Origin of the sequence: Parapedobacter sp. ISTM3 (assembly GCF_016533505.1) — a bacterium.
In the GTDB taxonomy this organism is placed as follows: domain Bacteria; phylum Bacteroidota; class Bacteroidia; order Sphingobacteriales; family Sphingobacteriaceae; genus Parapedobacter; species Parapedobacter luteus.
Map to the genome: position 1 here is coordinate 115,343 of NZ_JAENGN010000011.1, position 57,671 is coordinate 173,013.

Here is a 57,671-nt window from a genome sequence, read left to right on the forward strand (position 1 = left end):
TCTCGCCATCTACGTTGCCGTTTGAAATCCAACAGCGCGCAGAGCTATTGGCCAAGAAAATCGCTGAAGACCTGCAAATCGTCGGCTTATTGGCTGTGGAGCTGTTTCTCACCAAAGACGGACAACTGTTGGTAAATGAGCTCGCGCCGCGTCCGCACAACAGCGGGCACCAAAGTATCGAAGGCAACTTCACTTCGCAGTTTGCACAACACCTGCGTGCCATCTTCAACCTGCCCCCGGGCAACACCGCCACACGGAGCAACGCCGTGATGGTCAACCTATTGGGCGAAGCCGGCCATGACGGATTGGCCCGTTATGAAGGTATTGAAGAGATTTTAGCGATGGAAGGTGTATATTTGCACCTGTATGGCAAGAAATTCACCAAGCCTTTCCGCAAAATGGGCCACGTATGCGTCATCAATGAAGACCGCGAGGCCGCCATCAGTACGGCAAGGAAAGTGCAGCAGACGATTAAAGTGATTACGTAGTTCGTAAACGCTAATTGGTAAGCCAAAAGCATAAGAGAAGTCCAAAAGTTGTAAGTTAAGGAAATCATGTCAACATTATCACATCTACCGGAAGTAGGCGTCATTATGGGCAGTAAGTCTGACCTGCCCGTCATGCAGGATGCCGTGGACGTATTGAAACTATTGGGAGCTCGCGTAGAAGTGACCATCGTATCGGCGCACCGTACGCCCGACCGCATGTTTGATTACGCCAAAAGTGCAGCCTCGCGGGGCTTGAAGGTCATCATAGCTGGTGCCGGGGGTGCTGCCCATTTGCCCGGCATGGTGGCGTCCATTACGCACTTGCCGGTCATCGGCGTGCCGGTCAAGTCATCCAACTCCATCGATGGCTGGGATTCGGTACTCTCCATTTTGCAAATGCCCAACGGCATCCCGGTGGCAACGGTAGCGCTCAATGCCGCTAAAAATGCGGGCATCCTCGCTGCACAAATATTGGCTGTATCGGACGAACAAATCGCACAGAACCTGCTAAACTACAAGGCTGAGCTAGCCAGGAAGGTCGAAGAAAGCGCGAAGGAGTTAGAAAAAAGCTCGGCGGGAGAATAAAAGACTTCGGCAAAAAAGGCGCCCACCTTTTTACTAAAAGGCGGGCGCCTTTTGCTAAAAAGGTGAGCGCCTTTTGCAAGAAAGCCGCCCGGCTTTTTGCCAACCGGCCGCAGCGTTTATTAATTCTAGTCGGTTTATCGTTGAATACCTTCCAGCCGTGCCAGCTCCTCTCTACTGATTTTGAAAACCGTCCCGTGGCGAATACCGTCAGGCATGGCCAATTTTTCAGATACTTCGCGCCAATTCACTAGATCCCTGGATGCGATAGCACCATACCTATGCATGATATACTTATCGAAATATACAACCCACTCACCGCCGACGCGGCCCGCTGTCGGCCCTTCGGCCCAATAGTCCCCTGTAATCGGTTCGCTGGCTTTACTGTAGGGTCCCTCCATGCTTTCCGCATAGGCAACCTTTAGATTTTTTTGTGCCGGTTCACGGGTTTCATCCTTCAGAAACATTACCCAGCGGTTGCCATCGCGTGCAATGGTGGCATCAATCACGTTGAAGCCGGGATCATAAAACAGCTTGGTCTCACTGAACGTTTTGAAATCGCTGGTGGTCACGTAATACATCCGATGGTTGTAGCCGTTATCCGCTTCGATTTGTGTCTCGGGGAAGCGACCTCGTATGGTAGTAGCCCAATAGATCATATAAATCCCGCGGTCGGGGTCGTACGTGATTTCGGGTGCCCAGCAGTTTCGCGCATCCGGCTCATGAGCCATCACTGGGATGTACTGTTGCTCGGACCAATGAATGAGGTCGTCGGACGATGCATAACCGATCCCCCGGTCGGTCCAGCTTACGGTCCACACCATATGGAAACGCCCATCGCCGCCACGGATAATGCAGGGATCGCGCATCAATTTATCATCGCTCAGCTCCGGTTTTAAAAATGATTGGTCATTATTCAGGGCGGCCCATTTAAAGCCATCATAGCTGTAGGCCAGGTGTAAACCATCTTCGCCATTGCCCTTGAAATAGGAGAAGGCAAAGACACTGTCCTGCCGGCGTTCGACATAATCAAGTAGCTCGGTGGCTGCCAGCAGAAAAGCACCCACTCCAAAATTAGCCGTTGAATTGGCATCTACCGTCTGCCCAGGAATGGCCCGTTCGCCGATGGGTTGCACATAACCCACCCGCCCATCAGGCTGCAGAGCAAATGTAGCCAGGTATTGCCAGCCCTTGATAGCCGGCACCGTATATGTTGCCGGGTCGAGGTAGCCGTTGTTGACGCCCCAAAACAATCCGTAGGTGAAGAATGCCGTGCCGCTAGTCTCTGGCCCAGGCGCATGCTCCGGATCCAATATACTGCGTGTCCAATACCCTTCGGCCTGCTGGCTGCGCATGATTGCACCCGCCATATCACGGTATACCGTTTCAAATTCCGCCCGATGCTGGTAATCCGCCGGCAAGTCCTGGAGTACCTTAGCCAATCCCGCAAACACCCACCCATCGCCACGTGCCCAAAAGTCCTTTTTGCCATTTACGCTCTTATGTTTGGGGTAAACATACTTGGCATCCCTATAAAACAGATGCTCGTCGTCATCATACATGAGTGCCTTCGCATAGCTGAAATATTCAAGCAGTTTCTCCAAGTACTGCGTATTGCCTGTGACATGATATAACTTGGTCATGACGGGCATTACCATGTAAAGGCCGTCCGCCCACCACCAATAGTCTTCGTTGGGCGTACTCATCTGGTATTCTATCACCTCCATGGCCCGCCTGATCTTGGCACTATCCGGATCAAGGTGGAAGAGGTCTATATACGTCTGAAAACAGATTTGCCAATCACCAAACAGCACATGCTCATCAGACTCGCCGTAGTGGTACTTCCATGTCGACCGGTCGTCCGACTTGGCGCCCTTCCACTGATTGTGACTGGCCCAGGCTTCGGAATAATCACGGTATGCCGCGTTTCCCGTGGCCTCATACGCTGCCATGTTGCCGGTATGGTAAGCAGCAACATCCCAGAACGCCCATTCTTGTGGTTTATGAAGAGATTGCCAATATTCATTGACCCGATGGATAATCTCGACAACCTGTTCTTTGCCGGGAATATCCTGGGCCGGTGCCGACATCGCTTGAAAGCAGACTAGTGTAGCACCAATGATATAACGGGGTGTATACTTCATGTCAATAAATATCTAGTGCATGATCAGCCTTTACATCTTCACCATTCCACACTTTTACGGCCGTCCACGGCTTAGGTTCCCCTTGCCAGAACGTATCAGTTTCGGGCAGGCCCAGGGGCAGAAGGATAGCCGAACAAAGGTACAGGCTGCCCGTCGTAATATAAAAATCGCTAATTGACGGTTGCTGCCCGTATAAACCGATATTAAGCCAGCCCTCCGCATTGAACGTGCCGGGCGCTTCAGTGGTCTTCTCAATGACGGCCGTAAGTGCTCCCCGCACCTGAGCGGGATGGAGCGACTCGGGCAGTTTTCCTCGCAACGCCATATCAGCCAAATGCTGGAACGCCCCGCCACGGTACACGATAGAACGCCCGATGACAGGAAACGTACCATCCGTATTAATCAGACGTTCCTGTATTTCAGCATAACGTCTACTGATGCGTGCAAAATCACGTGACGCATAGTCGTATTTTTTACCTTTCCCTTCCATCACGGAAAGGATGGCGTGCATATAAGGCTGGATGACATAACTGTTGTAATAATCCATCCTGAACTGCATGCCATCTGCATACATCCCATCGCCGGTATACCAGTGCTGGGCAAACGTACGGAGGGCATATTCTATACGCACGGGGTCATACGGAAGGTTGTATTGGCAAAAAAAGGCTTCTATCATCGCCGAGAACAATATCCAATTGCTATAAACCGGCACCACATCGCGTGTCTGCAACAGCGCCTCCACCACCCGCTGGCGATCGGTCTCAGCAAGGTGCTCCCAAATCCAGGGCGCACGGATGAGGCCGAGCGCAAAGAACGACGCGTCCACCAATGGCTGCCCGCCCTTCCATAGCAGGTAATCCTTGGCCTGCGGGTTGACCGCATTGCTCACTGCCTTGAGCAGCCAGGCACGGTATTGGTCTCGCAACTCCACTTCCTTGGCATCCCCGCCTTCCAGCTGTATCCAGGGCGCGATACCGCAAAGCGTACGCCCAAAAGCCTCCAGGTAAGATACATCAGTGCGGTGTGAGGGATTGTCAATGCCAGGAGCGAGCGCTACTGGCATGCGTGCTTTCAGTTGGTCTTCAGCCAGGTGCTGAATCACTGGACGGGCCAGCCTATCGAGATGCGCCAGCCATCGCTCACGGTCTGAAGACTGGCCTTGGAGCGTCAGCGGAATAAACCAGCAAGCCAGCAATGCAATCATGTATGGTCTCATACGGATCAAAAGCATCATATCAGTTATATCATTGGTTTCATCTTCATAACAAGGCTATAGCCGCAAAGCTACCCGATATGGACTAATATGACAGGGCCAAATCGGTATTCTTAGCGGGGGATTTTATACCCGTTGTGGTATTCAGCCGCCAATAGCTTATTCGCTTCACGGCTGCTAAACTGTCCCTTCTGTGCATCCCAATAGATCTTTTCGCCCGTGCGGTAGGCGATATTGCCCATCTGGGAAAAGATGGCGATATGCGCACCAGCAGTGATAGGTGCATGCAAAGCGTCCAGCTTCCGCGAGCGTACAACGTCAATAAAATTAGCCGTATGCATATCCAATCCATTGTCTTGGCGTTCCTGGAGCGGCACCGCTTCCATCCGGTCTCCTTCAGGAATAACTTCCCAGCCACCCCGGTCTACGACGAGCGTACCGAAATTGCCGATAAATGCCGTACCATGATTGCGTCCATAAGGCCCCCCATCGATGCCGTTAGCGTGTTCCCACTGCACGGTAAAGTCATCAAATTCATAAACCGTGGTTAGCGTATCCGGCGTTTCGGCGGCATCATCCGGATAAGCGAACTTCCCGCCGGTAGCCATGATGGACTTCGGCGTGGTGGCTTTCATACCAATCAGCGCAAAGTCAAGCATATGCACCCCCCAGTCGGTCATCAGGCCGCCCGCATAATCCCAGAACCAGCGAAACTCGAAATGGAAACGGTTGGGGTTGAACGGCCTTTGCTTGGCTGGCCCCAGCCAACGGTCATAATCCACCCCTTGGGGCACCGGGCCATCGGGCTTGACGGGAATGCTTTTCATCCAGCCCTGGTACGCCCATGCCTTCACCAAGCGAATCTTGCCCAATTTTCCGGAGTGCACAAAATCCATGGCGTCCCTGAAGTGCTGCTGACTGCGCTGCCACTGCCCAACCTGCACGACACGGCCATATTTGGCAGCAGCGGCTACCATAGCGTTGCATTCCACGATGGAGTTTCCAAGCGGTTTCTCTACATACACGTCCTTTCCTGCCGCACAGGCGTCGATTAGGTGCAGGCAGTGCCAGTGATCGGGCGTACCGATAATGACGGCGTCGACATTCCCGTCGGCCAACAAATCTTCATGCTTCGCATACAATTTCGGGGTGATACCACGTGCCTTCAATTCTTCGGATCGCTTATTCAGCACGTTGGCATCCACGTCACAAAGCGCCGTACACTGCACGCCAGGCACTTTCAGTATAGAGTTGAGGTTGGACCATCCCATGCCGTTCGCACCAATCAGCCCCACTCGTACTGTTTGCTGCCTGAAGCTCCCGATGGAAAACGTACCCGGGAAAGCGGACGCTGCTCCGGCGGTCGCTGCCAACGTTGTCATTGTGCCCAAAAATTTTCTTCTGCTGGTGTTCATAATTCAACTTGTCAATTGGTGATCTTTGGGGCCAAGATAAGAAAGATCCCGTGAACCGGCAAGACGACATTTTATTCGGGTGTACGGCGAATTCAGTCGTTTCCAGTTACTGGATTTGACTGGGACGCCCGCTCCGCTCACGCCCTAGGTCAAAAATCCAACAACCGGAAATATTGTCGATTGCTCCAACTTGAAATTTACCGCATGACGTATTTACTCCAGCACCATCAAAAACCCGCCATTGGGTTTTAGCTCAATTGGTGTAGACGCTATAGGGATTTCCATTTGCCGAAACCCCTCGCCTGCTACATCATCGGTATATAACATGGCTTTCTTCATCCCTTTAAACGCTTGTAAGTCGATAGCGATTTGCTTAACAGCTGCCTCGCCATTGATTCCTGCAACATACCATCGGCTGCCAGCCTGACGTGCGATGACTACGTCCCGTCCCGGGTAGCCCGAGACAAAACGCACATCATCCCAGGAATCCGGCAATGTCCGCAGCAAATCTTTTACGCTTCTCGGCACCGTCGACATCCCCTCCGGAGATTCGGCATAGTGCTGTATACCCGAGAGGAACAATACGCTCGTTGCCAACTCAAATGCGGGTGTGGTACGACGCTGCACGGGGGTGTAAACCTTATTTAGGTTCATCGGCGTGAAATCCATGGGATCGAATGCGTTTCTTGTAAAAGGGAGGATGGTCGAAAGCGTTGCTTGCTTATCAGCGTCCTCCTGTCCGAACGTCACCATTTCAAATCCCCTTACGGCTTCAACCGTCATCAAGTGCGGGTACGTACGCGACCAGCCTCTGGGCAGCGTAGCTCCGTGGAAGTTGACCAATAGGCCATGCTTGGCAGCATCGTTCAAGATATCGATATAATACTGGATGACAGAACGACCGTCACCGCCGAAAAAATCAATTTTTACCCCTTTGATACCCATGTCCTTGATGCGACGGAATTCGACAGTACGGCTTTCAGGTGTCAGCAGCTTGTTTTTCGGCGAATACTTCACCGTGTTCCAGTCGCCTGCCGAATTGTACCAGAGCAGCAACCCCACCCCTTTGTCGCCCGCGTAATCGGCCAACTCCTTGATTTTATCGTAGCCGATTTTGCGGTCCCAATTCACATCAACAAGGCAATACTGCCAATTCATGTCTGCCGCGAAATCGATGTATTTGCGCTGTTCATCGTAGGTGATATAGTCGTCTTTCGAATTGATCCAACTCCATGATGATTTACCCGGTTTGACGACGCTTTTGTCTATATCGATGGCGCTTTCTGCGACATCGAGCCCCAACGTGGACTCCACGATGGTTGCCAATGAACCGACGGCAATAACCCGCCAGGGCGAATAGAATGGCACATCAGATAGGGGCAGCAGGCCGTTTTCGGATATCACCTCCCGGTCATCCGGGAAGCCTACGCGGTATTCGCCTTCCGGCGATTCGGGCCGGAGACGCGTAGCGCAGTACCGGCCATCGAGACCGGCTTCAGTGATGAGCACCCACGTACTGTCTATTTGGAAAAGCGCAGGATACACCCATCCCGCGCCGGTAGGCTCCGGCGTGCCCACGGGTATACCTTGCTCGTAGTGTTCCTCATAAGACGGGTTGGTCTGCTCCCATCCCGATTTGGCAACGGCCACAGGCTGCAGCCAGCCTTTTGCCTGCGGCGGGAAATGGAAGGACGTCCGTTCATCCAGCACCTGTATACCATCGCCCTCCACATGCGGGAAATGATAACGAAATGCAACACCATCATCGGAAACCTGAAAAACAACGTCGAATCCCTGACCCTCGGCATTCCGGAACCGGTAGGTTTTCCTGGTAGCGCGATATCGATTATGCCTACGCTTGGCGTTCACCGTCTCATAGGCTTCGTTCACCTGCTCAACGGGCGATTGGCCGACCAGCTTTAAGTCTTTTGTAAAATCCGCCGTGGTCGTTTTTAAGCCCAATTCTGAGCTATCGAGCAATGTCTTGCCCTGATAAAGAAGCGCATACCGAGCTTGGCCACTGGCATTCAGCCATACACTAACTGTGATACGGCCGTCCGGGCTGGGCAGCGGCTCACCACCAATTTTATTGCTACATGAACCGACAACACAAGCTGTCAGGAAATAAAAAATAATGCGCATAAGCGTGCTTTTTTGAGGATGTCACTTCTATTCTCCAGTGGATTCCGTTTATAGTTGGCTCTGCCTTGTGGCGTAATACAAATATAAAAAAGAACGCAATAAACGTCAAACAAACAACTATTTTTTTGGCACCGAAAAGATAACCGGGACAGGCAAACGCTGTCATTGAAACGGGGCGCGTACAACGATTTTATCCCCTGCATCATCCACTTCAAAAAGATGAGGAATACGTATATAACGTCCGTCCTCGCTCACACTGTGGCTATGTACGGCCATAAGAAGTTTACCTTCAAATGTCCGGAACAGCATACCATGTCCGTAGTTTGGTGGTGTGATCGGTTCTTTTTCATGAATCCAAGGACCATCCAACGCGCCACTTTCCGAATACGCCACACCCTGAGTATATACATCAAACACCCAACTTGTCCATAGCATACCCAATTTTCCGGTCTGCGTACGAAACAAAAAAGGCCCGTCGGTGACTTTATTTGGAACGATATTCCCTGCTTCATCATGTTCTTTACTCCAAGGCGAATCACTTGCTCGAAAAAGCAACCTGCCCTCGCCAATCGAACCACTTAAATCAGGCTTTAATTCAATCTTTTCCATGGTGCCATTCCAATTTTGCAACCATTCATGGCAATAAATCATATACGGCTTGCCATCCTGGTCTATCCAAAATGTGCCATCTAACGTCGGCTTGTCGGCTGGTAGATAAATAGAATCTTGCATCGGAACATACGGGCCATCAGGTTTATCACTGACTAAAACGTGGGAAGCTCGGCGCTCAATGGCATTGCCTTTGACCGTATCGATCTTTTGACCCCGATTCGTGAATGTGGCAAAGTTGTAATATTTGCCTTTATAGGCATGCAATTCTGCAGCCCAGACCATAGGTTGTGGTCCCATCCACGATGCTGGATCGTGCTGGATGATCGTAAAAGGTCCGGTCCATGTTTTTAAATCCTTGCTTTTCCATAGCTGACCTCCCGTGCCGGTCATATAATACGTAGCCGTGTTGCTATCTGCCAGAATGAACGGGTCACTCAAGCGAATCGAATCCAGCGGCACGTCTGTTTTTACCCGAAGTCCCAGCGCGCGATACTGCGAAAAACCAGGCATAAGGAGCGATGACATCAGTGCCGCAATTAAAAATGTTATTTTCATAAGCCACATCACTTCATGTTGAATTTGCAAAATGCGAAGCATTTTCATGGCTACCAAATATACCGACTATCTTTAGCATTTACGGCTTTCATCGGGCAGCCGAATACGATATGTGATCCAGTTAATCGGCCGTATTTTGCTGATAAACCCTTACGTAGTCAATTTCGTATTTCGCGGGCAATAGGCTGTCATCGATTTCGCCTCCATTCATGCCCCCCAAAGCAAAGTTCAACAAGATATAATGGGGTTGCTTGAATGGGTTGAAACCCGTGCCATCCTTGTTCACCAATTTTTCCAACGGCACGCGGTTCATCAATAAGTCATCTACATACAGGGCGATTTCGGTCTCATCCCAATCCATTCTCCAGATATGGAACCGGCTTGCCCATTCCGCACCGCCGAGAGAGTCCACATTTTTTGTTTCACTATACCACTCGGCTTTCCACCGTTCTTGCGTGCCGCAAGCGATGTTTGCCAAAATCATTCCCCGGTAATACTCCATAATGTCTATCTCGCCGTTGGATGGCCACTCCCCTGCTACGCCCAAGGTCCAAAAGGCTGGCCATAACCCGCCACCTATCGGAATGCGGGCCTTCATTTCAAACCGCCCATATTGCCAGCTTTGCTTGCCCCGCGTATTAATGGAGGCCGCAGTATATTCTATAGTAGGCCGCGAGCGCCCCCAGTGTTCACTGCCCGACTCATACGTCGGATTTGGCTTGCTTTCTTTGCGTGCTTCAATAATGAGCAAACCGTCTTTGCAATAGGCATTGTCTTCCTGATACCACTGGTCTTCCTGATTTCGCACAAAGCCCTTTTCGAAACGCCAGTTGGCCGTATCCACAGGACCATCCACATTGAACTCGTCAGACCAGACGAGCCGGTAACCGTCGGCTAGCTCGCCTTGCTCATTACTAGGTGGCTGTTGGATACCCGTACAAGACCATAAGAGCGTTGCAGCGGCAGGAAACGCAATTTTAGCTACCCACATATGTGTTAACTTAAGCATCATTTATTCTTTTAATAGCCAATCGCCCCGCTTCCCCCCGTAGTAGGCCATCCTGGATTCTGGTAAATCACCGAATTTTCTAGCGACTGGTTTCCCCCTTAGTTGTCGAACCGACACTTATTGTGTTTTTTAGCAATAAGGCCATCAAAATAATTGTCCATGACTTCATTCTCAAACGGGTTTAGCTTATAATATGATATACAAACTTAGCTAAATTCCTTTTATGTGCAATATAATTTGCAGGACAGATCAAAAAGGCATTATTCAGGCCTCCACCGTTTGGCAGTAGGGTCAGGAAAGGAAAAGAGGTGCCCAATGTGTTGGACACCCCTTTCAGTTGGCAGGTTTTCGGAAGAGGCCTAATAGCCCGGATTCTGTACCAATTGATTATTACGGTTCATCTCATCGCGGTGGATGGCAATGAAATACATCTTATCCAGCCACTGCCGGTTTTCGATACCCGGGTCGACCGTGCCCACGGTGTAGGTATAATCATAATTTTCCGGATCGTACCGATATAGCGACACGTTGCTTCCGGCTTTCAACCTTCCGAGTATGCGGATAATGCCTACCTTCCTTCCCAACGTTTCGGCTGCAATCATCCAGCGGCGTGCATCGTGAAACCGATGCTCTTCGTAAGCCAGTTCAATGCGCCGCTCATTACGGTAGGTATCCCGCAGTGCATCCCCAGACGCTGTAATGGCCGGCATCCCTGCGCGGAAGCGAATGCGGTTGAGCCATGTCCTCGCTTCGGCTTCGTCGCCCAGTTCAATGCTGGCCTCCACATAATTCAGCACAACCTCCGTAAAACGCAATACCGGCCATGGGATGAATTGACGGGTATTTTGGTCAACCACTGCCGGATCGGGGTCGATAAACTTACGCATATAATAACCGGTATGGGTGCCGTTCCAGTCTTCCACGCTGCTGTTGCGGGTATCCAAGCCGTAGTGAATCGCAGTGTTCCCCCCTTGCCTCACCTCATACTGTCCGGTTTGGATCTGGTTTGCTGGATCCCGGCCCGCCACATCGGCTGTACGCGGTTTCCAGTCTGCCCCGTCATAAAGGATGGTAGCGTAGAAACGCGGATCCCGGTTGATATAGGGTGCAGCCGCGTGCGCCGGATTCCCCCAATCGAACGGCCTGCCGTCAGCCATACCATAATCATCGACCAGCTGTTGGGTTGGTGTATTCCCCGCCCAATTGTGATACCCGTTAGGACCGTTATTCCTGCCCACGTAATTTCCGCCCTCGTCTTTAAGATCGATAAAGAACCTGCCCAATATGAGATCTGCTTTGCCATCGGCGGGCACCGCATTACTGCCGCCAGCCATAGCCATGGAAAGGTAGTTGGCCGTACCCTCCTCAGGTGTGACCGGCTCGGTCAGGCCCATCAAATATCCCGGGCCGAAAGCATCCATAACAGCCTTTGCGGCAGCTTGGGCACGCCGCCATCGTTCCATACGGTTGCCGCTGGTATAACCCAGGTATTCAGGATTTGAATAGTTGGCGATGATTTCCGAATTGGCAGACGCCGTCGGAATATCGTGCAGATCACTCGCTGCCTTGGTCAGCACACGGGCCTTCAAAGCCAAGGCGGCAGCTACCGACGCCCGGCCATCAACCACAGGTGCATCGGCCAGCAATTCGGCAGCCCTATCGCAATCAGCAACGATAAATTCCACATTTTCTTCAAATGTATTCCGTGCAATGGTGTAATCGTCATGTCCCAGCCCATACACGCTGTCGACCAACGGAACCGCTCCATAGTATCGAAGCAATTCGGAATAGAAGAACGCGCGGAGGAAATGGGCCTCGCCCGTCAACCGCGTCGCTATGTTTGAAGAATTGTCAAACTGCGGGTCTGCCAGTTGCTGTATAGCGATATTGGTTGCCCGGACACGCCTGTACAGGTTGCCCCAATTGTGGGTACCCGCACTGATCTGGCTGTTCCAGCCGAGATCAGCATCGTTTGAACGGGCCTCCGTAATGGTGTTAATTCCTCGACCCGGATGGGTAAACATCGCCTCGTCTGATAACGAAGCTAACATTTCCTCATCGAACCCACCTTGGCCGAAGCCGTTATAGATCTCTGTGACGAAAGCTTCTGCCAATCCGGCATCTTGCCATGTATCTTCATCAGACACTTCACCCAACGGCCTTGTGCTTACAAAATTATCGTTGCAAGCCACCGTACAGCTCATGATGACGACCAACAGACACTGTACAAACGCATGATATTTTTTAATTCGTTTCATCTTCTTCTTTGGTTTAAAAGGTAACAGCAATGCCGGTATTCAACAACCGCGCTTGTGGATAATAATGCCCCAATTGATTAGTGGATTCCGGATCCAATACACCGACTGAGCTCCAGGTCAACAGGTTAAACCCGCTCAAGTAGATCCGCAGATTACTGATTCCTGCAGATTCCATCCATTGTGCCGGAAACGTATAGCCCAGCTCCAGGTTTTTTAACCGGATGTAGTCTGTGCTCCGCAGCCAATAGGTGTTGCCGGAAGAGTAATATTGGTCGCTGCGGTCTGTGATACGAGGGTGTTCACTGCTGGGCGCATCCACCCGCCAGCGGTTTTCGTAAAAATCAAGCAGGTAGTTTCCGATGGCACCAGACTCGTCTGTCCCTACGCGCAGTTCGGCACCTGCCGCTCCTTGGAAGAGCACCGTTAAATCGAACCCTTTGTATTGCATACCTATATTCAACCCGCCCTGAAACGTTGGTATGGTGTTCCTATCACGCCTTACGCGGTCGTCAGGTGTGATGGCTCCGTCTCCGTCATAATCGACAAACTTCATATCGCCCGGCCGCAAGGAGTTTGTGACAGCACTGTAATCAATGGTGTTGGCAGCAATGTCTGCTTCATCACGGAATACGCCATCATAGATATAATACAGCTGCGAGTTGATGGTTCTTCCGGTAGACAACTGCCATTCAGGCGCACCGGGAGCTTCGTCCCAGAAAAGGATTTTGTTCTTGGCAAATCCACCGTTCAGACTGACATTTAAATTCAATTCGCCGATTTGGTTGGTATAGCCCACGCTTAAATCCCACCCGCCATTCTCTACGATGCCGATATTCTCGGCTGGCAGGGTCATCCCGGTCGTTTGAGGAATAGAAGCATTCCTCCGCCACAGGATGCTTTCCCTTCTGTTCCTAAACCACTCGACCGTGAAGTTGAATTTGCCATCCATCAGCTGCCCGTCTAACCCTACGTTATAGTTGTTGGCCACCTCCCAGGTTACAAACAAGTTAGGCACGCGGCTTTCATACAGCGTCTTCACCAGGTTATTGCCGATGACATAAGTACCAAAACCATAGGTAGAGAAGTATTGGTATTCCTGCAGGGTCTGTGTGCCGTCGTTGTCATGATCGAAGTAAATCTGGTCATTACCCATCTGTCCGTACGAACCCCGCAGCTTGAGGTAATTGACAACGGGCACATTGTCCTTCCAAAAGTTCTCTTCGGAAATCATCCAGCCCGCCATGACGCCTGGAAAAAAGCCGTACCTACTGCTTTCTGGAAACATATAAGAACCATCGTATCGCCATAGGAATTCGGCGATGTACTTGCTTTTGTAGTTGTATCCTACACGGCCGAAGTAATTGAGCCGAGCTTGCTCCCAAGCGCCGCCGTCATTGTCTTTTTCCGCTTCTCCACCGGCAAACAGGTAGTCGATACTGTTGGAGATAAAGTAGCGGCGGAACGCTTCGAAGTTGTCGTTCCGAACGGTCTCCCGGTTTACACCGGCGAGCAGGTTCAACGTGTGGTCACCGAAGGTGCGGTCATAAGACAGCACACCCCCCAGCAAGACATTCATCTGGTCTTCGTCTCCCTGGGTCAGGCGTGGATCGGCGGGGCCACGCTGCCCCCGTACCAGCAGCGGGGTGACACCGTCATCTTCGTAATCGCCCTGCCACGTATACAGAAACCAAGGAACCTCCCAACGCTTGGTTTTCTGCTGGTACTTATCAATAGATGCGGTACCGGTGAATTTCAACCCTTCCACCCATGGCAAGGTGATATTTACTTCCCCATTTGTCTGGAAATAATATCTCCTATCGCGGTCGTAGCCGGTTTGGTTGGTCGTGATCACCACCGGATTCTCTCCGTACTCGATATCCGGTCCCGGCAAACCGTTTGGCCAGTACGCCGGTTCGGTGGGAATACCGCGCATCAGCATCCGAAAAATCGTCCCTGCCGACTTGGTGGGAAACTCGCGGTCCTCCTGACGGCCCAATATGCCGATTTTTGTGGTGACATACTTATTGATATTGGCATCCAAGTTTACCCGTATATCGTATTGCGAATAACCCGTCGCAGAATTCCGGTAGTATGCATCCTGATTTTGGTAGCCGATGGACGTTAAGTACTTAATATCTTCGGTACCGCCATTGATTTGCAGATTGTGTTGCGACTGGGGCGACCAATTTTTCAAGGTAGCATCAAACCAGTTGGTATTGGGGTGTCCCCACGGGTCTGTCCCGCTGGCAAACAACTGGATGTCTTCCGGCGAAAATGGTGCCGTGAGCACGGAGCCGTCTGCCCGGGTGTAGGTCCCAGTCGCATCCAAGGCAGCCTGTGCAGCTGACCATTCCGCCACGGGCAATTTGAAGACTTCTAATTCGTTGCGCATTTCCGCATACTGCACGGCATTTGCCAGCTTAGGAATGACCGTTGGCTGAGAGAACGCCTGATTGAACGTATAGGAAAGCGATGGCTTACCGGTTTGGCCACGTTTTGTCGTGATGAGGATAACCCCATTGGCCGCACGGGCACCATAAATGGCCGCGGATGCGTCCTTCAGTACCGATATGTTGTCGATGTCTGCCGGGTTCAGCCGTTCGAACCCGCCTGCCCGAGCCGGGATACCATCGATGACAATCAGCGGGCCGCTGTTGCCCAACGTGTTCGTGCCCCGTATCCGTATGGCAGCACCGTCATATCCGGGCTCTGCGCTCCCCTGGGTGGCCACCACACCTGGCAGGCGCCCCGCCAACGCGTTGGAGACGTTTACCGTAGGCGATTTCATCAATTCAGAGCTCTTTACCGAAGCCACAGAACCGGTAATCGTCTCCCGCCGCTGCGTACCGTAGCCAACGACAACCACTTCTTCCAGGTTAGACATGGAAGCGTCTACCTCCAATTGGACATCTATCCGTTCGCGGTCAGCGGTAATGGTCTGGGAAACATAGCCAACAAATGAAAAGACCAGCGAACTTCCTTTGGTTACTTCCAAACTGTAGTTCCCCTCATCATTTGTCGCTGTACCCGTTGTGCTTCCGGCCACAGCAACTGATACTCCGCCAATAGGCCCACCCTGCGCATCCGTCACTTTTCCTTGAACGGTCAGCGTACCTTCCTGTGCAAACAATGGATTTCCGGAAATCGACATAGCTATCCATAAAGCCGTGAGTAGCAAAAAAGATAACATGCGGCAGCCATCAATCCGCTTTCCTTGGATTCGGAACAATACGGCTGCACCTATCCAAGAATCCACCCGAATAGGAACACGCTCAACTAACTTTTTCATCATAATTGTGTGTTTTAATAAGTTAATAATTAAAGGGTTATTGATAAATATTTATGTATTACGGATAAGCGATAGCAACGTCTTTCCTACGGAAAAAACAAAACACAAAAAACAATAGGCCTGTTTAAGACTCATAAATTGGTTTCGTGAAAGGCAAATCATAAACGTTCCCTGGCGATAAAAGCCGTGCAAAAAGGTAGCTGCAACTTTTATCGTTAAATAAACACTTATATGTCTTTGTTGTTTTTGGCTTAAGCAGCCAATTATCGTCTAACTTGGTAGAATAACTCTAAAGCTATCAAATATTAAATACAATTCAATAAAAAAGACTGTTAAAAGCTCCCCAGGGACAGCCAGCACACCTCCACTTCATGGGATTTTGATAAAAAAAGCAGAGCGACCTTTTTCGCCGCTCTGCTCAAATAAGTCAGGATAATCAAAGTGTAATTTTCGCAGGCTGTGTATACAGGTATTCGGCCACGCCACTGGCTTTCACGCCAATCCGGGCAAATAGGTATCCCTTGCTGGCCAAAGCAGCCGGTATAGACACGTTTATGCGGATGGATTGACTCAAATCGGTGATGTCCCCTGCTACAAGTTCTGAACGGGCAGCATGGTTATTCTGATCCACAATGATGGTTTGCCCTAAATAAATGGCTACACGTTCCAACTGCCGCGAACTGTTGACCTGTCGAATCGTGAAGGTTCCGATGATCTCATCACCATGCTGTTGGAAGGATTCGTCAGTTATGACGAAATACGGGTCGATTGGCACGTCTATCGAAGCCGTTCCCCGCAGGTTTACATCGATGGAGTCGGTATTATCCACCCATGGCCCATTTCCCCGCAGCAGCACCAGCTTGTAGTTGCCGTCAAATAGACGCGCGGAAAACGAACCGTCCTGATTGACATAAACCGGAATTTTGGAAAATAGGTCATAGCCATGCTGCCAAAGTTCCAGTTCAACTCCGCCGGAACGCAAGCCCACCGGTTCCCCTTGATAGACCACCCGTCCGGTTAGCATTGACGTTGGAGCATCGTAATTGTCTTTTTCGCATCCGACGAACGCGAGGCAGGCGAAAAGAACGAAATATAAATAGCTACTTGCTTTCATGATGTATTGAATTAATGGAATGGATTTCTAACGATCTTGGGATTATTATTAATCACGGATTGGTCGATAGCCGAATAATAATTGCCCATCTGGAAAAAACGGGGTGCCCTAAAACGCGGAGCCACCATCTTGACGAACACGTATTTTCCATCCCTGGCCGCATCGCCCGGCCGTACCACGCGGTATGGATATAGTGCATATACCACAGCATCAGGGTTGCTTGCAGTGCCGTTCCACACTTCATGGGCAATCCGCCAGCGCTTGAGGTCCCACACCCGATGGTCTTCAAAAGCCAGCTCGACACGCCGCTCATTGCGTATCCGCTCTAACCCGATGGTCGCTGCTGTAACACTATTTTCGGGGAAACCGGCCCGCTCGCGCAACGTACTTAAGTAACCGGCCGCCTCGCCGGCCAAACCCAGTTCGAACGCTGCCTCGGCGGCATTCAGATAGATCTCACCCAAGCGAAACCACACCCACCATACGTCGCTCCGGATGCCACGTGTACTGGTACCCGGGCCGGAATCTAAATATTTGCGTAGGTAAAATCCGGTATTGGAAACTTCTTGGATAGAGCGATGTGGCCCGCCAACTGCTGTCAGCGTCCCTCCGTCGCCATTGGGATAATTGTTGCCGCCCCAATCCGATCCTAAATCCGATCCTTCGATTGTCTGGTACGAGTTTGTCCCTGCATTCCATACCATCACGCCGGCCTGCATTTCCACGGTTAAGCCCTTGAAAGCGGCTCCGGGATAAATCACCGTTCCATATAGCCGACCGTCTTTGTTGGCGAAAATATCGGTCACTTGATCGTAATAGATAAAATCACTGTTATCCGGGGTGCGGGTTTTCAGTTCGCCGGCCGAGCCATCCAGATACTCGTAGCTTTCCACGAGGTTCAGTGAAGGTGTCACATTGGACGAACTTAAGTTATCCTCGCGGATGCTGCGCGGGATATTGTCATACGAGAAGGCATGTCTTTTATCTTTGGAAGTCAAGAAATCCCAAGCAAAAATCACTTCGGGATTTCCGGCTTTCTGAACAATAGCCTCGTAGAAGTTCTCACCCGGATGGGGATTATTTTGGTACAGGGAGTAGGCACCACTGGTAATGATTTCCTCAGAGGCTTCCAGCGACCGCCGGTAGTAGTCAGCCGCACGATCGGCCGGTATCCCCACTTCCCCGCCGGGCGTTGTGATTGGACCGCCCATCAGGTTGTTGTATTTGGCTATGGAAGCTGCATAAAGCATCGCCCGGCTTTTCAAGGCCAACGCGGTGTATTTATTCGCTCTCGTTTTGCTGCCTTCGTTGCCGAGGTGGTCTTTTATGGCATCCAGCTCATCGGCAATGAAGTCATAGACTTCGGCTTCTGCCGCGCGTGGTGTTTGCAGGTATGCCGGGTCATCGCTGTAATTAAATATCAATTGAGTAGTAACCAGTGGTACACCGCCCATGCGCTTGACGAGCTCAAAGTAATTGTATGCTCGCAGGAAACGCAGCTCGGCATTGAATTGTGTCTTTTCTTCGGCACTTAGCGCTGTCCCGTGCGTTTCAATATTCTCCAATGCGTGATTGATATCGCGTACCAAGCTATAATTCCATATCCGCCAACGGTCGAATGGATAGGTGACAATGTTATTTCGCCCTTCCTCATTGGAAAATCCAGACCACATTGCATCATCATAGTCGGCCATCCGGCGCCATTGCGCCTGCCGTTCTTGGTTGATGTCAATGGCGTTGCGGTCCTGATCGGTCAATCCCATATCGGTTGGCAAGCGATCGTACAAGTTGGCCAATATCCCAACTAACTGTCTGGGATCATTCCATACCTGCTCTTCCAGTATAATGTTCTTCGGTTGCCGTTCCAGCCAGTCTTTCTCACAGGAGAGGAAAGCGAAAGACAGGGTACTAAGCATGATGAACTGATATATTCGTTTCATGGCAATCAAGTTTATAGCGATAAATTAAAACCAAAGGTGTAAAGCCGTTGTTGAGGATACACCAGCCCATTCGTACTGGCGATTTCCGGATCGATCTCGAATTTGCCAACGTTGTCAAGTGAGAAAAGGTTGGTGCCATTGGCAAAGATCCGCAACGCAGAAATTCCGACCCGCTCGAGGAGCCCACGGGGAATTGCGTATCCCAATTCGAGATTTCGCAACCTGAAGTAGCGCACGTTAGTGACCCAGAAATCACTCCTCCGATAGTTGACATGCGTGTTGAGATCCTTGCGGAGCGCTGGGTAAGTACCGGGAATCCATGCACTGTTGGGGTCATAAGGATCTTCCCGCCGCCAATGGTCTTCCGCAAATAACCGCAGTAGATTGCCATTGTTCTGGAAAGGGAATTTAAGTTCCCAATCCCTGAAAAACGTCTGCATTCCCGCGCCGACGAAATCGAACGCTAATGTGATACCTTTCCAGCCGATGCTGCCATTGATACCATAATTTATATAAGGCTGTGCGCCCTCGGCATAACCAATGGGTGTCACATCCAAGTCATTGATGATTCCATCTCCATTGACGTCTTTAAAAACGAGGTCTCCCGGAAGCAGTGTCCGATTGCCCTGTCCGTCTATATTGATGGGATGGTTATCAATTTCCTCCTGCGATTGGAACTGTCCAACGACCTGATAGCCCCAATTTATCCCCGTAGCTAGTCCTTGTGCATTGACGCCGGTCCAACGATCCTCAATTGATCGGCGATACTCATCGTACGAATTGCCAAACCGGGGCTTATAAGTACTCAGGCTCCGTAGCCGGGCCAATGTTCCATTCACACCGATGGAATACTGCACATTGCCCACTTGGTCTCTCCAACTGATCATGCCGTCCATCCCCCGGGTAGCGTCTGAATTGAGGTTTTCATTGGGCAGGGTGTAACCGACCTCACTGGGCAACAGCACGTCATAACGGGCTGCCGGCAGACCGGTTCGCCGACGCTCAAACAAGTCGAACTGGCCGGTAAGCTTTCCAAACACGGTAAAATCAAGACCGACGTTTCGCGTCTGGTTGGTGACCCAGGAAAGCGTGGTAATGGGCAGCCCCCGTGATCGCAGGCCGTTGACAAAGTTACCGTCTAATACGGCGTTCCTTCCGTCGTTGACGCCCGTACCCGCGTAAGTAAAACCAGCAAGGTAAGCAAAAGGCGAAAGTCCCATTTCACTACCGGTCTCCCCGTAAGAAACGCGTAATTTGAAGTCGGTCAACCACCCACCGAACCGGTCCTTGGCAAACCGCTCTTCGCTGAGCCGCCAACCGAGTGAGATGCCAGGAAAAAAGCCCCACCGGTGTTCGGAAGCATAAAGGAATGACCCGTCATAACGCCCCAGTAACTCCACGAGATACTTTTGCCTGTAGTTATAATTAACCCGGCCAATATAGCCAGCCCGCGCTTCCACCGCCCATTCATCTGCCAGGTAATCCTGCTCCGCGAATGACATGATCGGAATGTAATTGTTGGACGGTACGGTATGGATGACATTCCGAGCATTTTCGTTGTCTGACCGCTCATAGGCTGCCACCGCTGATAGTGAATGGTCGCCAAACTGCTTATCGTAGCTCAACTGGAACTGTGCAAACCGGGCAACAATATTACGTTTGTGTTTTTCCCGCCAGGGGTTCTGGTTGCCAAAGCCCGGACGGGTAAAATAGGTGTCGGTTTCGGCATCATACAGGTACGCATCGTAGGTATACTCAAAGCCGTCGAGATCCTCGTTGGTAAAATTATACGAGTACAGCCCTTTCGCTGTCAAACCGAAGTTAAAATCATACTGAGCCGTGAGGTTGACGTTCATAGCCCGCCACCAATGGTCGACATAACCCGTAACATCGCGCCGATAGGTGGCCGGATTCACGTTGACGTTGTGGGTCTGATGGATATAATTCGGGTTGTCATTCGCGTAAGGGCTTTCGGTAGGCCACATGCTGAATACGCTCAGCAACGGATTGAAATAGTCATCCAGTCCCGGCACGCCTACATTGAGACGTTTTTCCACCCGCGCACTAATCTGCGTACCGACTTGGAGTCCCTTCGCGAGGTTGCCGTTGACATTTGCTTGCAAATTTGTTCGATCGAACGAAAAATCACGGATAATGGCATCCTGGTTAATATGGCTGAGCGAGATATAGTAGTTGGAACGCTCGGATCCACCACTGGCATTGGCACTCAGGTAATATTGCGGTACGTTGGGTCGCATGACAATATCGAAGTAGTCATAACTTTGGTATCCCCTTTCCGTACCGGCTTCCCATTTCGCCAATTGATCCGGCGAGTACAGCAGCGCAGGATCCTGCCCGAAGTTCTGTGCAGATTCCAATAGCCCACGGATGTACTGCCCTGCATTGGCGGGCCGGGGGAAGCGAGTAAAATTCTGCATGCCATAGTAGCCTGTCACGTTAATGGACGTCGTCTCATTCCGCCTTCCTTTCTTAGTGGTGATCAATACCACGCCGTTGGAAGCCCGCAATCCGTATACAGAAGCCGAAGCATCTTTCAGTACGGTGATGCTCTCGATATCTTCCAGCCCTAAGTTGTTGAATATATTCTGGCCAGACACACCTGAATTAAAACCAAATGAGGTAGTGCCGTCGTTCGTACTGTACGGCACGCCGTCGATGACGTACAGCGGATTACCCAGGTTGCGGATCTGGATGTTGGCGCCATTGCCCGGCCTCGAATCCGTGGTGCGCGCTGTAACGCCGGGGACTTTTCCCACCAGTGCACTTGTTGCCGCAACAGCCGGCGTCCTGACGAGATCTTCCGATTTGATAGTACTTACTGCCCCCGTAATCGAAGCCTTCGTCTGTGTGCCGTATCCAACGACAACGACCTCGCTTAGTTCCTCACTGCTCGTTTCGAGCTGTACATTGATGGTTGTCCGGCCGTTTACGGGCACTTCCTGCGTGCCGAACCCCACGTACCTAAACACCAAGGTACCGTTACCGCTCGGTAACCGAAGTGTATAGCCGCCTGCTTCGTCAGTCGTAGCGCCATTATCGGTGTCTTTGAGTACCACGCTCACCCCTGCCACGGGTTTGCCTTCGGCATCTGTTACGACACCCTTTACAATAAATTCCTGGGAATACGCTTGGGTATAACCTCCAAACATCATAAAAAAGACCGCACTCAAGTAGATCAAGTGCCAAGAACGTGTCTTCGTTGGTTTATATTTGTTCATAACTAGTGATTTATTGATTGGTAAATAATCGATGATTCCGGAGTACGGAATGAACGCTATGGGGGCAAACCAAAGAATACTCTTTTCATAACAAATTGGTTAGCATCGATATGCTCGGGAAGCATATAATGTTAAAAAAACACTTATTCACTTAAAAAAAAGTGGCCCTTAGCTTTTAGTTTTTCAATTCCGGCCACCCGGAGTCATCCCAATACAATTGGCTAATGCGCAGTTTGGAGATGCCATTATCATGGCCGTCATATCCATGGAAAACCATATAATCCACATCGTCAAAGGTATAGACTGCATTATGTCCTACCCCATGCCATCGGTCATCTCCAGCAAGCAGCAGCTTGCCACCGCCTGCTGCGAGATCTTCTCCTTGATCATCAACATAAGGGCCTGTCACCGTCTTAGCACGCCCGACGATCATTTTGTATGTACTTTCCACACCTTTGCAACAATAATCAATAGAGGCAAATAAATAGTAATATCCGTTTTTCTTGAAAATGAATGGTGCTTCAATGGGGTTTGCTTGGGTCGATCTGCTGGCAATCGTTGGCAACTGCAGCGTATCGCCGGCTATGTCCATCCGATCGTTGGTAAGCCGGGCGATTTTCAGCCCTCCCCAAAACGACCCGAAAGCCAGGTAGGCTCCTCCACTATCGTCCTCCACCAGATTCGGGTCAATGGCATTCCAGTCGGTCAGGCCGGGATAAGATTGGATCACTTTGCCGCGATCGACCCACTGGAAGCGAGAATCAGTGGGATCCAGCGTCACGTTGGTCGCCAAACCGATACTCGAGGTGTTTTTGCCGAAGGCCGACACCGAATAATACAGGTAATACTGCCCATTGTGATAGCTGATATCAGGGGCCCAGAAGTGGCCCCTGAACGTGGGCACAGCCTGTGTTGTCCATACTGGAGGCTCGGCAAACACCGGCGGTTCGCGCTTCCAGTGTGTCAAGTCGGAAGACGACCACACCGCAATGCCTCGTCCTGTTGCATACAGGTAATAAGTATTTTCGTGCTTGATCAGTACTGGATCATGCACCCGTATTGCAGTATCCGCTTGCTGAGCATGCGTCGGCAATTTGCTCATTAAAATCGCAATTAAGGCAAACAAGGGCCTCATGGCAGTTTGATTTTGAACACGTTAAACGAATAGGGCGCTACCTCCAAACCGGGCTGTTTACGATCAATTTTCACCGTTTTTTCCTGCGGACTCACCGCTAGGGGCTCACTGATTGAATTGGCCCGATCCGGATCGTCGCTGCGCAATTCGATAAGAGCGGCGTTGCTTGGTAGCCGCCGTATCCCGGGCAGTTTCAACCCTAAAGCCGCTGCCGTACCGGCACGATTGACCACCTTGATGATCAATTCTCCCTGGTTTTTATCCAATACGGCCGAAGTGTATAAACCGCGTTGGCCTGTAAGCGGCTGGCCATCGCTCGTTATCGGCACGATGTGGGTTCCTTTATTTGTCGAATACAATTTCTGGACATAGTAATTAGGGGTACCGTAGACATGTAGGTTGTCCACCCAGATGAGATCGGGCGTCCATTGCCAACCGTCTACATGCGCAAACAGGGGCGCATAGGAAGCCAGCGTCACCACGTCGGCGTTACGCTCGACACCTGTGAGAAAGGCGGCTTCAGAAAGCGCGGTCAACCAATTATTCTTGTTGTCGGGGCTCGCTATCCGCACGCTTTGCGCAGCATATTCTCCGGCAAACACTTTCGGCCCATGACGGTCATACCCGTCATACCGACCGGCGTTTTCAAAGAACCAATCGGGGTGGCGGTAGAAATGCTCATCGATGATATCGATACTCATTTTGCGCAATTCACCATTGAGATAGTCAAAGCGTTCACCATTCGGATCGGTACCTGAGCTGGCTACAATGGCAATTTCGGGATACCTGTCCTTAATGGCCCGTCTGAATACAGCAAGCCGCTCGATATACTGCGGCCCCCAGTTTTCATTACCTACGCCAATCATCTTTAGGCCAAATGGCTCAGGGTGCCCCATATCGGCGCGTAATCTACCCCACGTCGAGCTGACCGGGCCGTTGGCAAATTCAATCAAATCCAACGCATCCTGTACAAACTCATCCAATTGTTCGAGCGGTACCACTTCGGCAGAATTGAATTGGCAGGCCATGCCGCAATTTAAAATCGGCAGCGGCTCTGCTCCAATATCCTCGGCCAATTGAAAATACTCAAAAAACCCAAGGCCGAACGTCTGAAAATAATCAGGAGTAGGGCGATGGCCAAACTCAAAATTCCACCGGTTGATAATCATCTGCCGATTTTCAATGGGACCGACCGTCTTTTTCCACTGAAAACGTTGAGACAGGTCAAACCCTTCTACGATGCACCCTCCCGGGAAACGTAGGAAGCCAGGTTTCATATCGGCCAGCATCTGCACCATATCCGCCCGGAGGCCTCCGGGCCTACCCTTCCACGTATCTTCGGGGAAGAGCGAAATCATGTCCAAGTCGATTTCGCCTTTGCCGTCAAACCAAACAGCTAAGCGGGCCTTGGGATCGGTGGCATTTGCCGAGAAGCTGACCGATTGCTTTTGCCATCCCTGTGCACCCTTCGATGGTGCTAACTTCCCCCGTCCGATTACATTTCCAGCGCTGTCTATCAACTCCATCCGCAGTGTAACGCCTGGCTTCCGCTGCCGGTACATTACCGAAAAGTCATACCGCAGCCCTTCCTTTATCCCCATGCCGCGGAAACCTTCGTTGCGCAGCCCCAAACCTTCTGGCCCCACCTTTTCTGTGTTGACACGAAGAAAACGGGGATTTGCCTCCTGTTGCTCCTGCCGGTTGAGCACCACCAAAGCACCTTCTGCCGCCTCGCCCAGCACGCTCCACCCCATCATCGGCCGGAAAAATTCAAATGAGCGGTTTTTGACCAATTCGGCGTACAGCCCTCCATCGGCTCCCATATTGATGTCCTCAAAAAACAGTCCCCACATGGTTGGGTTTACCGGCTTTTCTGCGTTGGCGACATCTACCGTCAACGTGATCGGCTGTGGCAGTGCCGTGGCGGTATATCCCACACAGCACAATATCATTAGTATTTGCTTCAACGCATTCATGATCCGTGTAATGTGAGTACAACAACTGTGAACGGTGCTAACCGCACGTCCAACATTTTGTCCTTCAGCTGAGCATCATTGAACACGGCGGGCTGAATCCGATCCGGGTGCTCGAAGGTATTATGGTCTTTCAGGTCGCCGGACGTCAGTACCCGCCCTTCCACCTTGCCATACGTCTTGTCCAGGTTTACCGTAACCCGCTGTTCTTCGGTTGGATGGATATTGACCAGCGAAATGTGGGTATTACCCAAGCTATCCAACGAAGCCGACACCGACACTGCCGGTACCTCCTCATCGCCAAACTTGTAAACCCCGGTTTGTACTTCCACCGGTATCAGCCTTGCATCTTGATGTACTTTGTACATTTCCATCACATGGTAAGTCGGCGTCAACAACATCTTTTCGCCTTCGGTGAGGATAACAGCCTGAAGTACATTGATGGTTTGAGCAAGATTGGCCATGCGTACGCGCGCTGCATGGTTATTGAAAATATTGAGTGTAATGCCTGCTATCATCGCATCGCGCATGGTGTTTTGTTGAAACAAAAATCCCGGATTGGTGCCAGGCTCCACGTCATACCAGCCACCCCATTCATCAACCACCAAGGCGACGTTCTTGTCAGGGTCATACTTATCCATGATAGCACTATGTTTGCGCACCAGTTCTTCCATATGCCAAGCCGACTTCATCGTCCGGAAATACTGTTCCTCAGAAAAAGTAGTCGACGGCCCTTTGTTACTCCAGTCGATTACAGCGTAGTGGTGCAACGCGACCCCTTCCAAAAGGTGGTGGGGGATATTCTTCATGAGTGTCTCCGTCCAATTATAGTCTCCACTATTCGCTCCTGACGCGATTCGGAAGATCCCCCCCGAATTGTTCCAGTCGGCCATGAACGTCGCGTACCGCCGGTATACATCGGCATAATAGTTTGGCGTCATGTTACCGCCGCATCCCCATGCTTCGTTACCAACCCCCCAATACTTGACATCCCAAGGTTCGTCACGTCCATTTTCACGACGTAGGTCAGCCATCGGACTTCTGCCGCCATGGTTCACATACTGTACCCAGTCTGCCAGTTCTTGCACTTCGCCGGTCGCTACATTACCAGCAAGGTAAGGTTCGGCGCCCAACAGTTCGCACATGTCCAGAAAATCGTGCGTACCAAAGCTATTGTCTTCGGTCACTCCACCCCACCACGTGTTGACGATCGCTGGGCGCGACTCCTTGGGGCCAATCCCGTCCTTCCAATGGTAGGTATCGGCAAAACAGCCTCCGGGCCATCGAAGGTTGGGAATATTTAACTTACGAAGTGCTTCTACCACATCATTCCGAACTCCGGCTGTATGCTGTACAGTGGTATTGTTCTCCCCGACATAGAAGCCGTCATATATGCACCGGCCAAGGTGTTCAGCAAAATGGCCGTAAATATGCCTGCTGATGGTGATGTCAGACGGTTGGTTTGAAAATGTGACGATAGGCTGCTGTGAAAACCCAACCTCGGCCGTCAGACATGTTGCGCCGCACGCCAAAATGCTCACCAGCTGTTTCCTTAAATGAAGTGTCATGGTTCTACGTTAAATTTTGAAATGGTACAATGTAAAGCGCTTGCCCGACTGCCCGAGCCGCGGCATCGCTGACGCATCCGGAATAACAAGGATGTGAGCACCTTCGGCAATGACAATACAAGCGTGGAAGAGAATGCTAAGAAGTAAATAGATAACCAGCATCGTCCTATCAATTTAGTTATAATTGGGCCGCTTTCGGATCAACACGAATCGGTATCACTAAATTCGGACAATTTTAATTAAACGTCAAGAAAACAATTAAAAAAAGTCGCGCATGATTTTTAGACACCGCACAACCTATTCATTTACAGATTTTTAAAATCACATCGAAAGTCTTGATTTTACGCACACAAATCAAGACATGATAAAATAATGTCATTTCCGGACAACATATCACTATAAATTCCGACAATATTTGATGTTAAAAAGCTAATTTATGTCAAACAATCCCATTTGAATCCACTATTATTGCATTAACTTCGAATGGTGAAAACCAAGAATTATGACAAGATACATAAAACAGAGCCGCATCCTTGTTGCGGTAGACTGCATCATTTTCGGATTTGATGGATATGAACTTAAATTGTTATTGATAAAGAGAGGGTTTGAACCGGAAAAAAACAAATGGAGCTTAATGGGTGGTTTTGTCCAATCGGATGAAAAACCCGAAGATGCGGCTTCCCGCGTATTAAAGCAGCTCACGGGGCTGGAAAATGTCTACATGGAGCAGCTCTTAGTTTTCGGCAAACCAAATCGGGATCCTATCGAACGTACGGTCAGTATCACATACTTTGCGCTTATTGATATCAAAAAGTATGAAAAACAACTTAGTGATGATTATCGTGCAGAATGGTTTCCCTTAAACCGGGTGCCTAAGCTCATCTTCGACCACGACGAGATGGTGCAAAATGCAAAGAATAAATTGCGTTATAAAGCAGCATTACATCCTATCCTCTTTGAGTTGCTCCCCGAAAAATTTACCATTCCGCAAATCATGACGTTATATGAACAAGTATATGACGTGGAGTTGGATAAACGCAATTTTACACGGAAGCTACGTTCTACCGGATTGCTCATTAAACAATTAGACAAAGACAAAGAAAACTCAAAAAAAGGAGCTTTTTACTATAAATTGGATAAGGCGACGTATAAGGAAAAATTTACAAAATTCCTGAATTTCGTATCAAATCCTGAATATTAGCCAAACAGACACGCGCAATAAATAAAATTTTATTTCGTTTTGCTTTTAATTGTCATTGATTAAATGTTAATTTGACACGACTAACCAGTTAGCTTTATGGATATCAGTTATGTTATAGGCGTAGATTTTGGAACAGATTCTGTACGTTCTGTATTGGTAAGTACTGCTGATGGCACGGAAATAGCGACATCCGTTTTTGAATATCCGCGTTGGAAAGCGGGTTTGTATTGCAATCCGGCGCAAAATCAATTTAGACAACACCCGCTCGATTACATCGAAGGGCTGGAATACACGATTCGCTCATGCGTGACTCAAGCGGGCAATACCATCGCCAAAAATGTTGTTGGTATTTCGGTAGATACGACCGGTTCTACACCTGTTGCTGTTGACCAGCAAGGGATGCCCCTATCCTTGCGCCCAGAATTTGCCGACAATCCAAACGCCATGTTTGTGCTTTGGAAAGACCACACGTCCGTGAAGGAAGCAGCAGAGATTAATACACATGCCGGGCGATTTGAAACAAACTACCTGCAATATGTAGGTGGTATTTATTCTTCTGAGTGGTTCTGGGCCAAACTTCTCCATATTTTCCGGCAGGATGAACAGGTACGTCAGGCCACCCACTCGTGGGTGGAACATTGTGATTGGATCCCTTTCTTGCTATGCGGCGGGAACCACGTTACTCAAATCAAGCGCGGCGTTTGCTCTGCCGGGCATAAATCATTATGGGCCGCTGAATTTGGCGGATTTCCGCCGAACGATTTTTTTGCTTCGCTGGATCCACTGTTGGACGGGTTTACGGGCAAACTACCTGCCGAAACCTTCACAGCAGCCCAAGGGGCTGGAACCTTAAGTGCATCCTGGGCTGAAAAATTAGGCCTTGCCACCAACGTAGTAGTGGGCATAGGTGCCTTCGACTGCCATATGGGTGCCGTAGGCGGACAGATCGAACCTTACTACCTCAGCAAAATTATCGGTACTTCCACGTGTGATATTTTGGTGGCCCCCAAATCCGAAATGGCGGGAAAATTGGTGCAAGGTATCTGTGGTCAAGTTGATGGTTCTGTCATCCCCGGTATGATTGGGCTTGAAGCTGGCCAGTCTGCTTTCGGTGATGCCTACGCCTGGTTCAAAAACCTATTGATATGGCCCTTGAAAGCACTAATGGGAGGCTTTGACCAAAAGGTTTCGACTGACGTTGCAGAGCGGCTGGAAAAACAAATCTTGGTCGAGCTCAGCAAACAAGCTGCGCTGCTCACGCCGTCAACCGACAGTGAATTAGCGATCGACTGGCTCAACGGCAGGCGTACGCCAGATGCCAACCAGCTATTGAAGGGAGCCATAATGGGCATCGATTTGGCGTCTGATGCACCCCGCCTATTCCGAGCGCTTGTGGAGGCTACGGCTTTCGGCGCGAAAAAGATTGTAGACCGGTTTATCGAACAAGGCATTCCTGTGAAAGGGTTGATTGCGCTGGGAGGAATACCCCGTAAGTCGCCGTTCGTCATGCAGCTGATGGCCGATGTCATCGGCATGCCCATCAAAGTGCATCGCTCAGAACAAACGTGTGCCATAGGCGCTGCGATGTTCGCTGCGACTGCCGCTGGTGTATTCAGCTGTGTAGAAGAGGCCATGCAGCAAATGGGCCAGGGATTCGACATGGAATATCACCCCAACCTCCAGCATACGGCAATATATGCCAAGCGGTATACGCAATATAGCCGCTTTGGTGACTTCATCGAAACGCAAATAACCATTTAAATGACCATGACAAACAACTACGAAGAAATCAGGCAGGCCGCATACAAGCACAATATGCAGCTGCCGCAGTTGGGCCTTGTCTTGTTTACCTTTGGCAATGTCAGCGTAGCCGACCATGCAGCCGGCGTGTTTGCGATTAAACCCAGCGGCGTAGCGTATAACGACCTCACACCTGACAAAATGGTTATCGTCGATTTTGAAGGGGTTACTGTCGAAGGTGATTTACGTCCGTCTTCGGACACGAAAACCCATGCGGTCCTGTATAAACACTGGCCAAAAATCGGTGCCATTGTGCATACACATTCGACGTATGCCACGGCATGGGCACAAAGCCTGCGCGACATCCCCATATATGGCACTACGCATGCCGACCACTTGACAATGGACATCCCCTGCGCGCCACCCATGGCCGACGAAATGATCGCGGGCAACTATGAGTATGAAACGGGATTCCAGATTCTCAACCATTTCGAAGAACATCAGCTCAACTACGAGGAAGTGGAAATGATTCTTGTAGGAAGCCATGCCCCGTTTACATGGGGGAAAACAGCAGAAAAGGCGGTGTACAATAGCGCTGTACTGGAATATGTTGCCAAAATGGCCACGCTCACCGAGCAGATCAATCCGGATGCACCACGATTGAAAGACGCGCTCATTAAAAAACATTTTGAACGTAAGCACGGGCCTGATTCGTACTACGGACAATAGTCAAGCCGAAGCCGAAAGCCACATAGCAAGACACGAATTAACGAAATATATGATCAATCTTAAAAATTTAGAAGTATGGTTTCTCACAGGAAGCCAACACCTTTATGGGGAGGAAACACTAAGGCAGGCTGCTGCACATGCCGAGGAGATTGCCAATTACCTCGACCAGGCCGGCCAAATTCCGGTGAAGGTACGCTTCAGGCCTATCGTCAAAACATCAGCGGAAATTTACGATACCATTGCTGACGCCAACCACTCGCCAAATTGCATCGGCATCATCACATGGATGCACACATTCTCTCCTGCCAAAATGTGGATACGGGGATTGAACATTCTCAATAAACCGTTGTTGCATCTCCACACCCAATACAACAGGGATATTCCGTGGAACAGTATTGACATGGACTTCATGAACCTCAACCAAAGTGCGCACGGCGATCGGGAATTTGGCCATATCGTTTCAAAAATGCGAATCAATCGTAAGGTGGTTACCGGCCATTGGAAAGACGATGAGCTGATTGACCAAATCAATGTATGGGCCCGCGCTGCTGCGGCGTGGCACGATTGGCAAGGTGCGCAATTTGCTCGTTTCGGTGACAACATGCGATATGTAGCGGTCACCGACGGCGACAAAGTAAGTGCAGAAACCCAATTTGGGTTTTCAGTCAACACGTATGCCGTAGGTGATTTAGTAAAAATCGTCAACCAAATCACTGAAAGCCAAATCGACGCGCTGATTGAAGAATACGAGCACACGTATTCCTTAGCCCCCAACGTGCAGGCAGGAGGCGATAAACGTCAAAATCTGCGTGACGCAGCTCAGATCGAACTCGGCCTGCGGCAATTTCTCACGGATGGCGGTTTTAAGGGGTTTTCCAATACGTTTGAAGACTTACATGGCTTGAAACAACTTCCCGGCATCGCGACGCAACGGCTCATGCAGGCGGGCTTTGGCTACGCCGGAGAAGGGGATTGGAAGACCGCGGCGCTGGTGCGCGCTGCAAAAGCTATGGCCTCCGGCTTACCGGGGGGCAATGCCTTCATGGAAGACTATACGTATCATCTCGATCCTTCAAACACGTTGGTGCTCGGTGCACATATGCTGGAAGTGGATCCCGCCTTGGCCAAGGGTAAGCCTTCGTTGGAGGTCCATCCCCTGGGGATTGGCGGTAAAGATGACCCGGCACGGCTTGTGTTTGATGCGGCCGGCGGCCCAGCCCTTAATGCCAGCCTTGTCGATATGGGCGACCGTTTTAGACTGGTGGTCAACGAAGTCGAGGCCCAAGAACCACAAAACCAGCTACCTAAACTACCGGTAGCGCGCGTGTTGTGGAGGCCTTTGCCTGACCTGAAAACCGGATGTAGCGCATGGATATACGCCGGCGGAGCACACCATACCGTTTATAGCCAAAACCTGACTATTGACCACTTCCGGGACTTTGCAAACATAGCCAACATCGAGCTGCTCCATATCGGAAAAAACACCCATCTGGCAGACTTTCAAAAAGAAATTCGATGGAATGAAGGCTATTACAACACCCATTGATTAACCTCAAATTATAACCCGTTATGCAACTCCTTGAGACACTAGATTGGATAATCGTCGGCATCTATTTCCTGCTGATTGCAGGCATCGCCGCCTGGACAATGCGAAAGAAAAAAGATTCAGCGCAGGAGTATTTTTTAGCCGGCAAAAGCCTGGGCTGGTTTGTCATCGGCGCATCGATCTTCGCATCAAACATCGGATCTGAACACCTCGTAGGCCTCGCCGGGTCAGGTGCAACAGATGGCGTCGCCATGGCTCATTATGAGCTCCACGCGTGGTGTTTGCTTGTCCTCGCGTGGGTGCTGGTGCCATTTTACATGCGTTCAAAGGTATTTACAATGCCTGAGTTTCTGGAAAAGCGTTTTTCGCCTACTGCGCGGACCGTGCTTTCCGCCATTTCGCTTGTGGCCTATGTGCTGACAAAGCTCGCCGTAGGCGTATACGCCGGAGGGATGGTGTTTATGGTGCTGCTTCCCGAAATCGGCTTCATGGGCCTCGACAGCTTTTGGGTGGGCTCCGTGCTTATCATCGTCCTCACTGGCCTATATACAGCAATCGGGGGCATGAAGGCCGTAGCGTATACTGAAGCATTCCAAACGGTTGTTCTCATCTTTGGTTCGGCTTTGGTGACCATCCTTGGCCTACAGGCTATGGGAGGATGGGATAACCTCCGCGCCGCGGTAGACGACGAAATGTTCAACCTATGGAAGCCATTGGTACCCGAAGGCGTGGAAGGTACCTGGAGCCCGGTCAAGGAAACAGGCCGCATGGCGTGGTATTTCAACGATAATTATCCATGGGTGGGTATGCTCTTCTGTGCGCCTATTATCGGCTTGTGGTATTGGACGACCGACCAATATATTGTACAGCGCGTACTGGGAGCCCCCAACGAAACGGAAGCCCGTAGAGGTTCCATCGCCGCTGCGTTCTTTAAACTTTTCCCCGTGTTTATCTTTATTATCCCTGGCATTATTTGCTACGCGCTGGCCTCAAGCGGAAAGATTCCGGCCTTGACCCAGCAACTGATCGGACCTGATGGCGAAATTATCCGTGATAATGCGCAGCAGGCGTTTCCACTGATGGTCGCCAATATCCTTCCCGCTGGGATACGAGGTCTCGTCGTCGCCGGATTATTGGCTGCATTGATGAGCTCGCTTGCCGGAGCGTTCAACGCCTCCTCTACCTTGTTTACGATAGATTTTTATTCCAAACTCCGCCCAAATGTGCCGCAGGAAAAACTGGTATGGGTTGGCCGTGTCGCCACAGTGGTTATGATTGTCATCGGTCTGCTATGGATACCCGTAATACGGGGCGGCAAAGGCTTATACGATTACCTACAGGGAGTGCAATCTTATCTCGCACCGCCCATTGCGGTGGTTTTCTTTGCAGGTATTTTCCACAAACGGCTCAACGCCAAAGGATGCCTGGCCGCACTTTATACGGGCTTCTTATTGGGTTTGCTGCGGCTGGCGATTGATACGCCCGTTAAACTGTCCAGTGGATTCACTTATCCGGAAGGCTCGTTCCTATGGATTATAAACAACATGTTCTTCCAGTATTACAGCCTTATCATTTTCCTTATCAGCTTGATGGTGATGTTCGTAGTGAGCTACGCTACGGCTGCGCCTGCATATGAAAAAATAGCCGGACTGACGTTCGGCACCATCACGGATGAGCACCGAAAAGAAAGCCGCGCGAGCTGGAACAAATGGGATGTAATTTTTTCACTGGGGATCATCGTACTTATTCTGGCCGCATATGGCTATTTCAGCGGATAGCCGCCGCTGACTGACAGATATGATTTGAATTTTAATTTTGAAGACTTACATTAGCCTACTTTTCCGCGGGTGAGCACACGCCAGCTCCGGACAAAAAAATAAACACATGAATACCGACAGACGTACATTTTTGAAACAAGCTGGAGCCGGACTCGCCGCAGCCTATCTTGCACCTTCCTGGCTATCCTGCTCATCGTCCAATGCACCGGCCATCACAGTTGAGGAAATCGGCTTACAACTGTACACATTGCGCGACCAACTGGCCGGTGATGCATCGGCAACACTTAGTCGCGTTGCCGAGATAGGTTATGACCATGTAGAGACCTTCGGCGCTGAAATCAACAGTGGCAGTGGGGCTTCCTTCTGGGGATTATCCGTTAAAAACCTGACTGCATTACTAAGCGACTATGGATTAAAAACCTACAGCGGACACTACGATCTTTCCGATTTTCTGACGCCAGGAAACGGCAATCTGGACACCTTAAAAGCGTCCATTGATATCGCTGCCCACTTACGTCAACAATATGTGATAGCGCCGGTACCACCGTTTCTGCTTATTGATAAGCTTACCGTCGATGATTATCTTTTCATGGCCGATCAGCTCAATAAAGGGGGCGAACTCGCGGCTCAATCCGGCGTCAAAATTGGTTATCATAATCATTTCTGGGAATTCCGTACGTTAGCAGACGGACGCAGAGGCCTGGATATTCTTATTGACAATACCGACAAAGACTTGGTCGTATTTGAATTGGATTTGTTCTGGAGTGAAAAATCCGGCACAGACAGCGCTGCTTACTTTGAAAAACATCCTGGCCGTTTTCCGCTCTGGCATATCAAAGACATGGATAAGGCCAACACCGAAACAGTGACCGGGCCTGATTACGACAGCAAGCCCGTGATGGAAATCACTTCGACAATTACCTACACGGAAGTGGGAACAGGAAGCATTGACTTTAAAAAGATACTGGCGGAAGAAAAAGCGGCCGGATTGCGATACGCATTCGTGGAGCAAGACTTAATCACCATCGATCCCTTTGAGAGTATAGCCAAAAGCTACCAATACGTCAAAAGCAATCTTTTAAGTTAGCGTGCTGACCGACTAAGCCACAACCGGCCAAATGGCTTCAATCCACTCCGGCCCGGCTACGCTGCCGAACATACGGACTGGATTGAAGCAAAGCCGGAGAAAAATGGCTACCTGAATCGATAAATCGTCCGTGTCTGATATTCGGCCTTTGGTTCCAAGACGGTTGATGGGAAATCCGGCTGGTTAGGCGAATCGGGAAAATGTTGGGTTTCCAAACAGAATGCCGAACGATGGCCATACGTCTTTCCCCCTTTGGCGTTTTGCACGTTGTCCATGAAATTGCCGCTATAGAACTGCAGACCGGGTTCCTCGGTAAGGATGTCCATGACAATGCCCGTTTTAGGACTCTCAACCGTAGCCACAAGCTGCAGCCCGGCATCTTTTTTCAACACAAAATTGTGGTCATAGCCCTTGCCAAGCACTAGCTGGGCATCTGCAGTATCAATGCGTGCACCGATGGCTGCCGGTTGCCTAAAGTCGAAGGGCGTATTGGTTACCGGAGTAAGCTCACCTGTCGGAATCAGCGTCTCGTCAACAGGGGTATAGCTGTCTGCACGGATAGTAAGTAGATGATCCAGAATGGTGCTATCACCTTCGCCGCTAAGGTTGAAGTAGGCATGATTGGTCAGGTTTACCACCGTGGCCTTGTCTGTGGTCGCCCGATAGGCGATGTCTAAACCGTTGTCCGCAGTAAGTGTGTACACCACGGTAGATACAAGTTTACCGGGATAGCCGGCATCACCGTCGGGAGAGGCATATTGTAATTCAAGGCTACTGTCCGTTACATGCTTTACTTCCCACACCTTCGCAAAGAAGCCATTGGTACCACCGTGCAGCGTGTTGGGCCCATCATTAAGCTCCAGCTGATACTGCTGCCCGTTCAATTCAAACTGCCCCTTGGCGATACGATTGCCGTAACGTCCTACCACGGCACCGTAAAACCCTTCGCCAGGTTGCCGATAAGCTGTCAAGTCCTTGTACCCAAGCACCACATCCACCAAGTCACCGTTTTTGTCCGGTACATGGAGACTAACCACGCGCGCGCCGTAATTCGTGATAGCTGCAACGGCCGTTCCGTTGGACAGCGTGTATAATTTCACGGAATCGCCATCAATTTCAGCCTCGAAATCTGCGGGTGACACCGATAGTACAGCCGACATGTCGGTGCTTGCAGATTGCTCGTGGGCAGGGCTACAAGCCGATATCGCGGCCGCAGCAACCATAAAGACAAAGGTAAACTTGTGTGTTCTGTTTTCCATGTTGAATAATTCCTTTTGGCGGCAAAGAAGCGCTTTCTCACTAACTGCATCAGTAAGCTGGCGGTTAGCCTCTGCCGGCTTCATTATTGTATAACATTAGGTTTACTAAAAAATGATCCTGCAATTAACCGTCCTCGCAACAAATTAATCACTATCTTGGCAAAGATAAAAGTAAAATCTACATATCGTTAATTACTGAAGAATTTTGATCGGACTTAAAGGCCACGATGCAGGCAGGCTAGCAAGACAAGGGCCAAATCAAACTTCTTTCGATGCGGATTTATGGCCGTACAGCAAATGGGTAAAATTACCCTTTACATCATGCCTTCCTGACGCTATTTTTACTCGATAATTAATTCATTTGTTCACCCACTAAACTGTGATGAACCGATATGAGTTGCCGCTTCGAAAAGAATATGTTCCAAAGCTTGTGTTATACAGCAGGCTCAAACCACGGCAAACACACCAGACGCAATCTCAGCTAATAGATTGAAAGAAAACAACACACTCAATAATGAAAAGGTCACTTATCTATTCCGTATTACCATTACTGGTTGTTCTAGCCTGTCAAACAGCCAATGACTCGCCAGCTGTACGCACTACCGCCAATGCGCATCTGCCGGATTCAATGATTATTCCCGTCAGCGTCGGTCGCGAGATGGTGCACAATTACAACCGAAAGCAACAGCAAAGCGGGTTGGACGTCACGTCCGACAGCCTCCAAACGCAATTTGTCTGGATAGCGCTCGAAGCGCTGGAAGGACTGGTAGACGACGCCAAAGCGGCCGGGTCAGACGGCATACGCATCTATTTTGCCACATACGGATCCAATGAAACAGCGCTTTCCTTCCCTGATGAACCCCATCATGCCGGCATGAATACGCTGGTCTTTGTGCCGACCAAAGACACGGTCGTCGCTGGGAGACACCTTCATTGGGACCACTATATCCATCAATTTACACCACAAGGTGCATGGAGCGAATTAAATGAACAAGTAGGCGTGATGAACAGAAGTGAGATTTGTCCGCCGCCTCAAAACTGCAATGGAGAAGGTGCTACACTATTGAGTAATTAGTCGTGTCGTTTCCGTACGCTCAAACTGTACAACTTATCTGTCTGTTGGTGGCGATGCGACTTCTTTGGAGAGATCACTCGCCGTTTTGGCGCCTCCACATCGCCTACCTCGCCATCGTGGTCGCCGTAGAATTATGTGGCCGATTTATGCTTATCAAAGCAAGCAGCAACCACATGATGTATAATGTCTTCTTATGGGTAGAGGCATGCTTTGTCGGAAGTTTTTTATCCTATCTCTTCCGACCTTATGTAAAAACGCAGTATTGGCCGTGGTACTGGATGCTATTATTTGGCGGTGCTTTCTTTACAGAATTTGCTTATATGAATGGTGCGGGTTTTATGCACCGCACAACGACAGGAATGTCGGTGCTCATTGTCGTCGGCTGTGTATATTATTTTTGGTTGATTTGGGATGGCAGCGATATCGCCAACATACTTGCTTACGCGCCTTTTTGGTGGGTTGTGGGGACCCTGTATTTTTACTTTGGAAGTACGGTAAGCAACTTGCTTTATGAGCAACTTTTCCTGTTGCATGAACCCCGTTATAAAGGTTCGGTGCGTTATGCGATTATGGTCATGTTGAACATTATTTTATACAGTATATGGAGTTATGCATTCTATTGCAGGTATCGGGAGCGGAAATCAATCGCCTATTACTCTACGGCACATTGATTTTTCTCATCATGCCCACTGTATTGGTTGTATTTATGGTTTTTTACCAACGGCGTATCCATGCGCACCGCCAAGCACAGGCCGCACAGGAAGCGCAGCACCAGCGGGATAAACTGCTCGTAAAGCTGGAAGCCGAAGAAAATACCCGTAAGCGTATCGCAAGTGATCTACATGACAATATCGGTCAGGTAATGAGCTTAGCTGCATTGACATTGTCTGCGGTAGACCTGAGCCAACCGGAAAAAGCTACGAACAAGATAGAAACCGTTTACCTGCTCATCACGCGTAGCATACACGAGCTTCGGCAGCTTGCGCGTCTTATTTCCGCTACCGAGATTTTACATGGCGGCTTGCAGCAAGCGATCGCAAAGGAACTTGAATGGGTGCGTGACAGCAAGGTACTTGCTGTACGCTATGACAGCCCGGCTGCACCGCCGCCTGAAATCTCACACGAGCAGGCCATTTTGTTATTCCGATCGTTTCAAGAGCTATTAGGTAACGCTATCAAACATGCACAAGCCAGCGCCATAAGCGTGCAGCTTCATCACACTCCGCAGCAGTTGGCCATCTATGTGGAGGATAATGGGATAGGCTTCCATCCCCCAGTGGATGCGTCTTCTGGGGGCATGGGCTTACCCGCCATCCGTGAGCGCATGAATCAATTGGAAGGTGATTTTACGATTCACTCTACGCCCGGGAACGGCACTTATGCTTGCCTGAAATGCCCTTTACGTTAATTGCGCCCCTATGATTAAATACGCTTTGATAGACGACCACCGCATCATCCGCGAAGGCATAATTTCCCTGATGGAAGACCATAGCGACATCATATTGCATTTCGACGCCTCAAATGGAAGTGAGATACAACGCAAAATCGACGAACTGGGGCCGCCGGATATCATCTTGCTGGACATCGCTATGCCCATTATGGACGGCTACCAAAGCATGGAGTGGCTAAGCCAGCATCATCCTGACATTAAAGTACTGGCCTTGAGCATGCATAGCGAAGAGCATGCAGCCAGCCGTATGCTTATGCTTGGTGCCAAAGGCTTTATCTCCAAAGATGTGCGCAACGCGGAGCTTGTTGCAGCGATGCGTTACCTTCATACAGGAGATCTCGCTTACCGTTCGCAGGCCCCGTCACTCACGACCCACATAAAACCGTCATTGCACCATTTACTAAATTTCTCCAACAGGGAATTGGAATACCTGCGGTTGTGCGCACAGGGCCTGTCTGACGAAAAAATTGCCGACGCAATGTGCCTGAGCAGACGTACGGTAGAAAAATACCGCGAGGCACTCACCCAACGGCTCAATTTGAAAACCAAAAATGATTTGACTAACTACGCCTTCCGAAATGGGTTGGCAACCCGCTAATTCCGCTTAACGAACATGGATATGGAACAACACCTTCAACAATTTAAGCAAAAACTCCAATCGTTTGCTCCAATGCATTCAGGTATCTGGGAAACATTGACCAAACACCTTTCCGTGATCGGTTGCCCTGCGGAACGGCCGCTCACCATGCAGCCCGGCATCTGTTATCTTGCCGAAGGCCTGATGATGCAATGCAAATACCACGCAGACACAGAACCTACTATACTGCGTTTCATACCGCAGGGCACAACAATCCCCATGAGCATGGGCGATACGGCGCAATTAAAGGCAATCTTGCCCTGTAGGTTGCTTTGGGTGGGCAAAAAAGAATTGGAACAGCTTACGGTATCATTCCCCGATCTGCGCCGACATTATGACGCTTGGATGAGTGGATGGTACCAGTTATTGGAAGATCGATCAGAACTACTGTTATTGCCCCCAAAAGAACGCAAGCAAGCGTTTATTTCAAAGTATCCGAATATGATACAATACATTAAAATCAAAGACCTTGCTATTTACCTCGCGATGCAGCCCAACTATTTAGGCGTACTTTAAACTCAGGAACACGTTTCAAAATGCCTTCCCGAAGTTAATTATCTTGCTAACTTTGTCAATTCAGTTAATTGGCAATATCCTGAATGCAGGTACGGCTTCGAAAATTCTGGTGGCAACTTGTCGGAGACCCTGAACAGCTCCCCCTGGAGCATCGGGCTTTTAACGTCATTGGTTTAATCACCGGTGTGCTGCTGCTTATTTTAATCCCACTAAATATCGCCCTGAAACTCTGGGTGGTCTCGGGGATGTTGGTGGTTATCGAAGCAATATTGGTCTTCCTGATCATCAGGGCCAGGGTTTATGGCCAGTATACGTTCAGCCTGCTGGCCTATGCAATAGCGAGCTATGTTGTGGTTACCATCACTTTCCTGTATAATTCAGGGAGCAACGGGCCGGCGTTATACCTCTTTTTGCTCACGTATCTATTTTTGATCGCTTTCACCCATCCCCGTTTTCATCGCATCTGGACTGTGCTGCATCTTGTGGTACCCGTATCACTACTCGGTTTGGAATACGTTGTCCCCCATATATTGGCGACCGATTATGCTACGCTGGAGTATCGCTATCTCGATATTGCTACCACACTGATTATCATTGTAGTCTGCACTTACAGCATCACCATTTACCTACGCGGCAACTACGAACGGGAAAAACATACGGCCGAGCAACATGCCTACAAAATTGAAGCACAAAACGAACAGATCCGCGCTCAGAATAAATTGTTACAAGAATCCAACAGTGAAAAACTACGTTTGATATCGATATTGGCCCATGACTTGCGCAACCCATTGAGCGCAATAACAGGCGTATTGGAAATTCTGACTTATGAGGAATTGCCGGCCGATATGCGAAAGGCAATGAAAACAGAACTGTTGCTCGCTGCCCGCAACACCTCTGAATTGCTTGACAACCTGCTTTCATGGACCACCGGGCAAATCAAAGGCCTGAAACCAATCGCCACCAAGATAAAACCCGAAGTTGTTATTGCCAACGTACTGGAAGTGCAGCAATTCATAGCCAACAAGAAAGGGATATCCATAACGACCCATCTCGAGGCGGACGTCAAAATATGGGCAGATATCGATATGCTAGAGTTGATCATCCGCAACTTAATCAGCAATGCCTTGAAATTCACACCGAAAAATGGCACAGTTGATATCTCGTTAAACCGAAACGCAGACAACCGTACATGTACGTTAGCGATTGAAGACAACGGTATCGGCATTGCCAGCGAGGATATGAGTCGGTTATTCGACAGGAATGTGCAATCCACCTACGGCACTGAAAGCGAGAAAGGCATCGGACTTGGCTTATATTTATCCAAAGAATTGGCTGCGCTCAATCACGGTAAAATATGGGCCCGGAGCACACCCGGCAAGGGGTCTACTTTTTTTGTATCTTTCCCATTGTACGAGGCAGAAAGTCATCCACAACCACATCAGCTTAGTTGAACCCGAAAGAAACCATTGCCGAATAGCCAAGATTAACATTACGGATTTTTGCCAAAAACTTTTTACCTTTGTACTTTGTTAACTGCGTATCAAGCCATGTAATACCGCACAACACCATTCTTATAGCATTTACTTGAAAAAGCGCCGCCAGACTTTGCCTTGCGCCGCTACTTTCACTTTTTATTTTACACTGATTAAACACATGGCAAAACAAAAAATTTTTGACACCGCTATACAACCCGAGACCGCAGTTTTGGTAGGCATCATCCTGCCCAACGAAAGCGAAGAAAAAGAACAGGAATATTTGGAAGAACTGGCCTTTTTGGTTGACACCGCAGGGGGTGTCATAAAGGGAGTATTTACGCAGCGGCTCCATCACCCCGATAGAGCCACTTTTGTAGGCACCGGCAAGCTGGACGAAATAAAGTCATTTGTGGAAGCCGAGGAAATTGACATCGTCGTGTTTGACGATGAGCTATCGCCCTCGCAGCTGCGCAATATCGAACGCGAACTAAAGGTGAAGATACTTGATCGAAGCAACCTTATCTTAGATATCTTCGCCCGCAGGGCAAAATCAGCGCAAGCTAAGACACAAGTGGAATTGGCACAACTGCAATACCTGCTTCCCCGGCTTACCCGGATGTGGACGCACCTGGAACGCCAACGCGGCGGTATCGGGATGCGGGGCCCAGGAGAAAGCCAAATCGAGAGCGACCGCCGGATGATCCTCAATAAAATCGCACTGCTTAAGGAACGCCTCAAGAGCATTGATCGCCAAGCGGAAACTCAACGAAAAAACCGGGGCCAACTTATTCGGGTAGCACTGGTAGGGTATACGAATGTGGGCAAGTCGACGATCATGAACCTGATCGCTAAATCCGACGTATTTGCCGAAAACAAATTGTTTGCCACATTGGATACGACTGTCCGCAAAGTCGTCATCGACAACTTACCTTTTCTCCTTTCCGATACCGTAGGGTTTATTCGCAAACTACCCCATCACCTGGTTGAGTGTTTTAAGTCAACACTGGACGAAGTGCGGGAAGCCGATGTGCTGGTACATGTGGTGGACATCTCCCATCCAAGCTTTGAAGACCACATCAGGGCCGTAAACGAAACGCTCAAGGAACTCGGGGCACTGGATAAACCGACCATCACCGTATTCAATAAAATCGATGCTTACCAACCAGAAAGGGAGCAGCAAGCGGATGAAACGGATACCGAAGCACAACCGACTTCGCTGGAGGAGTTCAAGCGCAGTTGGATGGCCAAGTACAACAGTCCGGCAGTATTTATATCGGCAACAGCCAAGACAAACGTCGAAGAATTTAGGAAACTAATTTACGACACCGTGGTGAAAATGCATACCGAACGATATCCTTACGATAATTTACTGTATTAAGGAGGATGAACAAGAAAGTCATTTTCGAAGATTGGGGCTTATTGGATTATCAGGTCGCTTGGGATAGGCAGGAGGCCCTCTTTGCCCAAGTGGTAAGCCAAAAATCAGCCAACCGGCAAGAAGGATTGGCAACGCCGACGATCAATCACCTGATTTTCACCGAGCACCCCCATGTGTATACGCTCGGTAAAAGCGGTAATCCTGAAAACTTATTATTGGACGAAAGCGGGTTACAGGAGAAACAAGCTACGTTTTACAAGATAAACCGGGGCGGCGATATCACCTATCACGGTCCCGGGCAAATCGTAGGGTACCCTATTCTCGATCTCGATAATTTCTTTACCGACATCCACCGTTATCTCCGCACCCTGGAAGAGGCGGTCATCCGCACACTGGCCGATTATGGCATCACAGCCGGGCGTTACCCAGGTTATACAGGTGTATGGATAGATGCGGACAATGGCCGTGCGCGCAAGATTTGTGCTTTAGGCGTACGCGCCAGCCGTTGGGTGACCATGCATGGTTTCGCTTTTAATGTCAATACCGACCTTACTTATTTCGGCAACATCATTCCCTGCAATATCGATGATAAAGACGTCACTTCGATGCAACGTGAATTGGGAAAACCCCAAGACATCAATGCGATAAAGGATCGCCTTAAGGATCATATTGCGGAGCTGTTTGGGATGGAAATCGAGTAATCCCCACTATCTTATTTTTAGGGGGACACCGTCCAGCGAATGGGTGACATCCAGCGGAACTATATTCGACACCTTTTCATTCATCCTTGACAACTCACCGAAGCCGGCGGCCAGCCGTTGCCGTTGCACGCTCATTTGCCTGCTCAGCGTCGAACGCATGCTCGGATCGATAATGCCAAGTGCGCTTCCGATCAACGGATCTTCCGCAGACCCCATTGGCGCAAAAGGAACAGTCTCAACAACTTCATAGGTCGGAGTTAGCCCATTAACAAAATTGCCTTCGCCATTTCTGTTTTTATATTTCAGCACAATCGGTTGAATACCCCAATCGTTTTCGCCTTTAAAACGCGGCGAAGAATTTACAATGGTAATGGATGCGTCGTCTTTACCTCGGGTGGTACCGCCGATATGGACGACATTGGCAGCTCCCAAAAAGGGCCTAAGGTTGTTGATTACCAATTCGCTGGCAGATGCCGAACTACCGGTCGCCAGAATAAAAACCCGGCTCAACCCCAAGTTGTTGGCGCTGACTACATTGCCATTTTCGGCACCAAACAAATCGGCGTAAGTCAATACGGCATCCCTAAAATTGTTATTGAACTCATATCGGATAAAATCACTGTTGATGTTGAAGCCTTTATGAGTCAATGCCGATAATAGCGATGCAACGCCAACATCCCCTCCGCCATTATAACGCTCGTCAATGATTAATTCGCTAACTCCTCCGGCTTTAAATCGATTAAAGGCGTCAATAAGCTCTTGCGCTTGATTAGACAAAAATCGGTTGTAAAATAAATAAGCTACCTTTGTTCCGTTGGCTGTGGTTAATATGGAATCCATGTGTATCGCCTTCTCCTGGAAGTTTTCAACCGGAGTTATCGAAATTTCTTCGCCTTCACTGATAACGTTTCCATTGATAATGCCCCTTGTAAGCGTAAAGGGCTCGTTGCCTTGCAGAGGTTGATAGTTTTCTACATATCCTTCACTATCCACGGTCAATTCAATTCCATTGACGCGTGTAAAAATGTCGCCACGCTTGATTCCTGCCAAATCAGCGGGAGACCCTTTAAGTACGTAACGAATAGCGGCACCCGCCCCCCTTTCACCGATTCTAAAGAAGCCAAAACCCAAACCGCTGGTTTTTATAATTCCACTGAGTTCATTTCTTAAATCTTCCGCATTTTGAATCCAAGAGAACCGGTCTGCAGGCCTATTCAACAAGCTCTCGAAAAAAGCTTGCGGGCTTGAATTAAAGTTAAGGTTTCTATCTTGAGGAATCGAGGTATTCCAATAATAGTAATAACGCATCGAGTCGACAATCCATTTATTAACCTCCGTATTGGTGACCTCCCCTCCTGGCCGTGGTTCGTTCTTGGCGCAAGAGGCCATCAACAGCATCGAAACAACCAATACCACCGGCAAAAATCCAATTACCGAACGGCGAGTACGATTAAACAACATATGTTAGAACAATCAATATCCGTAACTAAAAAAAATACTTTAAACTTCGAACACAACGCTAACCAGATACCTGTTGTGATCTTGAATACGAAATCGCCGTATCTTGGCTAAATAGGGTATAAGAAGCCGGCTGTGGCTCGCCTAAATAATAAACAGCGGTCTCTGCGTACCGCCCTGCAACAACAATTTCCGTATCAGCCCGGTGTTCATCAAACAAGTTGTATACCAACTCCGGATCATTATTATCCCGCGAAAGGTGCGACAAAAACAGGTGCCGCAATCGTGGCGAACGCTGCCTGATAAACAATTCCAATGCTTCCGCGTTGGATAGGTGACCGTAGCCGCTGCGAATCCGATTTTTCAAGAAAAACGGATAACGGCCGCGCGCTAACATGTCTACATCATAGTTGGCCTCAAGAAAAACGGCATCACACCGCCCAAAGAAATCCTCAACGCGTTCGCATACCCTGCCGATGTCAGTAAAAATCCCTACCGTGTATCCTTCACCTTCAACAAGGAAACTATGGGGATCAGCCGCGTCATGGTATTTCCGAAACGACGTAACCGCCAAGCCGCCGATACCGATGGTCTGCAAATCCGTAAGCGGATGCAGCAATCTGTCAGGTATGGCTAACCTGCATGCCATCCGTGTACCATCTGTGAGAAACACAGGAAGCTGATATTTGTTTGCAAGCACACTCAATCCCTTGACATGATCGGTATGTTCATGGGAAACAAAAATAGCCTTCACCTGTTGCATAGGCAGCCCCTGTCTCGCCATTCGCTTTTCGATCTCACGGCAGGAAATCCCAGCATCTACTAAGATGGCCTCACGTCCGTTGCCGACGAAATAGCAATTGCCATTGCTGCCAGAAGCGATTGAACTGATGAAAAGCGGCATAGCACAAAGTACGGCAAAAAAGACAGAAATGTTCCTAAAAATTTGTACATTTTGAGTGCTAGCATTCCGGCAAACTCAGGGGGATATTGACGGCTAAACCGCCATCGGCCGTTTCTTTGTATTTCACATTCATATCCTGTGCCGTTTCCCACATTGTTTTTACTACCGCATCGAGGCTTACCTTGGCTTTATCCGGATTGGATTGCAGCGCCAGTTGCGCAGCCGTAATGGCTTTGATAGCCCCCATGGTATTGCGTTCAATGCAGGGAATCTGTACAAGGCCCCCTATCGGATCACAGGTGAGACCGAGATGATGCTCCATGGCGATTTCAGCAGCCATAAGTACTTGCCGTTGCGAGCCGCCCAGACGTTCTGTAAGTGCGCCGGCAGCCATGGCAGAAGACACCCCTATCTCGGCTTGGCATCCACCCATTGCTGCGGAGATGGTTGCTCCCTTTTTGAAAATGCTCCCAATTTCGGAGGCGGTAGCAATAAACCGGATAATCTGGTCTTCATTTAAGCCATCGTGGAACACAATAAAATATTGGAGCACCGCCGGTATTACGCCCGCGGCGCCGTTTGTTGGTGCGGTGACCACACGGCCAAAAGAAGCGTTCTCTTCATTGACGGCCAGTGCAAAGCAACTTACCCAGTCCAATGTATACTGAAAACTGCCGCCACCGGCACGGATGGCTGCGACCCAACTTTCATAATCAGAATAGGACCGCCCGGCAATCAAACGCTTGTTAAGCTTATAAGCACGGCGATCGACAAGCAACCCGCCCGGCAGTATGCCCGTCGTATGGCATCCGCGGTAGATGCAATCACGTATGGTGGTAAATATCCGAAGAATCCCTGCTTTCGTCTCCCCTTCTGGGCGCCATGCCTGTTCATTTTCCAATACCAATTCGGAAATCTTTAGTCCGGTACGGATGCACCATAGCAGCAATTCCTTTGCATTCTGTATGGGGAATGGTAGGTCGACTTCCTGTTTATGATCATGCTCACCTTCTTTCACTACAAATCCACCACCGATAGAATAATAGGTTTCACTGACAGCGGTGCCATTGGCTAAGAGCGCCTGAAAGGTCACCGCATTAGGATGATACGGGAGGCTTTCGGCATATAGGAACAACAGGTCATCGGTATAAGAAAATGGTATTTCGTGAAAGCCGCCCAACACTAACCGCCCCTTCTGCCTGATGTCGGCCACCTTGGTAGCTACCCGATCAACGGCAAATGTCTCCGGATCATCGCCACTGAGTCCCAACAAAACGGCTACATCAGTACCATGCCCTATACCCGTCTTCGCCAACGAACCGTAAAGCAGAATGTGGATAGCCGTCGTCTGTTCAAGCAAACCGCTTTGCACCAGGTACTGCGTGAATCGCTGAGCGGCACGCCAGGGGCCAAGCGTATGCGAACTTGATGGGCCTATACCAATCTTAAACATGTCAAACACGGAGATTTGCTCCTTCATCATCGCAACAAATTAATTATGCATACATTGCAAAGGTATCGCTTTTATTCCTGCTTTACCGAAAGTCGGACGATATTCACATAACGATCACATATAGGCTATAAGGGAGGCTGCTACCTGCGCAACCGCGAGCCGTCTATAGGCATAGCTGTAAATCCGATTTTTTCCTATCTTTACCGCGGATTACGACATTGGAAATGAGCTATATTCGTGTGTACCTTGGCTGCCTAACTACAATTACCTTATTGCTTACCTGCTCTGCCAGCTATTGTCGCCCCGACCCGCCCTTGGACATACTGCCCAAACGTGAACTTCGAGGTGTATGGATTGCCACCGTAGTGAATATCGATTGGCCGTCCGCCGCTGGTCTTGATGTAGAAAAGCAAAAACAGGAACTTATTCAGCAGCTGAATAATCACCAGCGGGCAGGCATCAATGCCATCATGCTGCAGATACGACCTTCGGCTGATGCATTTTATGCGAAAAGCAAGGAACCCTGGAGTCGTTTCCTTACCGGTAAGCCCGGACAGCAGCCTTCCCCTTTCTATGACCCACTTGAATTTGCCATTATCGAAGCGCACAAACGGGGCATGGAACTGCACGCCTGGATGAACCCTTATCGGGCTACCTTTGATCTGGTATCTGCAAACACCACGAGCGACCACATCACCCGCCAGATACCCAATTGGTTTTTTGTTTACGGTGGAAAAAAACTCTTCAACCCCGGTATTCCCGAAGTCAGAAATTACATCACAGGTATTGTCATGGATGTCGTCCGCAATTATGATATCGACGGGATCCATTTCGATGATTACTTTTACCCTTATCCCGAAGGTGGCAAAACGATACCTGATGCCGAAACATTCAAGCAGTATCCAAACGGTTTTCGCAATATCGCCGATTGGCGCCGCAATAATGTCAACCTGCTGATCCAAATGGTATCAGACAGTATCCGCAGCACAAAGAAGTACATCAAGTTTGGGATTAGCCCATTCGGTATTTGGGACAACAAAAAGGACCATCCGCTTGGCTCTGCATCATCAGGACTAAGTGGATATCGCCAGTTATATGCCGATGCACTGACGTGGCTCGAAGAGGGTTGGATAGATTACATCAACCCGCAAATCTATTTCCCTTTTGGCAATCCGAATGCTCCTTATGAGGTGCTGGCCGATTGGTGGAGCCAGCATACAAACGGCAGGCATTTCTATGTCGGCCATGCTGCCTATCGTGCCAACGAAAACCGGGAAGGTTGGCGCGATCGCAGTCAAATCCCCAATCAGGTTCGGTATGCCAGGCAACATGCCAACGCTCAGGGAAGCATTTATTACAGTTCAAAACATATTGCCAATAACGCTGCGGGGCTCCGCGATTCGTTGCAATATAACCTGTATCGCTATAAGTCATTGCCCCCAAGCATGCCCTGGCTGGACAGTGTCCCACCAGAGCCTCCCTTTGGCCTGCTGGCGCAGACCTCGAAAAATCCGGCATCCGTCACTTTACATTGGCAACCGGCTGCTCCAGCCGCAGATGGCGATGAGGCATATGGCTATGTTGTATACCGTTTCAATGAGGGCGAAGAACTTGATTTAAGCAACCCCCAACATATTCTGCATATTACCTACGATAAGAACCAACTGACCTATACCGACAATATGGTCCGTCGGAATGGGCACTACCGCTATGTGGTTACTGCGATAGACCGGCTAAAAAATGAAAGCCTTCCTTCCAATGTACGGGAAATATATATCGAGTAACGCACAACGTACAATGACGCAATTTCATTTGCCATCGCCGTAGCGGAAAAATGAATTGACAGTAACCGGCAGCCTTCCTGTAGGATTCAACCTTTTGAGGATGACCTTCGCTGCAGCCCGTTGCATGATATCGTCATTTTGATAACAGACAAGAATGGTTTTTGCTTGTTCGATGCCCGGTAATCCCGCAAGGCTGTATGGATTGGCGAATAAGCAAAAAACGCTATTCATGTTGGCCAGTTCATTAATAAATAAACGTACGGTCCCGTTGTAATTCAATGTACTTCTCGGACGAATGCGATTGTCGTGCAAGGCGACGATGACCTGGCTATAGCTACTTAGTTCATTAGCCACCGCCGCCACATCATCTGCCGTCGCCTGCGGCGATAGTACGTAAAACATGTTATTATCAAAACGCCATCCAAGCATGTTTTGAAATTCCGAAATCTGCGTCAATCCGATACAGATTACTGCTGTTCGCTTGGTATAGTCCAAAGCCTTAATTAAGCTATCACTTTTCAGCAATGTCACGGAAGCATCTGCCAAGCGCTGATTAAGCGCTTCGGTCTGAGGTCTGTTGATATCACGATATAGGTTGGTCAAGTTTACCGTACGTTGCTGCTGATTGTCCAGGCCAAGCCAATACTTGGCGGCCAGAATCTTTTTGACGCGGGTATCGATATCTTGCTGCGATAGACGCCCTTGTTTGATTGCCTGCAATACCAAATTGATAGCTCGCCCGCTGTTTTCCGAAAGTTCGAGGACATCGTTGCCCGCAATGATGGCCCTCACATCTGCTTCACCGTTTCGAAAGTGCTTGACCACGCCCCTCATATCCATGGCATCGGTAAATGTAAGACCTTGGAAACCAAATCGCTTCTTCAACACATTGGTAATGATATGATGAGACAAGGAAGAGGGTAAGTTTGGCGTCTTGTCCAAGCTTGGTATATTCATGTGAGCCACCATGACACCTGGAGCGCCGGCCTTGATCAATTCACGAAAAGGGTACATCTCCAACGAATCCAGTCGCCCGGCAGTAAAGGTCAGCCGTGGTAAGTCATAGTGCGAATCTACGTCGGTGTCACCGTGTCCCGGAAAGTGCTTTAGCGTCGTGAGCAGGCCGGCATCCATCATTCCACGCATATAAGCCAGCCCTTTGCGGGTCACATTTTGCTTGTCTTCACCAAACGATCGAAAGTTAATAACCGGATTACGCGGATTGTTGTTGATATCTACTACCGGAGCGAAGTTGACATTCATTCCCAATCGTTTAAAGTCCCGTGCGACCTCCAGCCCCATTTGATATATTAAGGCCTCATTTTGAATTGCTCCCAAGGCCATTTGATAGGGAAAAGAAATGGTAGAGTCTGCTAAGCGCATTCCCAGTCCCCATTCACCGTCAAACGCAACAAGCAACGGTACTTTTGAAAGCCGTTGGTATCGGTTGATTACCTGCGCGTGGCGCACTGGCCCACCTTGGAATAACACAATTCCACCCAATTGTTCACGCTGAATTACTCCAGCTACGGAGTCAATATACCGTTGCCCTAAATCGCTATGCGCACGGACCATAAACAGTTGAGCAACCTTATCTCGGGCGCTTAGCGTATTAAAGACCGAATCGACCCATCTGTGCTGCGCATTGATGAACGGAATAAAAGCATCACGTTGCTGAGCTGATAACGTAAGCTGTAATGATAAGATGAGACCAGATGCAACAAGCGCTTTTCTGAGCATATTTAGCTAAACCTACAAAAACAATACCGATGACGTGACAACATGATACCCCCCTACCATTCCCTGCCTACCCGGTTACAATCCGTATTTCGCTTCCAGCAATTTTGCCAACTCAGCCGAATTGGTCAAATCCCCGTTGGCTTCCTTCTTCCATAAAATTTCGATGATTAACAAGAGGAGTTGCGTCTCCAATGCCGGTTTTTCATACCCCAATTCCGCAAACGCCCGTTGAATGGTAGGATATACCGGTTTCATGAAAAGCTCATGCTGCTGCCGCGAAAATTCGTGATGGGATAGACGTTCTTGCAACTTCCAAAACAAAGGCTCTTCATTGACCAATTCACGGGGCAGGTTAATCATGCTGCGCAAAAAGCTTTTGGCATCGCGATAGGTAAGCATTCCCCGATGATGCTGCAACACTCGCCTATATCCCGATTTGATCAAATAAAACAGCAGGTTGTCTTTATTGCCAAAATGTTTAAATATAAGCGCTTCAGAAACCCCCGCCCGCTGAGCGATAATCTTCGTAGAGGTATCCATGTAGCCTTTTTCAGCAAACAATAAGAGTGCCTCACGCAATATTTTTTCCTTTCTACTCTCTACTTTTTGCTTTATCATGGCATTCATGCAAAATAGAACGCAAATATATTATTCAAACCGTGGTTAAGCGAGGCCAATCGATAAAAAAGGCGACGTGGCTAAATCAATGCCCCACGCGCACTGAGAATTTGGTATACTCGCGCTCGATTTTGGGCATTTTGTTTACGAAGGCAGGCAAAAGCGCCGGTTTAAGCTGGGGGCGGCGCTTCTAGGCAGAAGCGTCCAACAGCCTCCCACCATGCTCTAGGAACGTTGCTTGCTTGGCGATATATCCGGCTTCATCAATCGGCCGTACAGCATCCGCAACGATGCTGGTGCCAAACCCCAACTGCAAGGCGTCCATCGCTGTGAAATACACGCAGTAGTCGGCAGCAAGGCCACACACGGCTACATCGGTCACCCCCTTATCACGCAGGTAACCAGCCAGACCTGTATTTTTGCGCTTTCCATTATCAAAAAAACCACTGTAGCTGTCTATGGATAATTCGGTTCCTTTTCGGAAAATAGCCTCAACACGGCGTGTGTCCAATGCGTCGCTCAACTGTGCTCCGGCCGTATCCTGCACACAATGATCTGGCCAGAGTGTCTGTTCTAACCCCTCCAGATCGATGCTTTCAAAGGGATTACGCCCTGGATGGGCCGAAGCGAAGCTTTTGTGGCCCGCCGGATGCCAGTCCTGTGTCGCAACCACGACGTCAAAGTCTTGCTGGATGCGGTTAACCAGGGGCACGATTTCATTCCCGCGTGGCACGGCTAGCGCTCCGCCTGGAAGAAAATCGTGCTGGATATCCACAATAATCAGCGCGCGCATCAGCCTTCAAATTATGGCAGCTCTTTAATCCGGATGTTTCTGAACCAAGCTTGATCGCCATGATCTTGCAAGGCTACTTTGCCTTTATTGGCAATTTTATAGTCCGGGAAATCTTTCCACTTTCCTTCCGTTTTTTCTTTATTCCACTCCGGAGTACCTTCCTGGAATTCCACGATTTTCTGACCGTTGAGCCAATGCTCCACATGACCGTTGTTGTAGACGATCTTGCTGCTATTCCATTCACCTACTGGATTCAATTCCTTCTTGGCATTATCCGCTGGGTTCATGGCATAATTCGCCCCTGCTTGCTGCCAATTTTCCAGCGTACCTGGAAAACCGATATCATCTATCAGCTGATATTCAGGCCCCGTTTCATAGGGCGCCTTGTATTTCTGGTCCTCCACGACGTGGTACATCAGCCCCGAGTTGCCACCCTCGGATATCTTCCATTCCCACTCCAGTTCGAAATTACCAAAAGACGCATCGGTAACAATATCACCGCCGATGTCGGCACCACCCGTTTTGCCGAGGCAGGTGAGCACGCCATCTTCCACGATCCAGTTATCTACCACAGCGTCTCCTTTATTAAACCCATGCCAACCAGCAAGGCTTTGGCCGTCAAATAAGGAAATCCATTCCCGCGTAGCGGCGTCTTCAGCCGTAGCGGTTTCAACTGTTTTTTGGTTTCCTTGATTACATGAAAAAGCCATAGCAGTGAAGACAGCTATGGTGGCTAAGCCTGTTTTTTTTCTCATAACACTGATTAATTGATTTATGACAAACAAACTTAAGTAAAAAAATTCACTTGCTCAATTAAAGTGAAATTTGCAATCCGATAATCCCGCCAATGAAAAATCCACTGAAATAGTCTTTTCCGCTGTGTGTCCATAGATATCGGTCGTCCCTGATGGCGGGCTGATCAGCCTCAAATAGCAAATGATTGAATGTAGGGCCGGCAAACAGCTCCAAGCCCGGGACCACCCGATAACCAGCCAACGCACGGAAACTCTGCTTATTATAGATACCGTCTTCAAAGCTTGTCATGGCTGCACTGGCCAGCTCTGCATTTAGGCGGAATGCTTTTTGCGCGATAAGATGTGCGCCAATACCGCCTTCAAGTATATAACGTGCTTCTTCATGCTTGAAATTGTAGCCGATACCGAGAATACCGTATAACACGTTCCCCCCAGACCGAAAAGTCAGCAGGCTACTCCCCGCTTCGTCGAGCGTCACGCCCAGTTGCAGTTCTCCTTCCTTTATAAAATTAAGTATTCCAATTGGATAGTCACTCGCTTCAGCAACATTGATCAATCCGGCTACCTGCACACCTTTCACCCGCTTGGCAACATTGACCAATCCAGCCACTTGTGTGGTCACATCACCGGCTTTGTTTATCACTCCCGCTATTTGAACACCTTTTGCCTCCTTACCCGTCAAGTTTGCAAGCCCGGCTATTTGTAGCCCTTGGGCGCTATCTTTTATATGATTCAGCATACCCGCCACTTGCGTACCCTTAGCGTAGGTGATATGGTTAGACACCCCCGCTATCGCCACTCCATAAGCCTTGCCTTTGACAATGCCGGAGACACCGGTAATGAGGCAGGCATCTTCTTGCTGGGAAACACCCGAAATCAAATGCAACGAAAACCTATTCGTGTCAACCAAGGCTGTCTTGCCATTCGTGCTCAACGGATAAATGATACCAACATGCACTTGGTTGGTTTTACCAGCCTGTGCCAATAAATCAACGGTGCAGACCAAGATCGTTATTAAGCAAACCATCACTTGAATCATCATACGGGTAGTCTTGTTTTTTTTCATTATTGTTCCTTTTTCGGCTTAGGACAACCATGAGGCATACTACCCTTACGCCACAAATGCTAAAGGAATAAAAAAAGCATCTGCCATTGGACAGATGCTTTCATATAGCCAGGAGAGAATCCTTATAACAACCCCTTCGCCAGCAGTGTCTCTGCGATCTGTACCGCATTGGTGGCGGCACCTTTGCGCAAATTATCGGCCACCACCCAAAGGTTGAGTGTTTTAGGTTGGCTTTCATCTCTGCGAATACGCCCCACAAACACTTCATCTTTTCCATGCGCATCTTTGGGCATTGGATACTTTAGTTGGGCGGGATCGTCAACTACGACCACACCGGATTGACCGGCTAACAGGGCACGTACTTCTTCGACGTCAAAATCATGGGCAAATTCAATATTCACAGATTCGGAGTGACCGCCGATCACCGGAATACGGACCGTAGTAGCCGTTACACGAATGTTGTCATCACCCATAATCTTGTTCGTCTCCTTTATCATCTTCATCTCTTCCTTGGTGTATCCATTTTCCTGGAATACATCAATCTGTGGGATGACATTCAAATCAATCTGATAGGGATAGGCCTTTTCCCCTTCGACGCCCGCGCGTTCGTCGTTCAACTGCTTCACGGCCTTTACACCGGTACCTGTTACCGATTGATAGGTAGAGACGACCACCCGCTTGATGATATATTTTTCATGCAATGGTTTCAATACGACCACCATCTGAATGGTCGAACAGTTTGGATTAGCAATGATCTTGTCACCGGCGGCCAATACATGTCCATTGACCTCAGGAACGACCAGCTTCTTGGTAGGGTCCATTCGCCAGGCCGAAGAATTATCGATCACCGTAATACCCGAATCAGCGAATTTTGGCGCATATTCCAGCGACGTACTGCCACCTGCCGAAAACAGCGCCACATCGGGTTTAAGGGCGATGGCTTCGTCGGGTGTGACCACCTTATACTGCTTTCCCTTGAATTCGATCTCCTTACCCTTGCTGCGCTCAGAGGCTACAGGAATCAATTCTGTTACGGGAAAATTACGCGCTGCTAACACCGTTAACATCTCCGAACCCACCAGCCCGGTCGCGCCGACTACTGCCACTTTCATTTTTTGTTTCGTTGTTTTGTTAATGAATTTAATATTGTTTAACTTTAAACTTTTAAAAGCTGCCAAACATACAAATTTTGGCTCAACTTAGCGACAAGGAATTTCAAAAACCTTCGTCCGAACCCATTGTCTATCAGTCTTCAAAACGATGAAACTATTGAATCGCCAATCCCAAAGGTTATGAACCGAGCGTTCGCTACCTAAACGATAAATACCAGGAAGTGAAAAACAGTTTATTTTCATTAAGTTTCTTGTTGCCTTTATTATGCGGTATCCAACCCTTGTGGATAGAACAGAACGTATCCAGGCCACCAGTACATCGGGAAACCAAGTTATTACCTGACGATACCACAGGAGCATCTTTTTTCGACGACTTTTCCGCTGGTTTACTTGCCCATTGGTTGGGGCATACGACCTCCTTTATCCCGGCCGATAACCGTTTACAGCTTAATCCGGGCGCGGTTGCTCCCGCTTTCATCGCCATCCCTTCTGCGCGTTTACGGAATACGGCATGGGAAGCGGGCATACAAGTAGACGACGTACTCACGGCAAATAATTTCATTAGGCTTTATCTTGCATCTACCGCATCATCGCTCAATGAACCACTTCAGGGCTACCATCTTCAAATCGACGGTACCGACGGCACGCACATCTACCGCTTATGGCGGCAAAATGGCAATACACGTACTGCCATTTTCCAAAGCAAGGCCATTGCCAACCGAGGAAATAAATTCCGCGCACGCATACGGGTCACCCACAGCATTGATGGGCAGTGGCAAATACTGGCCGATGAGTATGGCAACGGTACATTCAATGCGCTATACAGCGAAGAGGGGGTGGCCAGCGTAACCGATGCGACATATCCCTATGGAGGGTACGCAGGATTCTTTGTCAACTTTTCGCCAACAAGGGCGCAAGACTACCGCCTTGATTATCTACTTATCAAACCGCTCGATCCGCCAATAGATACCATTCAATCAAATGGAATCCAGCCCGGTGACATCCTCATTAACGAAGTGCTTTCCAACCCGAAACCAGCAGGGGTGGACTTCATTGAAATCTATAATCATTCCAATAAAACAATCAATTTGCAGCACATCGAAATAGCCAGCGTGAATTCGAGCGGAACGCCCGGCAGCCGCAGAAAAATTAGTGAAGCCCCCCTCGCTTTTTATCCGAACGAATATAAAGTCTTGACGACTAATCCGCACATCATAAAGCAGCATTACCCGCATAGCAATCCAAACGCTTTTATCGAAACGCCCATGCTTCCAAACTTCAATAACGCACAGGGCGGTGTTGTACTTTACAGTGGGAAAACAACAATTGACAGTCTCTTTTATACACCAGCGCTGCAGTCACCTTTTATCTCCAACCACCAAGGCATCTCGCTGGAGCGCCAATATTTTTCCAGGCCGACCAATGACCCAGACAATTTCCGGTCAGCGGCCAGTCTGGTCGGCGGCGCTACACCGGGTTATCAAAATTCACAACAACCAGTACAAGAATATACTGCAAGCATTTTTTTGACCTCAAAAACGTTTTCACCGGATAACGACGGGTTTGAAGACGAACTGGAAATCAATTACCAGTTTCCCGATCAGGGGTTCATGGCCACGGTAAACATCTACAACGACAAGGGGGTGTTGGTAAAAAGGTTACAACGCAACCAAAGTCTGGCTAATAAGGGTACCATTACCTGGGACGGGCTCTCCGACGCTAACCAGCCGCTCCCCGTAGGTATCTATATCGCCGTCATCGAAACCTACAACGCACATGGCGCACGAAAAGTGTACCGCAAAAGTTTTGTATTGGCCGCTAGGCTGTGACGAACATGGAAATTTTGCTAAGTTTGCACCCAATGGAAGAGCGGATAATCATCATTGGTTCAAACGGTCAAATTGGAACGGAGTTGGCCATTGCTTTGCGGGCCAAATTTGGCGGAAAACAGGTAATTACATCGGATATACGCGAGCCTCAGGTACCGGATCCAAGCGGCCCTTTTGAAACGATCGACGTTTTGGATAAAAAGTCGCTGCATCTGCTATTCACCAAATATCGGCCTACGCAGGTTTACCTTTTAGCGGCCATGCTTTCCGCTACCGGCGAAAAATATCCACGCCAAGCTTGGGATCTCAACGTCAATGGGCTGCTGAACGTACTGGATTTATCCCTCGAGTATGGCGTCAGCAAAGTATTTTGGCCCAGCTCCATCGCTGTCTTCGGACCCCATTCGCCCAAAATGAACACCCCGCAATACACCGTCATGGATCCCAATACGGTTTATGGCATCAGCAAATTAGCGGGCGAGCGCATATGCGAGTACTATCACGGACGTTATGGGCTCGACATCAGGAGTATCCGTTATCCTGGCATTATCAGCTGGAAAGCCGCTCCTGGCGGCGGGACGACCGACTATGCCATCCATATATTTCATGAAGCCCTAAAAAACGGTACATACTCCTGCTTCCTTTCGGCAGACACGGCATTGCCTATGCTATACATGGATGATGCCATCCGCGGCACACTGACGTTAATGGATGCTCCGGCAGACGCACTGCATATCCGCTCAAGCTATAACCTTACCGGCGTTAGTTTTACACCAGCCATGTTGGCCGATGAAATCCGTAACATCATTCCTGAGTTTACCATCACCTATGCGGAAAACGATCCGCGCCAAGCTATAGCCGACACGTGGCCCAATAGTATTGACGATACCGAAGCACGCGAGGATTGGGAT

General features: G+C 49.4%; 43 protein-coding genes (2 of these 43 running past the window's edge). 19 read left to right on the plus strand and 24 right to left on the minus strand.

Annotated elements, in window-relative coordinates:
* Nucleotides 1-488, plus strand: partial view of a 5-(carboxyamino)imidazole ribonucleotide synthase gene (locus JHJ32_RS15200; RefSeq protein WP_200121515.1) — the end only. The gene continues 655 nt to the left of window position 1, outside the view; 488 of the gene's 1,143 nt are visible here — the last part of the coding sequence; its start codon lies beyond the left edge, outside the window; its stop codon occupies nt 486-488.
* Nucleotides 489-554: 66 nt separating this feature from the next.
* Complete coding sequence (gene purE / locus JHJ32_RS15205) at nt 555-1,073, plus strand: 5-(carboxyamino)imidazole ribonucleotide mutase (protein ID WP_200121516.1); 519 nt, start codon at nt 555-557, stop codon at nt 1,071-1,073.
* A 134-nt stretch (nt 1,074-1,207) separates the two neighbouring features.
* Here purE and JHJ32_RS15210 read toward each other — a convergent pair whose 3' ends face one another.
* From JHJ32_RS15210 to JHJ32_RS15275, 14 genes are all read right to left on the minus strand, one after another.
* The gene (locus JHJ32_RS15210; RefSeq protein WP_233632685.1) at nt 1,208-3,214 is read right to left on the minus strand and encodes a glycoside hydrolase family 88 protein; all 2,007 of its coding nucleotides are present in this window, start codon (nt 3,212-3,214) and stop codon (nt 1,208-1,210) included.
* Between the two features lies 1 nt (nt 3,215).
* The gene (locus tag JHJ32_RS15215) at nt 3,216-4,430 is read right to left on the minus strand and encodes a DUF2264 domain-containing protein (RefSeq protein ID WP_079718137.1); all 1,215 of its coding nucleotides are present in this window, start codon (nt 4,428-4,430) and stop codon (nt 3,216-3,218) included.
* A 110-nt stretch (nt 4,431-4,540) separates the two neighbouring features.
* A complete protein-coding gene (locus JHJ32_RS15220; RefSeq protein ID WP_233632686.1) occupies nt 4,541-5,809 on the minus strand; it encodes a Gfo/Idh/MocA family protein in 1,269 nt (422 codons plus the stop codon).
* A 246-nt stretch (nt 5,810-6,055) separates the two neighbouring features.
* On the minus strand, nt 6,056-7,984 hold the full coding sequence (locus JHJ32_RS15225) for a glycoside hydrolase family 97 protein (protein ID WP_200121517.1): 1,929 nt from the start codon (nt 7,982-7,984) through the stop codon (nt 6,056-6,058).
* A gap of 162 nt (nt 7,985-8,146) precedes the next feature.
* On the minus strand, nt 8,147-9,199 hold the full coding sequence (locus JHJ32_RS15230; RefSeq protein ID WP_200121518.1) for a glycoside hydrolase family 43 protein: 1,053 nt from the start codon (nt 9,197-9,199) through the stop codon (nt 8,147-8,149).
* 73 nt (nt 9,200-9,272) lie between these two features.
* Nucleotides 9,273-10,163, minus strand: coding sequence for a family 16 glycosylhydrolase (locus JHJ32_RS15235; RefSeq protein WP_233632687.1), 891 nt, complete (start codon nt 10,161-10,163; stop codon nt 9,273-9,275).
* A gap of 356 nt (nt 10,164-10,519) precedes the next feature.
* Nucleotides 10,520-12,418: a RagB/SusD family nutrient uptake outer membrane protein gene (locus JHJ32_RS15240; protein WP_233632688.1), complete on the minus strand. Its 1,899-nt coding sequence runs from the start codon at nt 12,416-12,418 to the stop codon at nt 10,520-10,522.
* A gap of 13 nt (nt 12,419-12,431) precedes the next feature.
* Complete coding sequence (locus JHJ32_RS15245) at nt 12,432-15,710, minus strand: TonB-dependent receptor (RefSeq protein WP_233632689.1); 3,279 nt, start codon at nt 15,708-15,710, stop codon at nt 12,432-12,434.
* 433 nt (nt 15,711-16,143) lie between these two features.
* Nucleotides 16,144-16,821, minus strand: a complete 678-nt coding sequence (locus JHJ32_RS15250) for a DUF3823 domain-containing protein (protein WP_200121520.1) — start codon at nt 16,819-16,821, stop codon at nt 16,144-16,146.
* Between the two features lie 11 nt (nt 16,822-16,832).
* A complete protein-coding gene (locus JHJ32_RS15255) occupies nt 16,833-18,761 on the minus strand; it encodes a RagB/SusD family nutrient uptake outer membrane protein (RefSeq protein ID WP_200121521.1) in 1,929 nt (642 codons plus the stop codon).
* 11 nt (nt 18,762-18,772) lie between these two features.
* A complete protein-coding gene (locus JHJ32_RS15260; protein ID WP_200121522.1) occupies nt 18,773-22,000 on the minus strand; it encodes a TonB-dependent receptor in 3,228 nt (1,075 codons plus the stop codon).
* Nucleotides 22,001-22,175: 175 nt separating this feature from the next.
* On the minus strand, nt 22,176-23,102 hold the full coding sequence (locus JHJ32_RS15265; RefSeq protein WP_200121523.1) for a family 43 glycosylhydrolase: 927 nt from the start codon (nt 23,100-23,102) through the stop codon (nt 22,176-22,178).
* Between the two features lie 29 nt (nt 23,103-23,131).
* Nucleotides 23,132-25,111 carry an alpha-L-arabinofuranosidase C-terminal domain-containing protein gene (locus JHJ32_RS15270; protein WP_233632690.1) on the minus strand — a complete coding sequence of 660 codons (1,980 nt, stop codon included), beginning with the start codon at nt 25,109-25,111 and terminating at the stop codon, nt 23,132-23,134.
* A complete protein-coding gene (locus tag JHJ32_RS15275; RefSeq protein WP_200121524.1) occupies nt 25,108-26,676 on the minus strand; it encodes an alpha-N-arabinofuranosidase in 1,569 nt (522 codons plus the stop codon). The genes JHJ32_RS15270 and JHJ32_RS15275 overlap by 4 nt, the downstream gene beginning before the upstream one ends.
* 502 nt (nt 26,677-27,178) lie before the next feature.
* Between JHJ32_RS15275 and JHJ32_RS15280 the strand changes: the two genes are divergently transcribed.
* The 6 genes from JHJ32_RS15280 to JHJ32_RS15305 all read left to right on the plus strand — a co-directional run bounded on the left by JHJ32_RS15280 (nt 27,179) and on the right by JHJ32_RS15305 (nt 34,757).
* Nucleotides 27,179-27,877, plus strand: a complete 699-nt coding sequence (locus JHJ32_RS15280) for an NUDIX domain-containing protein (protein WP_079718016.1) — start codon at nt 27,179-27,181, stop codon at nt 27,875-27,877.
* 96 nt (nt 27,878-27,973) lie between these two features.
* Nucleotides 27,974-29,638, plus strand: coding sequence for a ribulokinase (locus JHJ32_RS15285; RefSeq protein ID WP_200121525.1), 1,665 nt, complete (start codon nt 27,974-27,976; stop codon nt 29,636-29,638).
* Complete coding sequence (gene araD / locus JHJ32_RS15290; RefSeq protein ID WP_370584530.1) at nt 29,639-30,346, plus strand: L-ribulose-5-phosphate 4-epimerase AraD; 708 nt, start codon at nt 29,639-29,641, stop codon at nt 30,344-30,346.
* 49 nt (nt 30,347-30,395) lie between these two features.
* Nucleotides 30,396-31,892, plus strand: a complete 1,497-nt coding sequence (gene araA, locus JHJ32_RS15295) for an L-arabinose isomerase (RefSeq protein ID WP_200121526.1) — start codon at nt 30,396-30,398, stop codon at nt 31,890-31,892.
* Nucleotides 31,893-31,915: 23 nt separating this feature from the next.
* Nucleotides 31,916-33,670, plus strand: coding sequence for a sodium:solute symporter (locus JHJ32_RS15300; RefSeq protein ID WP_200121527.1), 1,755 nt, complete (start codon nt 31,916-31,918; stop codon nt 33,668-33,670).
* Nucleotides 33,671-33,776: 106 nt separating this feature from the next.
* A complete protein-coding gene (locus JHJ32_RS15305) occupies nt 33,777-34,757 on the plus strand; it encodes a sugar phosphate isomerase/epimerase (protein WP_200121528.1) in 981 nt (326 codons plus the stop codon).
* Nucleotides 34,758-34,864: 107 nt separating this feature from the next.
* On the opposite strand, the gene JHJ32_RS15310 is transcribed toward JHJ32_RS15305, so the two are convergent.
* Nucleotides 34,865-36,016, minus strand: a complete 1,152-nt coding sequence (locus JHJ32_RS15310; protein WP_079718133.1) for an aldose epimerase family protein — start codon at nt 36,014-36,016, stop codon at nt 34,865-34,867.
* A 514-nt stretch (nt 36,017-36,530) separates the two neighbouring features.
* Here JHJ32_RS15310 and JHJ32_RS15315 point away from each other — a divergent pair.
* From JHJ32_RS15315 to lipB, 8 genes are all read left to right on the plus strand, one after another.
* The gene (locus JHJ32_RS15315; protein WP_200121529.1) at nt 36,531-37,091 is read left to right on the plus strand and encodes a hypothetical protein; all 561 of its coding nucleotides are present in this window, start codon (nt 36,531-36,533) and stop codon (nt 37,089-37,091) included.
* 53 nt (nt 37,092-37,144) lie between these two features.
* Entirely contained in the window at nt 37,145-37,762 is a 618-nt protein-coding gene (locus JHJ32_RS15320; RefSeq protein WP_200121530.1) for a hypothetical protein, read from the plus strand.
* Nucleotides 37,693-38,499, plus strand: coding sequence for a sensor histidine kinase (locus tag JHJ32_RS15325; protein WP_200121531.1), 807 nt, complete (start codon nt 37,693-37,695; stop codon nt 38,497-38,499). The genes JHJ32_RS15320 and JHJ32_RS15325 overlap by 70 nt, the downstream gene beginning before the upstream one ends.
* Before the next feature lie 10 nt (nt 38,500-38,509).
* Entirely contained in the window at nt 38,510-39,139 is a 630-nt protein-coding gene (locus tag JHJ32_RS15330; RefSeq protein ID WP_200121532.1) for a response regulator transcription factor, read from the plus strand.
* A gap of 21 nt (nt 39,140-39,160) precedes the next feature.
* A complete protein-coding gene (locus JHJ32_RS15335) occupies nt 39,161-39,694 on the plus strand; it encodes a Crp/Fnr family transcriptional regulator (RefSeq protein ID WP_139378743.1) in 534 nt (177 codons plus the stop codon).
* Nucleotides 39,695-39,777: 83 nt separating this feature from the next.
* On the plus strand, nt 39,778-41,145 hold the full coding sequence (locus JHJ32_RS15340) for a sensor histidine kinase KdpD (RefSeq protein ID WP_200121533.1): 1,368 nt from the start codon (nt 39,778-39,780) through the stop codon (nt 41,143-41,145).
* Between the two features lie 202 nt (nt 41,146-41,347).
* Nucleotides 41,348-42,547 (plus strand): GTPase HflX, encoded by a 1,200-nt coding sequence (hflX, locus tag JHJ32_RS15345; protein ID WP_079718004.1) that lies wholly within the window; start codon nt 41,348-41,350, stop codon nt 42,545-42,547.
* Nucleotides 42,548-42,552: 5 nt separating this feature from the next.
* The gene (lipB, locus tag JHJ32_RS15350) at nt 42,553-43,248 is read left to right on the plus strand and encodes a lipoyl(octanoyl) transferase LipB (protein ID WP_079718003.1); all 696 of its coding nucleotides are present in this window, start codon (nt 42,553-42,555) and stop codon (nt 43,246-43,248) included.
* A 6-nt stretch (nt 43,249-43,254) separates the two neighbouring features.
* Here the strand turns inward: lipB and JHJ32_RS15355 are convergent, their stop codons facing one another.
* From JHJ32_RS15355 to JHJ32_RS15365, 3 genes are read right to left on the minus strand one after another with little or no spacing between them, the layout of a single operon-like run.
* Nucleotides 43,255-44,709 carry a S41 family peptidase gene (locus JHJ32_RS15355; RefSeq protein ID WP_079718002.1) on the minus strand — a complete coding sequence of 485 codons (1,455 nt, stop codon included), beginning with the start codon at nt 44,707-44,709 and terminating at the stop codon, nt 43,255-43,257.
* 58 nt (nt 44,710-44,767) lie between these two features.
* Nucleotides 44,768-45,610, minus strand: a complete 843-nt coding sequence (locus tag JHJ32_RS15360; RefSeq protein ID WP_200121534.1) for an MBL fold metallo-hydrolase — start codon at nt 45,608-45,610, stop codon at nt 44,768-44,770.
* Nucleotides 45,611-45,668: 58 nt separating this feature from the next.
* On the minus strand, nt 45,669-47,093 hold the full coding sequence (locus JHJ32_RS15365; RefSeq protein WP_079718000.1) for an L-serine ammonia-lyase: 1,425 nt from the start codon (nt 47,091-47,093) through the stop codon (nt 45,669-45,671).
* A 194-nt stretch (nt 47,094-47,287) separates the two neighbouring features.
* Between JHJ32_RS15365 and JHJ32_RS15370 the strand changes: the two genes are divergently transcribed.
* Nucleotides 47,288-48,847 carry a glycoside hydrolase family 10 protein gene (locus JHJ32_RS15370; protein WP_200121535.1) on the plus strand — a complete coding sequence of 520 codons (1,560 nt, stop codon included), beginning with the start codon at nt 47,288-47,290 and terminating at the stop codon, nt 48,845-48,847.
* Nucleotides 48,848-48,871: 24 nt separating this feature from the next.
* Here JHJ32_RS15370 and JHJ32_RS15375 read toward each other — a convergent pair whose 3' ends face one another.
* The 6 genes from JHJ32_RS15375 to JHJ32_RS15400 form a co-directional block, all read right to left on the minus strand.
* Complete coding sequence (locus tag JHJ32_RS15375; protein ID WP_200121536.1) at nt 48,872-50,587, minus strand: glycoside hydrolase family 3 protein; 1,716 nt, start codon at nt 50,585-50,587, stop codon at nt 48,872-48,874.
* Between the two features lie 75 nt (nt 50,588-50,662).
* Nucleotides 50,663-51,205, minus strand: coding sequence for a TetR/AcrR family transcriptional regulator (locus tag JHJ32_RS15380; protein WP_079718132.1), 543 nt, complete (start codon nt 51,203-51,205; stop codon nt 50,663-50,665).
* A 190-nt stretch (nt 51,206-51,395) separates the two neighbouring features.
* A complete protein-coding gene (gene pncA, locus JHJ32_RS15385) occupies nt 51,396-51,998 on the minus strand; it encodes a bifunctional nicotinamidase/pyrazinamidase (RefSeq protein ID WP_200121537.1) in 603 nt (200 codons plus the stop codon).
* An 11-nt stretch (nt 51,999-52,009) separates the two neighbouring features.
* On the minus strand, nt 52,010-52,753 hold the full coding sequence (locus tag JHJ32_RS15390) for a DUF1080 domain-containing protein (protein WP_233632691.1): 744 nt from the start codon (nt 52,751-52,753) through the stop codon (nt 52,010-52,012).
* A gap of 58 nt (nt 52,754-52,811) precedes the next feature.
* Nucleotides 52,812-53,819, minus strand: coding sequence for a hypothetical protein (locus tag JHJ32_RS15395; protein WP_200121538.1), 1,008 nt, complete (start codon nt 53,817-53,819; stop codon nt 52,812-52,814).
* 122 nt (nt 53,820-53,941) lie between these two features.
* Nucleotides 53,942-54,931 carry an aspartate-semialdehyde dehydrogenase gene (locus JHJ32_RS15400; RefSeq protein WP_079718131.1) on the minus strand — a complete coding sequence of 330 codons (990 nt, stop codon included), beginning with the start codon at nt 54,929-54,931 and terminating at the stop codon, nt 53,942-53,944.
* Between the two features lie 221 nt (nt 54,932-55,152).
* On the opposite strand from JHJ32_RS15400, the gene JHJ32_RS15405 reads away from it, so the two are divergent.
* Both JHJ32_RS15405 and JHJ32_RS15410 read left to right on the plus strand, forming a co-directional pair.
* Entirely contained in the window at nt 55,153-56,760 is a 1,608-nt protein-coding gene (locus JHJ32_RS15405) for a gliding motility-associated C-terminal domain-containing protein (RefSeq protein WP_200121539.1), read from the plus strand.
* Between the two features lie 32 nt (nt 56,761-56,792).
* Nucleotides 56,793-57,671: the 5' portion of an NAD-dependent epimerase/dehydratase family protein gene (locus JHJ32_RS15410; RefSeq protein WP_200121540.1), read on the plus strand. It continues 93 nt past the right edge of the window; 879 of the gene's 972 nt are visible here — the first part of the coding sequence; it begins with the start codon at nt 56,793-56,795; its stop codon lies beyond the right edge, outside the window.

What these genes read in the sequence shown, in the direction of transcription:
- purE (WP_200121516.1), top strand. Translation starts at nt 555, where the DNA reads ATGTCAACATTATCACATCTACCGGAAGTAGGCGTCATTATGGGCAGT.
- JHJ32_RS15210 (WP_233632685.1), bottom strand. Translation starts at nt 3,214, where the DNA reads ATGAAGTATACACCCCGTTATATCATTGGTGCTACACTAGTCTGCTTT.
- JHJ32_RS15215 (WP_079718137.1), bottom strand. Translation starts at nt 4,430, where the DNA reads ATGAGACCATACATGATTGCATTGCTGGCTTGCTGGTTTATTCCGCTG.
- JHJ32_RS15220 (WP_233632686.1), bottom strand. Translation starts at nt 5,809, where the DNA reads ATGACAACGTTGGCAGCGACCGCCGGAGCAGCGTCCGCTTTCCCGGGT.
- JHJ32_RS15225 (WP_200121517.1), bottom strand. Translation starts at nt 7,984, where the DNA reads ATGCGCATTATTTTTTATTTCCTGACAGCTTGTGTTGTCGGTTCATGT.
- JHJ32_RS15230 (WP_200121518.1), bottom strand. Translation starts at nt 9,199, where the DNA reads ATGAAAATGCTTCGCATTTTGCAAATTCAACATGAAGTGATGTGGCTT.
- JHJ32_RS15235 (WP_233632687.1), bottom strand. Translation starts at nt 10,163, where the DNA reads ATGATGCTTAAGTTAACACATATGTGGGTAGCTAAAATTGCGTTTCCT.
- JHJ32_RS15240 (WP_233632688.1), bottom strand. Translation starts at nt 12,418, where the DNA reads ATGAAACGAATTAAAAAATATCATGCGTTTGTACAGTGTCTGTTGGTC.
- JHJ32_RS15245 (WP_233632689.1), bottom strand. Translation starts at nt 15,710, where the DNA reads ATGATGAAAAAGTTAGTTGAGCGTGTTCCTATTCGGGTGGATTCTTGG.
- JHJ32_RS15250 (WP_200121520.1), bottom strand. Translation starts at nt 16,821, where the DNA reads ATGAAAGCAAGTAGCTATTTATATTTCGTTCTTTTCGCCTGCCTCGCG.
- JHJ32_RS15255 (WP_200121521.1), bottom strand. Translation starts at nt 18,761, where the DNA reads ATGAAACGAATATATCAGTTCATCATGCTTAGTACCCTGTCTTTCGCT.
- JHJ32_RS15260 (WP_200121522.1), bottom strand. Translation starts at nt 22,000, where the DNA reads ATGAACAAATATAAACCAACGAAGACACGTTCTTGGCACTTGATCTAC.
- JHJ32_RS15265 (WP_200121523.1), bottom strand. Translation starts at nt 23,102, where the DNA reads ATGAGCAAATTGCCGACGCATGCTCAGCAAGCGGATACTGCAATACGG.
- JHJ32_RS15270 (WP_233632690.1), bottom strand. Translation starts at nt 25,111, where the DNA reads ATGAATGCGTTGAAGCAAATACTAATGATATTGTGCTGTGTGGGATAT.
- JHJ32_RS15275 (WP_200121524.1), bottom strand. Translation starts at nt 26,676, where the DNA reads ATGACACTTCATTTAAGGAAACAGCTGGTGAGCATTTTGGCGTGCGGC.
- JHJ32_RS15280 (WP_079718016.1), top strand. Translation starts at nt 27,179, where the DNA reads ATGACAAGATACATAAAACAGAGCCGCATCCTTGTTGCGGTAGACTGC.
- JHJ32_RS15285 (WP_200121525.1), top strand. Translation starts at nt 27,974, where the DNA reads ATGGATATCAGTTATGTTATAGGCGTAGATTTTGGAACAGATTCTGTA.
- araD (WP_370584530.1), top strand. Translation starts at nt 29,639, where the DNA reads ATGACCATGACAAACAACTACGAAGAAATCAGGCAGGCCGCATACAAG.
- araA (WP_200121526.1), top strand. Translation starts at nt 30,396, where the DNA reads ATGATCAATCTTAAAAATTTAGAAGTATGGTTTCTCACAGGAAGCCAA.
- JHJ32_RS15300 (WP_200121527.1), top strand. Translation starts at nt 31,916, where the DNA reads ATGCAACTCCTTGAGACACTAGATTGGATAATCGTCGGCATCTATTTC.
- JHJ32_RS15305 (WP_200121528.1), top strand. Translation starts at nt 33,777, where the DNA reads ATGAATACCGACAGACGTACATTTTTGAAACAAGCTGGAGCCGGACTC.
- JHJ32_RS15310 (WP_079718133.1), bottom strand. Translation starts at nt 36,016, where the DNA reads ATGGAAAACAGAACACACAAGTTTACCTTTGTCTTTATGGTTGCTGCG.
- JHJ32_RS15315 (WP_200121529.1), top strand. Translation starts at nt 36,531, where the DNA reads ATGAAAAGGTCACTTATCTATTCCGTATTACCATTACTGGTTGTTCTA.
- JHJ32_RS15320 (WP_200121530.1), top strand. Translation starts at nt 37,145, where the DNA reads ATGCGACTTCTTTGGAGAGATCACTCGCCGTTTTGGCGCCTCCACATC.
- JHJ32_RS15325 (WP_200121531.1), top strand. Translation starts at nt 37,693, where the DNA reads ATGGAGTTATGCATTCTATTGCAGGTATCGGGAGCGGAAATCAATCGC.
- JHJ32_RS15330 (WP_200121532.1), top strand. Translation starts at nt 38,510, where the DNA reads ATGATTAAATACGCTTTGATAGACGACCACCGCATCATCCGCGAAGGC.
- JHJ32_RS15335 (WP_139378743.1), top strand. Translation starts at nt 39,161, where the DNA reads ATGGAACAACACCTTCAACAATTTAAGCAAAAACTCCAATCGTTTGCT.
- JHJ32_RS15340 (WP_200121533.1), top strand. Translation starts at nt 39,778, where the DNA reads ATGCAGGTACGGCTTCGAAAATTCTGGTGGCAACTTGTCGGAGACCCT.
- hflX (WP_079718004.1), top strand. Translation starts at nt 41,348, where the DNA reads ATGGCAAAACAAAAAATTTTTGACACCGCTATACAACCCGAGACCGCA.
- lipB (WP_079718003.1), top strand. Translation starts at nt 42,553, where the DNA reads ATGAACAAGAAAGTCATTTTCGAAGATTGGGGCTTATTGGATTATCAG.
- JHJ32_RS15355 (WP_079718002.1), bottom strand. Translation starts at nt 44,709, where the DNA reads ATGTTGTTTAATCGTACTCGCCGTTCGGTAATTGGATTTTTGCCGGTG.
- JHJ32_RS15360 (WP_200121534.1), bottom strand. Translation starts at nt 45,610, where the DNA reads ATGCCGCTTTTCATCAGTTCAATCGCTTCTGGCAGCAATGGCAATTGC.
- JHJ32_RS15365 (WP_079718000.1), bottom strand. Translation starts at nt 47,093, where the DNA reads ATGATGAAGGAGCAAATCTCCGTGTTTGACATGTTTAAGATTGGTATA.
- JHJ32_RS15370 (WP_200121535.1), top strand. Translation starts at nt 47,288, where the DNA reads ATGAGCTATATTCGTGTGTACCTTGGCTGCCTAACTACAATTACCTTA.
- JHJ32_RS15375 (WP_200121536.1), bottom strand. Translation starts at nt 50,587, where the DNA reads ATGCTCAGAAAAGCGCTTGTTGCATCTGGTCTCATCTTATCATTACAG.
- JHJ32_RS15380 (WP_079718132.1), bottom strand. Translation starts at nt 51,205, where the DNA reads ATGATAAAGCAAAAAGTAGAGAGTAGAAAGGAAAAAATATTGCGTGAG.
- pncA (WP_200121537.1), bottom strand. Translation starts at nt 51,998, where the DNA reads ATGCGCGCGCTGATTATTGTGGATATCCAGCACGATTTTCTTCCAGGC.
- JHJ32_RS15390 (WP_233632691.1), bottom strand. Translation starts at nt 52,753, where the DNA reads ATGAGAAAAAAAACAGGCTTAGCCACCATAGCTGTCTTCACTGCTATG.
- JHJ32_RS15395 (WP_200121538.1), bottom strand. Translation starts at nt 53,819, where the DNA reads ATGAAAAAAAACAAGACTACCCGTATGATGATTCAAGTGATGGTTTGC.
- JHJ32_RS15400 (WP_079718131.1), bottom strand. Translation starts at nt 54,931, where the DNA reads ATGAAAGTGGCAGTAGTCGGCGCGACCGGGCTGGTGGGTTCGGAGATG.